The organism is Nocardia coffeae, from assembly GCF_019890715.1.
GTDB classification, from domain to species: domain Bacteria; phylum Actinomycetota; class Actinomycetes; order Mycobacteriales; family Mycobacteriaceae; genus Nocardia; species Nocardia jiangxiensis.
Genome location: NZ_JAINZY010000002.1, coordinates 860389 through 918059, shown reverse-complemented (window position 1 = coordinate 918059; position 57671 = coordinate 860389). Strand labels below are relative to the sequence as shown.

Annotated in this window: 52 protein-coding genes and 1 pseudogene (2 of these 53 only partly in view); 38 read left to right on the top strand and 15 right to left on the bottom strand. The window is 67.0% G+C overall.

What is annotated here, in order from left to right; genetic code table 11:
• The 3 genes in view from K7711_RS13300 to K7711_RS13290 are tightly spaced (at most 59 nt apart) and all read left to right on the top strand, a layout consistent with a single transcriptional unit that may run on beyond the window.
• Positions 1-762: the 3' portion of a mycofactocin-coupled SDR family oxidoreductase gene (locus tag K7711_RS13300; protein ID WP_222969064.1), read on the top strand. 60 nt of this gene lie to the left of the window's left edge; only the last 762 of its 822 coding nucleotides appear in the window; its start codon lies beyond the left edge, outside the window; it ends in the stop codon at positions 760-762.
• 59 nt (positions 763-821) lie between these two features.
• On the top strand, positions 822-2033 hold the full coding sequence (locus K7711_RS13295) for an acetyl-CoA C-acetyltransferase (RefSeq protein ID WP_222969062.1): 1212 nt from the start codon (positions 822-824) through the stop codon (positions 2031-2033).
• Positions 2034-2074: 41 nt separating this feature from the next.
• Positions 2075-3268 (top strand): acyl-CoA dehydrogenase family protein, encoded by a 1194-nt coding sequence (locus K7711_RS13290; protein WP_222969378.1) that lies wholly within the window; start codon positions 2075-2077, stop codon positions 3266-3268.
• A gap of 49 nt (positions 3269-3317) precedes the next feature.
• Here K7711_RS13290 and K7711_RS13285 read toward each other — a convergent pair whose 3' ends face one another.
• Both K7711_RS13285 and K7711_RS13280 read right to left on the bottom strand, forming a co-directional pair.
• Positions 3318-4115, bottom strand: a complete 798-nt coding sequence (locus tag K7711_RS13285) for an SDR family NAD(P)-dependent oxidoreductase (protein ID WP_222969060.1) — start codon at positions 4113-4115, stop codon at positions 3318-3320.
• 261 nt (positions 4116-4376) lie between these two features.
• Positions 4377-5051: a hotdog fold domain-containing protein gene (locus tag K7711_RS13280; RefSeq protein WP_222969058.1), complete on the bottom strand. Its 675-nt coding sequence runs from the start codon at positions 5049-5051 to the stop codon at positions 4377-4379.
• A 103-nt stretch (positions 5052-5154) separates the two neighbouring features.
• Between K7711_RS13280 and K7711_RS13275 the strand changes: the two genes are divergently transcribed.
• From K7711_RS13275 to K7711_RS13195, 17 genes are all read left to right on the top strand, one after another.
• Positions 5155-5973: an enoyl-CoA hydratase/isomerase family protein gene (locus K7711_RS13275; protein WP_222969056.1), complete on the top strand. Its 819-nt coding sequence runs from the start codon at positions 5155-5157 to the stop codon at positions 5971-5973.
• A 42-nt stretch (positions 5974-6015) separates the two neighbouring features.
• A complete protein-coding gene (locus K7711_RS13270; protein ID WP_222969054.1) occupies positions 6016-6855 on the top strand; it encodes an enoyl-CoA hydratase/isomerase family protein in 840 nt (279 codons plus the stop codon).
• Positions 6855-8483, top strand: a complete 1629-nt coding sequence (locus K7711_RS13265; RefSeq protein WP_222969052.1) for a class I adenylate-forming enzyme family protein — start codon at positions 6855-6857, stop codon at positions 8481-8483. Before K7711_RS13270 ends, K7711_RS13265 begins: the two co-directional genes overlap by 1 nt.
• Positions 8476-10038 (top strand): class I adenylate-forming enzyme family protein, encoded by a 1563-nt coding sequence (locus K7711_RS13260; RefSeq protein ID WP_222969050.1) that lies wholly within the window; start codon positions 8476-8478, stop codon positions 10036-10038. The genes K7711_RS13265 and K7711_RS13260 overlap by 8 nt, the downstream gene beginning before the upstream one ends.
• Before the next feature lie 258 nt (positions 10039-10296).
• The gene (locus K7711_RS13255; RefSeq protein WP_222969048.1) at positions 10297-11064 is read left to right on the top strand and encodes an MlaE family ABC transporter permease; all 768 of its coding nucleotides are present in this window, start codon (positions 10297-10299) and stop codon (positions 11062-11064) included.
• 5 nt (positions 11065-11069) lie between these two features.
• On the top strand, positions 11070-11921 hold the full coding sequence (locus tag K7711_RS13250) for an ABC transporter permease (RefSeq protein ID WP_308014682.1): 852 nt from the start codon (positions 11070-11072) through the stop codon (positions 11919-11921).
• Between the two features lie 7 nt (positions 11922-11928).
• Positions 11929-13095: an MCE family protein gene (locus K7711_RS13245; protein ID WP_222969046.1), complete on the top strand. Its 1167-nt coding sequence runs from the start codon at positions 11929-11931 to the stop codon at positions 13093-13095.
• On the top strand, positions 13092-14111 hold the full coding sequence (locus K7711_RS13240) for an MCE family protein (protein WP_222969044.1): 1020 nt from the start codon (positions 13092-13094) through the stop codon (positions 14109-14111). Before K7711_RS13245 ends, K7711_RS13240 begins: the two co-directional genes overlap by 4 nt.
• Positions 14108-15133: an MCE family protein gene (locus K7711_RS13235; protein WP_222969042.1), complete on the top strand. Its 1026-nt coding sequence runs from the start codon at positions 14108-14110 to the stop codon at positions 15131-15133. Before K7711_RS13240 ends, K7711_RS13235 begins: the two co-directional genes overlap by 4 nt.
• A complete protein-coding gene (locus K7711_RS13230) occupies positions 15130-16359 on the top strand; it encodes an MCE family protein (protein WP_222969040.1) in 1230 nt (409 codons plus the stop codon). The genes K7711_RS13235 and K7711_RS13230 overlap by 4 nt, the downstream gene beginning before the upstream one ends.
• Complete coding sequence (locus K7711_RS13225) at positions 16356-17417, top strand: MCE family protein (protein ID WP_222969038.1); 1062 nt, start codon at positions 16356-16358, stop codon at positions 17415-17417. The genes K7711_RS13230 and K7711_RS13225 overlap by 4 nt, the downstream gene beginning before the upstream one ends.
• The gene (locus K7711_RS13220; RefSeq protein ID WP_222969036.1) at positions 17414-18826 is read left to right on the top strand and encodes an MCE family protein; all 1413 of its coding nucleotides are present in this window, start codon (positions 17414-17416) and stop codon (positions 18824-18826) included. Before K7711_RS13225 ends, K7711_RS13220 begins: the two co-directional genes overlap by 4 nt.
• A 257-nt stretch (positions 18827-19083) precedes the next feature.
• Positions 19084-19539 carry an Rv1363c family protein gene (locus tag K7711_RS13215; RefSeq protein ID WP_222969034.1) on the top strand — a complete coding sequence of 152 codons (456 nt, stop codon included), beginning with the start codon at positions 19084-19086 and terminating at the stop codon, positions 19537-19539.
• Entirely contained in the window at positions 19536-20042 is a 507-nt protein-coding gene (locus tag K7711_RS13210; protein WP_222969032.1) for a hypothetical protein, read from the top strand. Before K7711_RS13215 ends, K7711_RS13210 begins: the two co-directional genes overlap by 4 nt.
• Positions 20043-20050: 8 nt before the next feature.
• Entirely contained in the window at positions 20051-20680 is a 630-nt protein-coding gene (locus K7711_RS13205; protein ID WP_222969029.1) for a TetR/AcrR family transcriptional regulator, read from the top strand.
• A 77-nt stretch (positions 20681-20757) separates the two neighbouring features.
• Positions 20758-21954 (top strand): amidohydrolase family protein, encoded by a 1197-nt coding sequence (locus K7711_RS13200; protein ID WP_222969027.1) that lies wholly within the window; start codon positions 20758-20760, stop codon positions 21952-21954.
• A gap of 124 nt (positions 21955-22078) precedes the next feature.
• The gene (locus tag K7711_RS13195; RefSeq protein ID WP_222969025.1) at positions 22079-22843 is read left to right on the top strand and encodes a TetR/AcrR family transcriptional regulator; all 765 of its coding nucleotides are present in this window, start codon (positions 22079-22081) and stop codon (positions 22841-22843) included.
• 280 nt (positions 22844-23123) lie between these two features.
• On the opposite strand, the gene K7711_RS13190 is transcribed toward K7711_RS13195, so the two are convergent.
• Entirely contained in the window at positions 23124-23750 is a 627-nt protein-coding gene (locus tag K7711_RS13190; RefSeq protein ID WP_222969023.1) for a winged helix-turn-helix transcriptional regulator, read from the bottom strand.
• A gap of 80 nt (positions 23751-23830) precedes the next feature.
• Here K7711_RS13190 and K7711_RS13185 point away from each other — a divergent pair, with 80 nt between their 5' ends.
• Positions 23831-24751: an alpha/beta fold hydrolase gene (locus tag K7711_RS13185; protein ID WP_222969021.1), complete on the top strand. Its 921-nt coding sequence runs from the start codon at positions 23831-23833 to the stop codon at positions 24749-24751.
• 736 nt (positions 24752-25487) lie between these two features.
• Here the strand turns inward: K7711_RS13185 and K7711_RS13180 are convergent.
• The 3 genes from K7711_RS13180 to K7711_RS13170 form a co-directional block, all read right to left on the bottom strand.
• On the bottom strand, positions 25488-26273 hold the full coding sequence (locus K7711_RS13180) for an SDR family NAD(P)-dependent oxidoreductase (RefSeq protein ID WP_222969019.1): 786 nt from the start codon (positions 26271-26273) through the stop codon (positions 25488-25490).
• Between the two features lie 118 nt (positions 26274-26391).
• Complete coding sequence (locus K7711_RS13175) at positions 26392-27651, bottom strand: aminopeptidase P family protein (protein WP_222969016.1); 1260 nt, start codon at positions 27649-27651, stop codon at positions 26392-26394.
• A 172-nt stretch (positions 27652-27823) separates the two neighbouring features.
• A complete protein-coding gene (locus K7711_RS13170) occupies positions 27824-28669 on the bottom strand; it encodes a helix-turn-helix transcriptional regulator (RefSeq protein WP_222969374.1) in 846 nt (281 codons plus the stop codon).
• A gap of 132 nt (positions 28670-28801) precedes the next feature.
• Between K7711_RS13170 and K7711_RS13165 the strand changes: the two genes are divergently transcribed.
• The 3 genes and pseudogenes from K7711_RS13165 to K7711_RS13155 all read left to right on the top strand — a co-directional run bounded on the left by K7711_RS13165 (position 28802) and on the right by K7711_RS13155 (position 30971).
• A complete protein-coding gene (locus K7711_RS13165) occupies positions 28802-29767 on the top strand; it encodes an SDR family NAD(P)-dependent oxidoreductase (RefSeq protein ID WP_222969014.1) in 966 nt (321 codons plus the stop codon).
• A gap of 41 nt (positions 29768-29808) precedes the next feature.
• Positions 29809-30135 (top strand): annotated as a pseudogene (locus K7711_RS13160) (YbhB/YbcL family Raf kinase inhibitor-like protein); the annotation flags it as partial.
• Between the two features lie 17 nt (positions 30136-30152).
• A complete protein-coding gene (locus K7711_RS13155; RefSeq protein WP_222969010.1) occupies positions 30153-30971 on the top strand; it encodes an SDR family NAD(P)-dependent oxidoreductase in 819 nt (272 codons plus the stop codon).
• Between the two features lie 20 nt (positions 30972-30991).
• On the opposite strand, the gene K7711_RS13150 is transcribed toward K7711_RS13155, so the two are convergent.
• The 5 genes from K7711_RS13150 to K7711_RS13130 all read right to left on the bottom strand — a co-directional run bounded on the left by K7711_RS13150 (position 30992) and on the right by K7711_RS13130 (position 35773).
• The gene (locus tag K7711_RS13150; protein ID WP_222969008.1) at positions 30992-32554 is read right to left on the bottom strand and encodes a multicopper oxidase family protein; all 1563 of its coding nucleotides are present in this window, start codon (positions 32552-32554) and stop codon (positions 30992-30994) included.
• Positions 32554-32958: a DUF302 domain-containing protein gene (locus K7711_RS13145; RefSeq protein ID WP_222969006.1), complete on the bottom strand. Its 405-nt coding sequence runs from the start codon at positions 32956-32958 to the stop codon at positions 32554-32556. The genes K7711_RS13150 and K7711_RS13145 overlap by 1 nt, the downstream gene beginning before the upstream one ends.
• Positions 32959-32999: 41 nt before the next feature.
• Positions 33000-33242: a YgaP family membrane protein gene (locus tag K7711_RS13140; protein ID WP_222969004.1), complete on the bottom strand. Its 243-nt coding sequence runs from the start codon at positions 33240-33242 to the stop codon at positions 33000-33002.
• A 36-nt stretch (positions 33243-33278) separates the two neighbouring features.
• On the bottom strand, positions 33279-33548 hold the full coding sequence (locus tag K7711_RS13135) for a metal-sensitive transcriptional regulator (protein ID WP_040822320.1): 270 nt from the start codon (positions 33546-33548) through the stop codon (positions 33279-33281).
• 71 nt (positions 33549-33619) lie between these two features.
• Positions 33620-35773: an MMPL family transporter gene (locus K7711_RS13130; RefSeq protein ID WP_222969002.1), complete on the bottom strand. Its 2154-nt coding sequence runs from the start codon at positions 35771-35773 to the stop codon at positions 33620-33622.
• Between the two features lie 282 nt (positions 35774-36055).
• On the opposite strand from K7711_RS13130, the gene K7711_RS13125 reads away from it, so the two are divergent.
• From K7711_RS13125 to K7711_RS13115, 3 genes are all read left to right on the top strand, one after another.
• Positions 36056-36547 (top strand): DUF2231 domain-containing protein, encoded by a 492-nt coding sequence (locus tag K7711_RS13125; protein WP_222969000.1) that lies wholly within the window; start codon positions 36056-36058, stop codon positions 36545-36547.
• A 120-nt stretch (positions 36548-36667) separates the two neighbouring features.
• Positions 36668-38047 (top strand): wax ester/triacylglycerol synthase family O-acyltransferase, encoded by a 1380-nt coding sequence (locus tag K7711_RS13120; RefSeq protein ID WP_235747031.1) that lies wholly within the window; start codon positions 36668-36670, stop codon positions 38045-38047.
• A gap of 88 nt (positions 38048-38135) precedes the next feature.
• Positions 38136-40958 carry a cation-translocating P-type ATPase gene (locus K7711_RS13115; RefSeq protein WP_222968998.1) on the top strand — a complete coding sequence of 941 codons (2823 nt, stop codon included), beginning with the start codon at positions 38136-38138 and terminating at the stop codon, positions 40956-40958.
• Here the strand turns inward: K7711_RS13115 and K7711_RS13110 are convergent.
• Positions 40870-41838, bottom strand: a complete 969-nt coding sequence (locus K7711_RS13110; protein ID WP_222968996.1) for an Acg family FMN-binding oxidoreductase — start codon at positions 41836-41838, stop codon at positions 40870-40872. The genes K7711_RS13115 and K7711_RS13110 overlap by 89 nt on opposite strands.
• A 157-nt stretch (positions 41839-41995) precedes the next feature.
• Entirely contained in the window at positions 41996-44470 is a 2475-nt protein-coding gene (gene ppsA / locus K7711_RS13105) for a phosphoenolpyruvate synthase (RefSeq protein ID WP_222968994.1), read from the bottom strand.
• Positions 44471-45013: 543 nt separating this feature from the next.
• On the opposite strand from ppsA, the gene K7711_RS13100 reads away from it, so the two are divergent.
• Entirely contained in the window at positions 45014-45568 is a 555-nt protein-coding gene (locus K7711_RS13100; RefSeq protein WP_222968992.1) for a flavodoxin domain-containing protein, read from the top strand.
• Here the strand turns inward: K7711_RS13100 and K7711_RS13095 are convergent.
• Positions 45495-46592 carry a 1-phosphofructokinase family hexose kinase gene (locus K7711_RS13095; protein WP_235747030.1) on the bottom strand — a complete coding sequence of 366 codons (1098 nt, stop codon included), beginning with the start codon at positions 46590-46592 and terminating at the stop codon, positions 45495-45497. The genes K7711_RS13100 and K7711_RS13095 overlap by 74 nt on opposite strands.
• A 272-nt stretch (positions 46593-46864) precedes the next feature.
• Between K7711_RS13095 and K7711_RS13090 the strand changes: the two genes are divergently transcribed.
• The 6 genes from K7711_RS13090 to K7711_RS13065 are packed head-to-tail and all read left to right on the top strand — an operon-like array spanning position 46865 to position 51871.
• Complete coding sequence (locus K7711_RS13090) at positions 46865-47974, top strand: 4Fe-4S dicluster domain-containing protein (protein WP_222968990.1); 1110 nt, start codon at positions 46865-46867, stop codon at positions 47972-47974.
• Positions 47961-48440 carry a Crp/Fnr family transcriptional regulator gene (locus tag K7711_RS13085; RefSeq protein ID WP_222968988.1) on the top strand — a complete coding sequence of 160 codons (480 nt, stop codon included), beginning with the start codon at positions 47961-47963 and terminating at the stop codon, positions 48438-48440. Before K7711_RS13090 ends, K7711_RS13085 begins: the two co-directional genes overlap by 14 nt.
• Positions 48441-48499: 59 nt before the next feature.
• A complete protein-coding gene (locus tag K7711_RS13080) occupies positions 48500-49309 on the top strand; it encodes an FAD/NAD(P)-binding protein (RefSeq protein ID WP_222968986.1) in 810 nt (269 codons plus the stop codon).
• The gene (locus K7711_RS13075; protein ID WP_222968984.1) at positions 49309-50070 is read left to right on the top strand and encodes an NADH-quinone oxidoreductase subunit B family protein; all 762 of its coding nucleotides are present in this window, start codon (positions 49309-49311) and stop codon (positions 50068-50070) included. The genes K7711_RS13080 and K7711_RS13075 overlap by 1 nt, the downstream gene beginning before the upstream one ends.
• Positions 50067-51359, top strand: a complete 1293-nt coding sequence (locus tag K7711_RS13070; RefSeq protein WP_222968982.1) for a Ni/Fe hydrogenase subunit alpha — start codon at positions 50067-50069, stop codon at positions 51357-51359. The genes K7711_RS13075 and K7711_RS13070 overlap by 4 nt, the downstream gene beginning before the upstream one ends.
• Positions 51356-51871, top strand: coding sequence for a hydrogenase maturation protease (locus K7711_RS13065; RefSeq protein ID WP_222968980.1), 516 nt, complete (start codon positions 51356-51358; stop codon positions 51869-51871). The genes K7711_RS13070 and K7711_RS13065 overlap by 4 nt, the downstream gene beginning before the upstream one ends.
• A gap of 45 nt (positions 51872-51916) precedes the next feature.
• Here K7711_RS13065 and K7711_RS13060 read toward each other — a convergent pair whose 3' ends face one another.
• Positions 51917-53710 (bottom strand): AMP-dependent synthetase/ligase, encoded by a 1794-nt coding sequence (locus tag K7711_RS13060; RefSeq protein WP_222968978.1) that lies wholly within the window; start codon positions 53708-53710, stop codon positions 51917-51919.
• Between the two features lie 888 nt (positions 53711-54598).
• On the opposite strand from K7711_RS13060, the gene K7711_RS13055 reads away from it, so the two are divergent.
• The 4 genes from K7711_RS13055 to K7711_RS13040 all read left to right on the top strand — a co-directional run.
• On the top strand, positions 54599-55945 hold the full coding sequence (locus K7711_RS13055; protein WP_222968976.1) for a phosphoribosyltransferase family protein: 1347 nt from the start codon (positions 54599-54601) through the stop codon (positions 55943-55945).
• Between the two features lie 112 nt (positions 55946-56057).
• Positions 56058-56999, top strand: coding sequence for a universal stress protein (locus K7711_RS13050; protein ID WP_222968974.1), 942 nt, complete (start codon positions 56058-56060; stop codon positions 56997-56999).
• A gap of 135 nt (positions 57000-57134) precedes the next feature.
• Entirely contained in the window at positions 57135-57551 is a 417-nt protein-coding gene (locus tag K7711_RS13045) for a CBS domain-containing protein (RefSeq protein ID WP_222968972.1), read from the top strand.
• 86 nt (positions 57552-57637) lie between these two features.
• Positions 57638-57671, top strand: the beginning of a protein-coding gene (locus K7711_RS13040; protein ID WP_222968970.1) for a GNAT family N-acetyltransferase. 470 nt of this gene lie beyond the right edge of the window; only the first 34 of its 504 coding nucleotides appear in the window; it begins with the start codon at positions 57638-57640; the stop codon falls past the right edge of the window.

Genomic DNA, 57671 nt, shown 5'->3' with positions numbered 1-57671 from the left:
CGCGCGCATGCGGTGCGGATGGCGAACGAGGGAGCCGACATCATCGCCGTCGATATCGCCGGGCCGTTGCCCGCGGCGGTCCCGTACGACTCCGCCACCCCCGACGATCTGGCCGAAACCGCACGCCTGGTCGAGAAGACCGGCCGCCGCATCGTGACCGCGCAGGCCGACACCCGGGACCTCGTCGGCCTGCGCCGGGCGGTCGAGCAGGGCGTCGCCGAGTTCGGGCGCCTGGACGTCATCGTGGCCAATGCCGGTATCTGCATCCCCGAGGCGTGGGACGCGATCACCCCGGACTCGTTCCGCGATGTCATCGACGTCAACGTCGTCGGAACGTGGAATACGGTCACCGCGGGCGCGCAGCACATCATCGACGGCGGGCGCGGGGGTTCGATCATCCTGATCAGCTCCGCCGCGGGAATCAAGATGCAGCCCTTCATGGTCCACTACACCGCGAGCAAACACGCCATCACCGGCATGGCCCGGGGCCTGGCTGCGGAGTTGGGCAAGCACTCCATCCGCGTCAACAGTGTGCACCCCGGCGCGGTGAACACACCCATGGGCGGCGGCGATATGGTCGCGAGCCTGGGCCGCGCCCTGGAAACCAATCCCGCACTGGCACAGATGATCACACCGTTCCTCCCGGCCTGGATCGCCGAGCCTGAGGATGTCGCGGCGACGGTCTGTTGGCTGGCCTGCGACGACGCGCGTTTCGTCACGGCCGCGCAGATCGCGGTCGACCTCGGGTCGACCCAGTACTGATCCCCACGCCCTGGAAGTGACCGGCGCTTCCGGTGACCTAGCGAAGAGAGAACGACGCCATGCCCCGAGCTGTGATCTGTGAGCCCGTCCGCACCCCGATCGGGCGTTACGGCGGGGTGTTCCGTTCGCTCAGCGCGGTCGAACTCGGCGTCACCGCACTGCGCGGACTGCTCGAGCGCACGGGTATCGAACCGGATGTCATCGACGATGTGGTGCTCGGGCACTGCTACCCCAACAGTGAGGCACCGGCCATCGGCCGGGTCGTCGCGCTGGACGCAGGGCTGCCGACCACGGTGGGCGGGATGCAGATCGATCGGCGGTGCGGCTCGGGTCTGCAATCGGTGATCCAGGCCGTACTGCAGGTGCAGAGCGGGGCCAGCGAGGTCGTGGTGGCCGGTGGCGTGGAGAGTATGAGCAACACCGCCTTCTATTCGCTGGATATGCGATGGGGTGGCGCGCGCACCGGGGTTCGGATGCACGACGGTCTGGCCCGCGGGCGCGAAACCGCCGGCGGGCGCCATCATCCGGTGCCCGGGGGCATGCTGGAGACCGCCGAGAATCTGCGGCGCGACTACCACATCTCGCGCGAGGAACAGGACCGCCTGGCGGTCCGCTCGCATCAGCGCGCGGTGGCCGCCGCCGATTCCGGTGCGAGCGCGGACCAGATCATCCCGACCGCCGTGCCCACGCGCGGCGGTGTGAACATCGTCGACACCGATGAGCATCCGCGCGCGGACACCACCGTGGAAGCGCTCGGCAAGCTCACACCGATTCGCGCACAGATCGATCCGGAATCCACGGTGACAGCGGGCAATTCCAGCGGGCAGAACGATGCCGCGTCGATGTGCCTGGTCACCACCCGCGAGCGGGCCGAGCAGCTGGGATTGACGCCGCTGGTCGGACTGCGATCCTGGGCTGTGGCCGGAGTGCGCCCGGAGGTGATGGGCATCGGTCCGGTCCCGGCCACCGAGGCCGCCCTGCAACGCGCGGGCCTGAGCTTGGCCGAGGTGGACCTGATCGAGCTGAACGAGGCGTTCGCCGCGCAAGCTCTTGCGGTACTGCGCGAATGGAAGTTCGGCGAGTCCGATCTCGAGCGGACCAACGTGCACGGTTCCGGTATCTCCCTGGGGCATCCGGTCGGCGCCACCGGTGGCCGGATGCTGGCCACGCTCGCCCGGGAAATGCATCGGCGCGAGCTGCGCTACGGTCTGGAGACGATGTGCATCGGCGGCGGTCAGGGACTTGCCGCGATCTTCGAGCGGGTGAGCTGAACGATCACCGCCCAACCATCGGCCCCACGGAACGGATACCACTGGTGAAACTCGCACAGACCCACGGCCTGACCGAAGCGCAGACCGAAATCCTCGCCGCCGTCCACACTTTCGTGGAGCGGCAGATCATTCCGGCCGCGGCCGAGCTCGAGCGCACCGACACCTATCCGCAGTCCATCGTGGACCGGATGGCCGAGATGGGCCTGTTCGGGCTGATGATTCCCGAGGAATACGGCGGCCTGGGCGAATCGCTGCTCACCTACGCCCTGTGTGTCGAGGAACTCGCCCGGGGCTGGATGAGCGTTTCGGGCGTGATCAATACCCATTTCATCGTCGCCTACCTGCTCACCCATCACGGCACCCAGGAGCAGAAGCGCCGGTTGCTGCCGCGCATGGCGACCGGTGAGGTGCGCGGCGCGTTCTCCATGTCCGAACCCGAACTCGGCTCGGACGTCGCGGCCATCCGCACCAAGGCCGTTCGCCAGGATGACGGCGATTACCGCATCACCGGGCGCAAGATGTGGCTGACCAACGGATCGACCGCGAATCTCGTCGCGGTGCTGGTCCGCACCGACGAGGGGCACGAGCGCCCGCACGACAACCTGACCGCCTTCCTGATCGAGAAGCCCACCGGACTGGGCACGGTCGCCCCCGGTCTGACGGTGCCGGGCAAGATCCACAAAATGGGGTACAAGGGCATCGATACGACCGAGCTCCTACTCGAGGACTACGCCGCGGCGCAGGACACCGTGCTGGGCGGGCGTCCCGGCGCGGGATTCAAGCAGATGATGGACGGTATCGAGGTCGGCCGGGTCAATGTCGCCGCCCGCGCCTGCGGAATCGCGGTGCGCGCCTTCGAACTCGGCGCGCGGTACGCCCAGCAGCGCCAGACCTTCGGCAAACCGATCGTCGATCACCAGGCGATCGGCTTCTCCCTCGCCGAGATGGCCACCAAGGTCGAAGCGGCGCACCTGATGATGGTCAATGCCGCCCGGCTCAAGGACTCGGGCGAGCGCAACGACGTCGCGGCCGGTATGGCGAAATATCTGGCCAGCGAATTCTGCAACGAGGTCACCCAGGCGAGTTTCCGCATTCACGGCGGCTACGGGTATTCGATCGAATACGAGATCGAGCGGCTGATGCGCGAGGCCCCGTTCATGTTGATCGGTGAGGGCACCAGCGAGATTCAGAAGCGGATCATCAGCAAGGGTGTGCTGCGCGATTACCGGATCTGAGTGCGGCACATCTTTCGTGGTGCGGGCCGCACCACGAAAGATGGTGGTATCAGGTGAAATCCGATCCGCCGTCCACGTTGACGTTCGCTCCGGTCATATAGGAGTTGAGCCGCGAGGCCAGGAAGGTCACCACCGGCCCGATCTCCTCGGGCCGGCCTGCGCGCGGCATCTGCGCGGGATGGCCGTAGTGCTTGCCGATCAGCGACATCAGTTCATACGGGTCGTCGCTGTGCACGCCGACCGAGTTCGCCCAGTCGACCAACCCGGGTGTCACGAAGGTGCCCGGTGACACGACGTTCACCGGGATCTCCTCCGGCGCCAGCAGCAGCGACAGGTTCTTCGAGGCGCTGGTGACCATGGCCTTGGCCGCGGTGTAGGCAGCGAGCGGGATGCTCTGGCGCTGGGTCGAATGCGCCGAGAAGTTCACGATGCGTGCCCATTGGGCCGCGCGCAGCAGCGGCAGCGCCGCGCGAACACATCGGACCATCGAGAGCACTCCGTCGTCGACCGCCTCGTGCCACTGACTGTCGGTCAGTAGATCGAACCGGCCCTGCACATAGGGACCTACTGCGTTGACCAGGACATTCAATTGCCCGCCCCACCGCTGTGCCAGTTCGCCGAACGCCGCTTCCACCTGCGGTGTCTCGCGCACGTCGGCGACCAATCCGACCACGTCCGGGCTGCCCCGTCGCACCAGATCCTGTTCGGCACGGTCGAGATCGGCGCGCGAGCGCCCCAGCACACACACCCGCGCTCCCTCCTGCGCCAGGCTGCGCGCTGTGGCCAGCCCCATTCCCCGGCTACCGCCGACAACGACCGCAGCCGCATTCCGCAAGCCCAGATCCATTGCGCCACCATCCTTTTCTCACATCATCGAACGTGCCGGACACGCGCTGTATCCATTGCGCCCCGGGGCTGTGCCTGGCAGAGTCCACCGATCCGCGGCCGCCGCGAAGGCATCCTGCTGACCACCCGCCTCGAAGTGCTCGAAAGACTTCGCCTCTCGGCGCGGCCACCTGTGGGCGGCGCTGGGCCGGAAGTGGTCGGTCAGCAATCCGAATCTGCTGCGCCACAACATCTCCGATGACGGGCGAAATTCACGCGAACCTCATGCGGGCTCGTTCCCGCGCTGACCGAATCGGGCACCGGCCAGACTGCTCGGCGCGGTGGCGACCGCGCTCGCCACCGCCGTGCACAGCACGACGTCGTCGAGCAGCAGTCGGGCGGTCGACTCGATGGTTCGCTCACCGACCACCCGCTCGATGTCGAAGCGCAGTTCGGTGAGCAGTGGCGTCGGGCGTCGATAGGTCATCTGCAGTGAGCGGGTCTTCCCGGCCGGGCCGGTGGCGCAGTTCTGATGCTGGATGACGCAGTCGAAGAAGACCGCCAGGAATCCACCGTGCACCAATCCTGGCGGGCCTTCGAAGGGAATCGGGAAGTTCACAGTGCCACAGGCTGTCTCGGCGTCGACGCGGTCGAACCGGTACTCCGGGAAGCACGGGTTGTAGGCCCCGATGTCGAAGGCGTGGTCCAGATAGATCCGCCGGGACTCGCCGGAGTCCGGGCCGATGCGCGGTGCGAGGTCGGCCGGGGCCGCCGCGGCGAGCTCGCGCTCCCACCGCGCGAGCTGCGTGAGCATCTCCGCGACCGTCTCGTGCGGGTGTTCCAGCGCGAGCAGTAGCCCGCTGAGCCGTCGCATCGCGCTCGCGGCCAGCTGTGTCTGTTCCAGCGGCCGCGCGCCGAATTCCTTGCGCGACGGACTGTCCGGATCGTTGTTCGCCATGCGCCCTCCTTCGCCCGGCACGCTTGCGTGCGTCATGTACAAAGCACAACGGTATCGTATACCGTACTAGTGACAGTATGCTCTGCGAGATGTGGGTGAGGCCGTGAGTCGTGAGTCCGAATCCGCCCCGGGCGGGACCGTTGCGGTCCACCGCGAGAACGATGTCCTGCATCTGGTGATCGACCGGAACGAGCGCCGGAACTCACTCAGCGCGGCGATGGTCGACACGCTGGTGGCGAACCTGACCGACGCGGCATCGGATCCGGCGCTGCGAGCGATCCATCTGGGCGCGAACGGGAAGGATTTCTGCTCCGGAGTGGACTGGGTCGCCACAAACGACAGCGACGCACCGCGCCCGCGCACCGGCGATCTGGTCCGGCGCATCCCGCACACCTCACACCGGATCATCGAGTTGCTGCACACCATCCAGCTTCCGGTCGTGTGCAGTGTGCGCGGCTGGGCGGTCGGGATGGGCTGCAATATGGCGCTGGCCGCGGACTTCACCGTGGCCGCCGAGGACGCGGTGTTCTGGGAGCCGTTCCTGACCCGCGGTTTCAGCCCCGATTCCGGATCGACGTGGCTGCTGCCCCGGCTGATCGGTCTCACCCGCGCCAAGCGCATGCTGCTGCTGGGTGAGAAGGTGAGCGCGGCCGACGCCGCGAACTGGGGCCTGATCGATCGCTGCGTTCCCGCCGCCGACCTGGACACCAGCGTGCGCGCCGTGCTCGACCAACTCGCCGCGGGCCCCACCGTCGCCATCGGACTCGCCAAACAGGCGATGGCCTTCGCGCAGCACGCCACGCTCCCCCAGGCCATGAACCAGGAACTCTACGATCTCGAATTATCGTGCCGGACATCTGATTTCAAGGAAGGTCTGGCCGCATTCCGTGAGCGGCGCGAACCCGGTTTCCGTGGTCACTGAGTTGCACGGAATACCCATGTCACCCGAATCGAGGCATCGTCGATGAGCAGTGAGACACCGCGCCCGGAACTGGTCGTCGGCACGGCCCGGCCCGGATTCGAGACCATCGGTCTCGAGGTGCACGAGCAGGACCGGGTCGCCACGATCACGCTGAATCGTCCGGACCGGCTCAATGCGTTCGATCGGACGATGTGCACGGAGATGGCGCGGGCGTGGCAATTGCTGCGCACCGACGACTCGGTGCACGCCGTCGTGCTGCGCGCGGCGGGAACCAGGGCCTTCAGCGCCGGTCTGGACATCAAGAAATCCTACGGTCAGCCGGAGGGCGTGTGGCATCACGAGGATCCGGGGGAAGCACTGAGCCCCAAATGGCAGAAGATGTGGAAGCCGGTGGTGTGCGCGGTACAGGGTATGTGCACCGCGGGCGGGTTCTATTTCGTCAACGAGGCGGATGTGGTGATCTGCTCGCCCGAGGCGACGTTCTTCGATTCACATGTCTCGGCCGGGCTGGTCTCGGCGCTGGAGCCGATCGGACTACGACGCCGGATCGGCTTGGGTGAGACATTGCGCATCGCGCTGATGGGCAACGACGAACGGGTCGGAGCCGACACCGCGCTGCGGATCGGATTGGTGTCGGAAGTGGTTCCGGTAGCGGACCTTTGGGCACGAGCCCACCAGATCGCGAGCACCATCGCCGCCAAGCCGCCGTCCGCGACCCAAGGCACCGTGAAGGCGATCTGGGAGTCGCTCGACAAGCCGTACCGGGCCGCCCTGGATCAGGGGCTCATCTACACCCGGCTCGGGAATCCGCTGGGCACGGCGGAATTGGCGGCCCAGGGCGAACGTGACAGAAACGACCGGCCCGAACCGAGGATTCGCTGATGACAGATCCGGACGTATCCGAAACATCAACCGGCACCGACACTCTCGCATCCCTGCTACGCCACCGGGCGCGCGAGCGCGCCGACCACGCACTGTTGATCTGCGATGCCGATCGACTGACCTACGCCGACGCCGACCAACGCTCCGCCGAACTCGCCCGCGAGCTCGTCACGCTCGGAGCCGGGAAGGGCACCCATGTGGGCCTGCTCCATCCGAACGGACCGGAGTTCGCCGTCGGCGCATTCGCCGCGGCCCGGATCGGCGCGGTGGTCGTCCCCTTCTCCACCTTCTCGACCGCCCGGGAACTGCGCGAACAGCTGGTGCACAGCGATATTCGTATTCTGCTCGCCGCCTCCGCGTACCGGTCACACGATTACGTGCAGCGGCTGACCGAGGTACTCGGCCATACCGAGCGGGACGCTGCGGGCCGGCTGTTCAGTCCACTGGTGCCACAGTTGCGGCACATCGTCGTCACCGCCCGCAATGCCACGCGGACACCGCATCCCGGCTTCCCGTTCGGTCCGCGGGCCCACAGCGCTGACCAGGACGATGCCCTACTCGCGGCGATGGCGGACGACGTCGATGGTTGCGATCCGCTCTCGATCGTCTACACCTCGGGATCCACGAGTGCACCCAAGGGCGTCGTGCACACCCACGCCGCCCTGCTCGGACACCAGCGCAACCTCAACGCGATCCGCGAACTGACCGACGCGGACGTGCTGTTCTGCAACTCGCCGTTCTTCTGGATCGGCGGCTTCGCCTTCGGCCTGCTGGCCACACTGGTCGCCGGATCGAGCCTGGTGTGTTCCAACGCCACCGACCCGGCCGCCACCCTGGATCTGCTCGAGCGCGAGAAACCCACCGTGACCAATGGTTTCGCGGCCGGGATCGCCCATCTCGCCCGGCATCCCAGTTTCGCCGCACGCGATCTGTCCTCGATGCGGCGCGGCAACCTCTACCCCGTCATGCCCGCGGAACTGCGGCCCCGCGACAGCGAGCTGCGGCACAACATGCTCGGCATGACCGAGGCCGGAAGCGTGGTACTGCTCAGCGGCGACGAGTCCGATCAGCCCGAGCACCGACGCGGCTCGTTCGGAAAACCCGCACCCGGATTCGAGGTCGAGATCATCGATCAGGACACCGGAACACCGGTGGTCGGCGGCGAGATCGGCGAATTACGCTTCCGTGGGCCCTATGCGATGCAGGGTTATCACAAACGCCGCTACGAGGAATGCTTCGATCCGGACGGCTGGTTCCGCACCGGCGATCTGGCCCGGACCGACGCCGAGGGCTTCGTCTACTTTCTGGGCCGCAGTGGCGCGATGATCAAGACCGCGGGCGCCAACGTCTCTCCGGGCGAGGTCCAGAAGGCGATCACCGACATCACCGGTGGCGCCGCGTACGTCTTCGGGCTGCCCCACCCGGACCGCGGACAGGTGGTGGCCGCGGTTCTCACGGTCGAGGATCCCGCGACGTTCAAGGAGTCCGCGTTGCGGGAGAAATTGCGCAATCAACTGTCCGCGTACAAGATTCCCGCGCGCATCGCCGCGGTGAGGACGGCGGACATCCCGCTGATGTCCAGCGGGAAAGTGGACCCGCGCCGATTGAAGAAGGTCTTCGATGACTGAGAACGACGTCGCGACCACGATGGACGCGGTGGTGCGGGCACGCGCCGCCGAACACCCGGCCGCGGAGATGGTCATCGACCCGAAGACCCGGCTCACCTACGCCGAACTCGACCGCACCACAGCGCATCTGGCGGGCGTGCTGGTGGCCGCGGGCGTCGGCAAAGGCTCCCGCGTGGGTCTTCTGATGCCGAACAGTGCGCAGTGGGTGCAGATCGCCGTCGCCGTGACACGCATCGGCGCCACGCTCGTGCCATTGAGCACACTGTTGCGCCCACCGGAACTACGGACCCAGTTGCAGGTGGGCTCGGTGCAGTACCTGATCGCCGTGGATCAGTTCCGTGGCCGCAATTACCTTGCGGAGCTGGAGATCTCACCCACGAGCGACCGGATCTTGTCCGACCCGCGACTTCCGGCGCTGCGGCACGTGCTGAGCACCTGCGAACTCACCGAGGCCAGCGCGCCGTCCTACGCGGAGGCTGTCGCCGAGGCGCTGACCGCGACGGTGACACCTGCCGATCCCCTGGCCATCATGTTCACCTCGGGCAGCCGCGGCGTGCCCAAGGCGGTCATCCACTCGCACGGCAACGCGTTCGCCGCGGTCCGATCCGGTCTGTCGGCTCGCCTCATCGACCACACCACACGGCTGTATCTGCCGATGCCGTTCTTCTGGGTCGGCGGGTTCGGCGGCGGAGTGCTGTCGGCGTTGCTGGCAGGTGCGACGCTGGTGACCGAGGGCATCCCCGCGCCGGAGACCACACTGCACCTGTTGCGGCGCGAGCGGGTCAACCTCTTTCGCGGCTGGCCCGATCAAGCGGAATCCCTGGCGCGACAGGCGAATGCGCTCGGTGTCGCGGTGCCGCCGTTGCGGGCGGGAAGCCTGCCCGCACTGCTGCCCGAGCACCTGCGCGCACAACCGGGCGCGCGCGCCAACCTGTTCGGCATGACCGAGTCGTTCGGCCCCTACTGCGGCTATCGGGCCGATACGGATATGCCTCGATCGGCCTGGGGCAGCTGCGGGCGGCCGTTCGAGGGTATGGAGGTGCGCATCGCCGATCCCGACAGCGGTGCGCCCGTCTCGACGGGAACCGTGGGAGTCATCGAGCTGCGCGGGCCACATATGTTGCGTGGCATGTGCCGCCGCGGCCGCGCGGAGCTGTTCACGATCGATGGTTTCTATTCGACCGGCGATCTGGGCCATCTCGATGCCGAGGGTTTCCTGTTCTATCACGGACGATCCGATGACATGTTCAAGGTCAGCGGCGCCACCGTCTACCCCGGCGAGGTGGAGGCCGCACTGCGCACCCTGCCCGGTATCTCCGCCGCGTTCGTCACGAATATCACTGGCGCACAGGGTGATCGAGTCGCCGCCGCGGTCGTGTGCGATACCGCGGCGACAACGACCGAGCGCCTGCGGACCGCGGCGAAGTCGGTACTGAGTTCGTTCAAGGTGCCCTCGGTGTGGTTGCTGCTGGACTCGGACGACAGCATTCCGCGCGGCAGCACCGGCAAGATCGACATTCTCGGACTGCGCACGCTGCTCACGCCACACCCGTGAGCGAGGGGTCCTCGCGACATCGCCGCCGCCTCAGCGAGCGGCGGCGCCGGTTGCCGATCATCGTTTTCCACTACCGAGCGATTGTCCGGCAATCTCATCGAACTCGCCCGATTCACGACGCCGAGTTTCCCGCCGAAACGCCTGTGCGGCCGCAACCGAGTGATGTATCGTAGGCCACACTGTAAGAGCAATAGTTAGACGCTTGATCAACTCGGCCCTGCATCGTCCGCAGCACCCGAGCAGTCCGCTGGAGGATCGATGCATCCGGAACGACTGAATGCTCCTGTCCGGGAAATAGGCCAGTTCTTCGCCATGGTCGCCGACGTCGGGCGCGGCCTTGTCACCACCAGATTCCGGATGAGCGAATTCGTCGAGCAAGGATGGATGCTCGCACGCGTCTCGCTACTTCCCACGGTTCTGGTCGCGGTGCCGTTCACCGTGCTGGTGAGTTTCACGCTCAATATCCTGCTGCGCGAAATCGGCGCCGCCACCATGAGCGGGGCCGGCGCCGCATTCGGCGCGGTCACCCAGGTCGGGCCGATGGTGACCGTGCTGATCGTCGCGGGAGCCGGAGCGACCGCCATGTGCGCGGACCTGGGCTCTCGGGTGATCCGCGAGGAGATCGACGCGATGCAGGTTCTGGGCATCGATCCGATTCAGCGGCTGGTGATTCCGCGGGTGGTGGCCTCCACGATGGTCGCGGTCCTGCTCAACGGCCTGGTGTGCGCGATCGGAATCGCGGGCGGATTCCTGTTCTCGGTCCAGTTGCAGGGCGTGAATCCCGGCGCGTTCGCTTCGGGCATCACATTGCTCACCGGCGCAACGGAATTGGGCATATCAGCGGTCAAAGCGCTGCTGTTCGGCATGATCGCCGGACTGGTCGCCTGCTACCGCGGACTGTCGGTGTCGGGCGGCCCCAAGAGCGTCGGACAGGCGGTCAACGAAACCGTGGTCTACGCATTCATCGCGCTGTTCGTGGTCAACACCGTGGTCACCGCCGTCGGCATCCGGATCTCGGGGAAGTGATGATCGTGTATATCTCCGACACCGGGAAATTCGTCCACGCACGGCGGCGACTACAGCGCTGGGACGCCGCGATCGATACCCTGGGCGCGCGACTCGTCTTCTACGCCAAGGCGATCGTGCACATTCCCGGCGCGGTCGTGAGTCATCCCGGCGAAACCCTGCGTCTGGTCGCGGAGATCAGCATGGGCAGTGGCGCGCTGGCGATGATCGGCGGCACCGCCGCGATCGTGGGCTTCATGACCCTGGCCACCGGAAGCACCATCGCCATCCAGGGCTACAGCTCACTGGGCAATATCGGTATCGAAGCGCTCACCGGATTCCTGTCCGCGTTCATCAATGTGCGCATCGCGGCCCCGGTCATCGCGGGAATCGCGCTGTCGGCGACGCTCGGCGCGGGAGCGACCGCACAGATCGGGGCCATGCGCATCGCCGAGGAGATCGATGCCCTGGAATCCATGGCGATCCGGCCGGTCCCGTATGTGGTCAGCTCGCGCATCGCGGCCGGGATGATCACGATCGTCCCGCTCTACGCACTGGCTCTGGCCGCATCCTTCGTCGCGGGGCGGTTCACCACCGTGGTGATCTTCGGGCAGTCCTCGGGACTGTACGACCACTATTTCTCCACCTTCCTGAACCCGGTGGACGTGATGTGGTCGTTCATTCAGGCGATTCTGATCGCACTGCTGGTCATGGTGATCCACACCCACTACGGCTTCACCGCCTCGGGTGGTCCGGCCGGAGTCGGATCCGCGGTGGGGCGAGCGGTGCGGATGTCCTTGATCCTGGTCGTGCTGGTCGTGCTGCTGGTCTCGCTCGCCCTGTACGGCGGCAACGGCAATTTCCACCTTTCCGGATAGGATCGACATGCGTCTGTTGCGTTGGGCGACACCGAAATTCGTCGTCCTGGGACTTCTCGCCGCGATCGTGGGCACCGGGTGGACCGTGTGGTCGAGTTACCAGGAGCGTTTCGACGATTGGGCGAACGTGACCCTCGTGGCCGACCGGGCCGGGCTCGTCATGGACCGGGGCGCGCGCGTGGCCATGACCGGCGTGCAGGTCGGCGAGGTCACCGCGATCGACTACCGGGGCGAACGTGCCCGGCTGACCATGCGGCTGCACCGCTCGGCACTGGCATCGATCCCGGCCGATGTCACCGCACAGATCACCTCCACCACCGTATTCGGCGCGAAATTCGTCAGCCTCGACGCACCGGCCACCCCGGCCACCGCACGCTTGGCACCCGGCGCGACGATCGACATCTCGCACGTCACCGTCGAACTGAACACGGTGTTCGAACAACTCACCACCTTGCTGAGGGCGGTGGACCCCACACAGCTCGATGCCACGATGGGGGCGTTGGCCGCCGCGCTGCAGGGCCGCGGCGAGCGCCTGGGCGCCGCGGTGGACCACGCCTCCGGTGTGCTGGCCGAACTCGACGCCGCCGATCCCGGGATCGCGCACTTGCTGCGCACGACCGCGCCGACCGCACAGTTGTACGGCGACATCGCTCCGGACCTGATGCGCACCCTCACCTCGCTCACCACGACCAGCACGTCGATCCTCGATCAGCAGCGGCAACTGGCGGGCACCCTGTCGAGCGCGACCGCCCTGGCCGATCAAGGCTCGGACCTGTTGAACCACAACGGTTCCGCGCTGGCCGCCACACTGCACCGGTTCGCGCCCACCAGTGCGTTGCTCGCGCTGTACTCACCGGAGATCCCGTGTCTGTTCCAGGGCATCACCGCCAGTAACAAGACCAACCCGATGGCCTACGCGGGACAGCCCGGAGTCAAGATGTACGCGGGCCTGATCCCGGGCGTCACGCCGTATCAGTACCCGAAGGATCTGCCCAAGGTCGCCGCGACCGGCGGTCCGCACTGTCTGGGGCTGCCCTACACCGATCCGGTACATCCGGTGCCGTACGTGGTGACCGATACCGGGGTGAATCCGTTCGACCCGTCACGTCAGGGCATCGGACTGCGCCAGCCCGACATCCTGAGCTACCTGTTCGGGTTGGGCGGTCGGCGATGAATCGTTCCGCGCTGGTCAAACTCGGCATCTTCGTCGTGGTCATGCTGCTGGTCAACGGCGCGATGATCCTGGTCTTCACCCAGGTGAATTCGGGCAACGCGCACACCTATCACGCCGTGTTCACCGATGCCTCGGGCATGCATCCCGGCGCCAAGGTCCGCATCGCGGGCGTACCCGTCGGCACGGTCGACGCGGTCGAGTACGGCTCCGATCACCGTGCCCACGTGGACTTCTCGATCAACACCGACGATCGCCCCACGATCTCCACCCGCGCGGCGATCCGCTACGAAGATCTCATCGGCAACCGCTACCTCGAATTGCAGCGCGGCCCGGATTCGACGCCGCTGCCCACCGGCGCCACCATCGCACCCCCGAACACCGCTCCGGCACTGGACCTGGACGCCCTGCTCGGCGGATTCCACCCGCTGCTGCAGGCGTTGGATCCCAAGCAGGTCAACGACTTGTCCCTGGCCCTGCTGCAGATCTTCCAGGGACGCGCGGGCACCATCGCCGAGGTGCTCGAGCGGGTCGGGTCGGTGACCGCCACCCTGGCCGACCGGGATCAGGTCATCGGCAGGGTGATCACCAACCTCGACACCGTCCTGGGTGCAATCGCCTCGCGTGGTGACCAATTCGGCAGCACCCTGGATCATCTGCAACAACTCGTCTCGGGCCTGGCCGCGGACCGCGGCATTCTGGGGCACGCGGTCGACACCCTCGACAACGCCACGCAGACCTTCTCGGGCCTGCTGTCCGATGTGCGGCCCGATCTGTCGGCGACCATCAACGGGATGGACGCGGCGCTGACGCCGAGCGTGAATCACATCAACGATCTCGACGGCGTGCTCAACGCGCTGCCCGACGACTACCGCAAGCTGACCCGCACCGGCGCGTACGGATCGTTCTTCAACTTCTACATGTGCGGGCTGTCGCTGAAAGTGGACGGCCCGGACGGCAGCCCCAAGGTCATCCAACTCACCGACCAGAAGACCGGAAGGTGCGCACCGCCGAAATGAGACGACTCTCGCACTCCAGGGCCGGCCGCGTCGGAATCGTCGGGCTGGTCATGACCGTGGCCATCTGCCTGGTCGCACTGCAATTCGACCGAATCCCGATGCTCAACACCCCGACGCTCACGTATTCGGCGATGTTCTCCGACGCCAGCGGCCTGCTCACCGGTGACGACGTCTCCGCCGCGGGAGTCCAGGTGGGCACGGTCACCGATATCGCGGTGGACACCGGCCGCGCGAAGGTGAGCTTCAGCGTGAACAACGCTATCGCCCTGGGCAATTCGACCACCGCCGCGATAAAAACAACCTCCCTGCTGGGCAAGCGGGCGATCGAGATCACCCCGTCCGGCACCGGGCGGATGCGCCCGCACGGAGTGATCCCGATCGACCGCACCCGCTCCGGATACACCCTGCCCAACATCCTCAACGAGGCCACCGACGCCATTCGCGATATCGACCTCGGACAGCTGACCCAGGCCCTGAACAGCGCCTCGGATGTACTGACCGCCGCCGCACCGCAGGTGGGCCCGGCGCTGGACGGGATGAAACGTCTCGCCCAGACCGTCAACGAACGCGATCAGGCACTGCGCCAACTGCTCTCGGGCGCCCAGCAGGTGACCTCGGTACTGGCCGATCGCGCCCCGCAGGTGAACAAGCTGCTCCTGGACGGAAATACGCTCCTGGGCGAACTACAGGTCCGCAGCCAGGCCCTCGGCGGCCTCATCACCGGGATAACCCAACTGTCCCAGCAACTTTCGGGCATGGTGCACGAGGACAACGCCGCACTGACCCCCGCACTGAGCAAACTCGGACAGGTCCTGACATTGCTGAACAACAACCGCGACAACATCTCCCAGTCGATCCAGGGTCTGTCCACCTATATCGGCACCCTCGGTGACGCGGTCGCCAGCGGCCCGTACTTCTACGCCTACATCCAGAACCTGGTGCCCGGCGACTACACCCAGCCCCTGCTCAACACGGTGTTCGGCCTGCCGCCCGCACCCCTGCCGATCCCCCAGGTCAAATGATCACGCGCATCCGCACCGTCCTCGGGCGACGAACCGAGCCACGCAATCCTCTCCGCCGCTGGATATTCCGCATCGGTGTCGGCGTCATCGTGCTCGCGGTGATCGCCACCGGCTACCACTTCGTACAGCAGTCGCGGTACTACACCGTCACCGCGCATTTCACCGGGACCAACGGCCTCTACGCCGGCGACCAGGTGCGCGTGGTCGGGGTGAAGGTCGGCACCGTAAAGAGCATCGACGCCGAGGGCACCTCGCTGACCGTGCGGATGCGCATCCCCCGATCGCTGCGGCTGCCCGGCGATGTGAAGGCCGTGGTGATGGCGCAGAGTCTGGTCGCTGCCCGGTTCATCCAGCTGACCCCGGCATGGACCGGCGGACCCGATGCCGGGCACGATGTCGACATCCCGTTGAGCCGCACCGCGGTCCCGGTCGAATGGGACCAGGTCGAACAGCAGCTGAGCCGGGTCACCACCGCGCTCGCACCCACTGCCGCGGACCCGAAAGGCCCCGGTGCCCGGTTCCTCGGGTCGGCCGCCGCGGCCCTGGACGGCAACGCAGACGCGTTGCGCGCCACCCTGCAACAGCTTTCGGCGACCATGGCGACCGTGTCCGCGGGAAGTACGGACCTGTTCGGCACGGTGCGCAATCTGCAGGCGTTCACCACCGCGCTGGCCGCCAGCGACCAGCAGATCGTCGTGTTCCAAGGGCGGCTCGCGACCGTCAGCGGGGTACTCGCGGGCAACCACGACCAGCTCGCCTCCGCGTTGACCACCCTGGACAGCGCCATCGGCGACATCCAATCGTTCGTGACCACGCACCGCGACGGCATCACCACCCAGGTGAAGCAACTCTCCGACGCGACAGGAACCCTCCTCTCCCAACGCAATGCACTGGAGACGGTCCTGCATCGCGCGCCCACCGCGCTGTCGAACTACTACAACACCTACAACCCGGGACAGGGCGCGATCACCGGTGTGCCGGGATTCCCGAACTTCGCCAACCCCATCAACTTCCTGTGCGGCTCGATCGCCGCGGTCTCGAATGCCACATCCGACCAAGGAGCGAAGCTGTGCGCGCAATATCTCGGGCCGCTGCTGAACACGCTGCGGATGAACTACCCACCGGTCTCGATCAACCCGACCATCGGCACCGGCTCCGGACCCGGTCAGCTGGTGTACAGCCCGCCCTCGCTCGAACACCTGCTGCTACCGGGACAACCGAAATGAGCCGCCCCCGCCGCCACCTGCGACCCGCAGCGCTCGCATGCGCGATTACCTTGTGTGCCACGCTGTCCGGCTGTCAGTGGACCGGTTTGAACTCGCTGCCACTGCCCGGCACGAAGGGGCACGGGCCCGCCGGCTATCACGTCACGATCCAGATGCCCGACGTCACCACCATCACCCCGAACTCCCCGGTCATGGTGCGCGATGTGGAGGTCGGCTCGATCACCGCGATCACCACCGAGAACTGGCACGCCAAGGTCACCGTCACCCTCGACCGCGCCGCGATACTGCCCGCCAACGCGACCGCCAAGATCGGACAGACCAGCCTGCTGGGCGCCACCCACATCGACCTGTCCGCACCACCGGACCCGCACGGCACACTCACCGACGGCAGCGTGATCCCCTTGCAGCGCGCGGGCGACTACCCGACCACCGAGCAGACCCTCGCGGCCCTGTCCATGGTGCTCGGCAACGGCGGCCTGGGCAATCTACAGACCATCATCGCCGAAACCGACAAAGCCCTGGCCGGACATCAGGATTCGGTCGGCAAGGTGATCGATGAGATGAATTCACTACTGGGCGAAGTGGATTCGCAGCGCAACGCCATCACCACCACCCTGGACGGGCTGGACCGGTTCTCCGCGGCGGCCGCGAAGGACAACGACTCGATCAGCAAAGCCCTCTCGGCCATCTCCCCGGCTGTGGACGTGCTGAACCAGCAGCGCGGGGATCTCACCACGACCCTCGCCGCGCTGACCCGCTTCGGCGCGGCCGGAACCGCACTGATCCAGCAGACCCAGGGGGACCTCGAGCAGACCCTCGCCGGACTGGTTCCGTTGCTGCAGAAGATCTCTGAGGCCGGTGACGATCTGGTCGGCAACATCCACCAGCTCGCCACCTTCCCGTTCCCGCCGGTCGCGGTGCAGAACGGGATTCGCGGGGACTACATGAACCTGTGGGCCGAGGCGGATCTCACTCTGGCGCGACTGCGACAGGGCCTGCTGTTCGGCACGCCACTGGCCCCACCGGACCCCAGTGCGCCCGTGAGGAACGGCCGATGAAACTCTCGCCTCTGGTTCGCACGCAGCTGATCATCTTCACGATCGTCTCACTCGTGTCGACCGTCTTCACCGGCATCTATTACCTGCGGATTCCCGCCGCGCTGTCCATCGGGAGATACCACGTCACCGTCGAGCTGCCCACAGCCGGCGGGCTGTATCAGAGCGCGAATGTCACCTACGACGGTCACACCATCGGGCGGGTCACGTCGGTCGACCTGCACCCGAACGGTGTGAGAGCCACACTGTCGCTGATCGATTCGGTGCGAGTGCCCAGCGCTCTGACCGCCCGGGTGCGTTCGATGTCGGCGATCGGTGAGCAGTACGTGGACCTGCAGCCCAGCAGCAACACCGGACCCTACCTGCACGACGGATCCACCATCCCGGTCAATCAGGTTCGCGTCGCGGACCAGATCGGCCCCATCCTGGACCAGACCCGCACCATTCTCGCATCACTGCCGCCGGGCACCCTGCACTCGGTACTCGATCAGGCAGCACGCGCACTCGGCGGCGAAGGCGGGGACCTGGCCCAAATGCTGGACTCGACAACGAATTTCGTCGACGCCCTCGCCGCCAACGGCAACGCGCTGGTCACTCTGGTGCAGCAGCTCACGCCGCTGCTGAACACCCAACTGGTCAGCAGCACCGAAATTCGTTCCTGGGCACAGAATCTCGCCGATCTGACCGACCAGCTCCGCACCGCCGACCCCGCGGTGCGGGACATCCTGCAACGCGGCCCCGCCGCGGCCGACCAAGCCGATCAACTGTTCCAGCAACTCGCACCCACACTGCCGCTACTGCTGACGAACATGACCACCCTCGGCCAGGTCGCACTGACCTACAACCCGGCCATCGAGCAGGTCCTGGTCCTGCTGCCGCCGCTGATCGCCGGGGAGAACACCGCAGGCAAACGCGGCGTCCCGGACGGCGCGGTCAATGTCGTGTTCTCCGTGGAGGTGCAGGACCCCGCGGCGTGCACCACCGGATATCTGCCCGCGAACCAGCGCCGGATGCCCACCGACACCGGATCGCCCGCCACACCCAGCGACCTGTACTGCAACGTCCCGCAGAATTCCCCCTTCGCGGTGCGCGGCATGCGCAACCTGCCGTGCCTGAACAATCCGGGCGTGCGCGCGGCAACCCCCGAACAGTGCCTGCACGGCGCGCGCCCGCCCAGCGGCGACAACAACCCCGGCGAAATCGGCCCCACACCCGCAGCCGCTGCCCCACCGCATCCCGCGGCGGCCCACACCACGACACCGGCGCCCGCAGTCGCGCACTACCTGCCCGACACACCCCTGTACCTCACCCCGGACGGAACCGCCTACCGGCACATCGAGATCGGCCCGAATTCCCCACCAGCCCAACAGGACCCGGCATGGACACAACTGTTGACCGCCCCGATTCCCTGACCCCCGGCGCAGCCTCGGGCACGGCACTCGCGACACCACCGCGGCGACGCAAGGCGACCCGGCCCACCGGACCTCCCGCAGAGCAGGGGGCAGCAAACCCGATCGCGGACCCTGACGAGACGCAAGTTTCCCTGCAGCCCAGCGATACCCAGCAGAACCGTGGCCTGCGAAACCGAATACTACGAACCCACCGACCGCGACTCGCACTGGGCCGCAGCAGTTTTCGCATCGCATGGGTTGCTGTAGCGGTGGTTGCCTTGGCCGCCGCGACCACCGTCGCGGCACTGGCATGGCGGCAACATCAGCAGATGACCGACGAGGCACAGCAGCAAGCCGCCATCGTCGACACGGCCAAGCAGGGCATCACGGCCCTGATCAACATCCGTGGCGACAACGCCGCCGCGGACTTGAACCGCCTGAACGAACTGACCACCGCACCGTTCTCCGACGAATTGCACAATCAGTCAGCGAATTACGTCAAGGCGATCCACGACGCCGACGTGCTGTCCACCGGCCAGGTGATCGCCGCCGGGATCGCGACCGACGACGGCACCGCCCGCGGCAGCGCGGGCACCACGGTGATCGTCGCCGCCGACGCACAGGTCACCGACCCTCAGAGCCATCAGCAGCAGCGCCGCTCGTACCGCTTCAGCGTGACCGTCAAGCAGGTCCACGGCGTCCGCAAAGTCTCCGATGTGGAGTTCGTGCCATGACCGAACAGCCCGTGCGCTACCGAACAGTATTGCGCCTCAGCATCATTCCCGTCCTGACCGCACTGATCATCACACTGACCGTCGCCGCCGTACTTCTGGTGCGCAACAACCAGCGCGACACCGCGACCGCCACCACCCGCCGCGACGCACCACAGGCCGCGCAGGAGACCGTCGCGAAGATGCTCAGCTACACCGCGACCACGGTCGGCAAAGATCTGACCGCGGTGCCCGGACTCACGGGCCCCTTTCGGGATCAGTACCGCGATCTGGTCACCAGGACGATCGTTCCGGTAGCCCAGGACAAGGGCGTCACGACCCGAGCACACGTGGTGTCCACCGGGATCCTGGCCGCCTCACCAGACCACATCACCCTGCTGATGTACATCGACCAGGTGACCGTGAGCACCGCGGTGCCCGCTCCGACCACCAGTTCCAGCCGCGTCAGCGTCACCGCCGAAAAGCACGGTAACCAGTGGCTGATCAGCGGCATCACCCCGCTGTAGCCGCAACGATGACCGCGACGACGGTGCCCGAGACCTGGTTCGAGGAAGACCCGCGCAAGCAGCGCTCGCGCGGCAAACTGCTCGATGCCGCGGCCGCACTGCTCACCTCGGGCGGCCTCGACGCGGTGACGGTCGAGGCCGTCACCCGGATCTCGAAGGTCGCACGCACGACCCTGTACCGCCACTTCGGCACGGTGCGGCAATTGCGCGCCGCAGCGCTCGAACGATTCCTGCTGCCACCGGCGGAAGTGCCGGAATCGGAAGGGACACTGCGTGATCGCCTCATCGAGCTGGTCCACCGCCAGGCCGTGCTGATCGACGAGGCACCCCTGCAGATGAGCATGCTGACCTGGATCGCCACCAGCGACCCGGCCGGCACGAACAGCGGACCCGACGCGGCATCACTGCGCCTGCACCTCATCGAGCAGTACCACCGCCCGTTCGACGACCTGTTCGCCCGCCCGGACGCCCGCGCCATCCTCGGCGATTACGACGCGACCACCGCACTGGCCCGGTTGATCGGACCTGTGGTGTTCATCCGGCTCGCGGGACTGGGCCGCACCACCCGCGCGGACTGCCGCCGAATCGTCGACGACTTCCTCACCGCACGCGCCGCCGAGCCCGGGTCCGCGTCGTGATCCCGGGCCCGGCCATCCCAAGGAGTACAGATATTACACCGCCGATCGACGCCCCGATCTTCGATGCCGATGCGCACATGTACGAGACGGCCGACGCGCTGACCAAGTACCTGCCCGAGCCATATCGCCAGGCCGTCCGGTACGTGCAGATCGGGCGGCACACCCGGATCGCCATCAACGGCAGGATCACCGACTTCATCCCGAACCCGACCTTCGAGCGCGTCGCGGCGCCGGGCGCCCACGAGAAATTCTTCGCCGGCGAGAACACCGAGGGGCTGACCCTGCGTCAGATGCAGGGCAAGGCAATCCAGGCTCCCGCAGCCACCCGCAACCCGCAAGACCGGATCATCGAACTCGACCGCCAGGGCGTGCGCGAAACGTTCAACTACCCGACCCTGGCCAGTCTCGTCGAGCACTCCACCGCCGAGGACCCCGAACTCACCCTGGCTGTCGTCCACGCGCTCAACCGGTGGATGCTCGAGCACTGGACCTACGCCTATCAGGACCGGATCTTCAGCACTCCGATCATCAACTGCGCCGAGGTCGACGGTGCACGGCGTGAACTCGAGTACATCCTCGACCACGGGGCCCAGGTCGCGCTCATCAAGCCCGCCCCGGTCAAGGGCCTGCGCGGTTGGCGATCCCCGGCGCTGCCGGAATTCGATCCGTTCTGGCGCGATGTGCAGGACGCCGGATTACCCATCGTGCTGCACGCCAGCCAGCCGCCTCTGGACGAATACGTCAACCGGTGGGAACCGCCGGCCACCGCCAATTTCATGGCGATGAGCTCGTTCCGCTGGCTCGCCCTCGGGCACCGGGAGATCTCCGACATGATCGGGAGCCTGATCTGCCACGGCACCCTGACCCGGTTCCCGCAGTTGCGTATCGCCAGCGTGGAGAACGGCAGTTCGTGGATTCGCCCTCTCCTGCACGACCTGGCGGAGCTGAACAAGAAGATGCCGCAGAACTTCCCCGAGGACCCGCTCGCGGTCTTCCGCCGCAACATCTGGGTCAGCCCGTTCTGGGAAGGGTCGGTCGCCGACGTCGTCGAAACCGTCGGATGGGACCGGGTGATGTTCGGCTCGGACTATCCGCACCCCGAGGGGCTCCCCGAGCCCAGCGGCTACTGGAAGTATGCCGAAGGTATGGACACCCGCCGCACCCGAGATTTCCTGGGCGACAACGCCCGCCGATTCCTGGGCCGTCCGATCGAGAATCCGGACCCCGCCGCGCACTACCCGCCGATCCCGGCCACAGCCGAGTCCCACACCTGACCGACGCACCCACGGGATGCCTCGCAGTATAATTTACGGTTGGATATACTATGGAACTTCCGCCACATCCCGCGGCGGGCACATCGACACGGTGACAACGAACTACACGGAGGTGGTCGCGACCATGGCGAAGCGGGTAACCGCACCGAAACGGCCGCGGCGCGAGCGTGGGTCACTGAACCCCGAGGACATCATCGACGGCGCTTTCGAGCTGGCCGAACAGGTGTCGCTGGACAATCTGAGCATGCCGATGCTGGGCAAACATCTCGACGTCGGGGTGACCAGCATCTACTGGTACTTCCGCAAGAAGGACGACCTGCTCAACGCGATGACCGACCGGGCGCTGCATCAGTACGGCAGGTTCGCCGGTCCCTTCGTGGAAGCCGGCGACTGGCGCGAATCGCTGCGCCACCACGCCCGCACGATGCGAAAAACGTTCCTGCAGAACCCGATTCTCTGCGACCTGATTCTCATCCGATCGGCGCTGAGCCCCGAAGCAGCCCAATTGGGCGCGCGCGGCACCGAGCAGGTCATCGCCAACCTGATGCAAGCAGGTCTCACCCTCGACGACGCGGTGGACACCTACTCGGCCGTTCAACTCCATGTGCGCGGAACCGTTGTGCTGCAACGACTCTACGACAAGAACAAGGAATCCGACGCCGGGGCCAGCGCCTACTACGAGAACCTCACCATCTCCCCCGACACCACCCCGCTGCTGGCCGCGGCGAGCGTCGAGGGCCGACACAACGGCGCCCCGGACGAGCACAATTTCGAATATGGCCTCGAACGCATCCTCGAGCACGCCGACCGGTTGATCGCCGCGAGCGCCGTTCCTGCGGCGAAGCCCCCCGCGGCGCGGCCCACACGCCGCGCCGCGGCAGCGAAATAGCCCTGCGCACAACCCGATACGGGAAGTCGACCCGGCGGATTAAGCGGTATCGCGCGCACCCGCCGTCAACACGATGACATTCAGGCTGTCGTCCCTTCAGAAGTAGACCCGTTCTCCCTCAGCAGTTTTCGCTCGACAGCGACCGACGGTCCCTCACTCGGCTGTGGGGCAAGTGAGCCGTCGAGCGAAACAGTCCAGCTCGCACGGCTTTGGACCATCCGCCAAGGGCTGGCGGAATCTCTACAGGTGCCGCCACCGGGCGTTCGACGGAGTCGTCCCGTCAGGCGGCGAAGACGGCGCGGACGATGGATTCGTCGCCGTCGATCTCGAGCACTCCGAGTGCGCGGGCGTCACTCAGGGTGAGCGCACCGGCCGCGAGGCCGAGGACATAGGCGGGCTCGGCGCGGACGGTGGCGTCGAGGTCGCGGCCGTCGTGCGTGCCGACTTCGAAGCCGGAGCGGGTCGCGCGGAGTTGGAGGAGCGGGTCGCCGACCTCGAGACCGACCGTTGCCGAAGGACGAACCTCGACCCGGCTGTTCAGCAAGGCGGGGACGGCCAACGCCAGCCACCCCGGGCGGAACGAGTCACCCTCGGGCCCGCGGGCCATCAACGGGGTGGACCAGCGGATCAGGCTCTCGATCGGCCCGCGCAGCTCGGCACCCCACGGCGTGAGGACGTATTCGACCACGCTGCCCTGACCGGCCGGTCGCCGCTCGACCACGCCCGAGCGCTCCAGGTCGCGCAGCCGGTCGGCGAGCAGGTTGGTCGCGATGCCGGGAAGGCCGTCCAGCAGGTCACGATAGCGAGCGGGGGCAATGAGCAGCTGGCGGACGATGAGCAGGTTCCACCGATCGCCCACGACCTCGAGCGACCGGGCGAGCCCGCAGTACTGGCCGTAGCTACGCATCATCTTCCTTTGCTTGCTTTTCTCAAGTGCACGTGACATTCTCAAGCTTATCGCAGGATCGAGCCGAAAGGGGGCCCACCATGGCCGACACCACAGAAAGCGCGCGGCCCGCCTGGGTCGACGACGATCTGTTTCCGTTCGAGAGCCGCTTCGTCGATATCGACGGGCACACCGTGCATTACGTCGACGAAGGTTCGGGTCCCACGCTGCTACTGCTGCACGGAAACCCGACCTGGTCGTTCCTCTGGCGCGACGTCATCCGCGCGCTGCGCGACGACTTCCGATGCATCGCCCTGGACTACCCGGGCTTCGGACTGTCCACGCCGAGGCCCGGCTACCGGTACCTGCCCGAGGAGCACGCCGACGTGGTCACCTCGTTCGTCGATGCACTCGGCCTCGACGGGATCACCCTGGTCGGGCAGGACTGGGGCGGTCCGATCGGACTGGCCGCAGCGCAACGGCGGCCAGGCGTCTTCGATCGGCTCGTGCTCGCCAACACCTGGGCCTGGCCGGTCAACGGCGTCCTGCACTTCGAGGGCTTCTCTCGCATCCTCGGCGGACCCCCGATCCGCTTCCTGGTCCGGCAGCTCAACCTCCTGGTCAACGCGTTCATCCCGACAGGCCACCGCAGGCGCAAGCCGACCACGGCCGAGATGACCCACTACCGCCAGGCGCTGGACACGCCCGAGCGCCGCCAAGCCTCCGCCGTACTCCCCAGCCGGCTCCTCGCCAGCCGCGCCTTCTTCACCGAGGTCGAGGCCGGTCTCGCCGCCATCGCCCACCTGCCGACGCTGATCGTCTGGGGTGACGCCGACATCGCCTTCCGCCCCCAGGAGCGCGACCGCCTGGAAGCCACCTTCCCCGACCACAAGACCGTCATCGTCGAAGGCGCCGGCACCTACGTGGAGTCCGACGCGCCCGAGGAATTCGTCACCGCGATCCGCGACTGGACAGCGACGCACAACGACGACGCAAGTCGCGCGAGTGAGCGGAACCTATAGACCGCCTTCATCTACCCTCATGTCCCGCTGACGCCAGTCTTCTTCCGCACCAACATCTTCAGATCAGCGACGATGCCGACACCCACTGGGAAGCGGCGCGGCGGATGCCGCTGTGAAGTCACACGGACAACGGGGCAGAACACGAGTCAACGCTCACCACCAACAGCTCGAGACCATCACCGGAACGAGCGATCATCCGGTACCCGGCGATGACCGCCCGGGGCTGCCCGACCAGGCAGACAAGACTGCCCAATGCTCCTCACCCACTCCCATTGGACGATTTTTCGGCAGCTCTGTGCCGGTCTTTGCTTCTTTTGGGGTTTGTGTGTATGTATGGCTGGTATTTAATTAGTTAATGCGCATATGTCGATACTGATGTTTATGGGATCGATGGGGCGTGCCTGACGCTCTCAACCGATCCCAGTTGCGCGGACCCATCTGCTCGCATTCTCGGTCCGGGGCCTGTCGCCCCCAACCGCCCCGCATGCATGCTCGAACCGCCACATGAGCAGCCGTACGGCGACTGGATGCCCGACGGCTTTCGAACACCCCTCCCCCGGTCAGCGTCTCATCGGAGCCGAGTCGAGGACCTCAGACCGTGTCGAGCGAGCCTACCGCAGCCATGTCGGAGAGTCGTTGCACAGAGTGCTGACGATACGTGGTTGCCCGGCATCGCCTGCCTGTCCGCAGTTGATGCAAGAGCGCAGCTCACGCAACCTTGCGGCCGGTCGGAGAACTACACGGTGGTGATGAATCCACCGTCGATCCTCATGTCGGCGCCAGTGATGTTCGCGGCCCGATCCGAGGCGAGAAACAGGGCCAGATCCGCCACCTCTTCGGGGGTGGTGAATCGTCCGGTCGGCGTTCCGGCCACTGCCTGGTCTGCCACCTCCTGGGCGCTGGTGCCGCTTGCCTGCGCGACGGTCTCGGCGACTCCCCCGCTGCCGAGCCACAGGTCCGTCCGCACCGGCCCCGGACTGATCGAATTCGCCCGAATCCCTTGCGGGCCGAACTCTTTCGACAGCGCCTTGGTGAGGTTGGTCAGCGCCGCCTTGACCGCGCTGTAGTCGACCACACCGGGGTCCGGGAAGAAGGCGTTGACCGACCCGACCGTGACGATCGCGCCACCACCCCGGCCGAGCATTGCCGGGATCGCGGCGCGGGTGGTGCGTACCGCCGCCATCATTCCCAAGGTCCACGAGGCTTCCCAGTCCTCGTCCGTGACGGTGGTGAATCCACCCGGTCTCGGGGTGACCGCACCGGCGTTGTTGATCAGGATGTCCACTCCCCCGAGCCGGGAGGCGGCCGCGACCAGCTCCGTGGGAGCCTCGACGCCGGCCAAATTACCGGGTACGAACGTCACGCTCCCGGCGGACCGGAGCTCATCGATGCGCTCGCTCATCGTGCGCGCACCCGCGACCACATGCGCACCGGACTCGGCGAAGCGCTCGGTGACCGCGAGCCCTATGCCCCTGCTGGCCCCGGTGACGACCGCGATCTTCCCGTCGAAATGCAGGTCCATCGTTACCCTCCTACGGTTCGAATACCAGCAGCGGTTTGCCCCCGTGTTCGGGAGCCTCGGCCGAATGGACTGCTTCCCTGAAGATTTCTTCCCGCAATCGAGCCCGGCCCGGGGCAGTTCAGTTTCCGGCTGCGCGCAGTAGCTGTGCCGAGTAGGGGTTGAGTTCGATCGGCAAGTGCTGTCCAACGACCACTGTGCCCCCGAGGTGGACCAGATGTCGCCCGAACGCGTAGTTCGGCTCGAAGGCGAAGCTCATTCCGGGTGCCAGTTCCAGGTCGGGCAGAAATGTGGGGTGATCGGGCACGCGTGGGTATCCGTCGGTGCCGGGGATACGACTGAAGAATCCCAGGCCTTTGCCCACGGAGAGTCCGGGATTGAGCGAGTGCACCGCGATCAGGAACGGCCAGCCGTCGGCGGCCTCGATCGGCTCGTGCATCACGTCGACGAGTTCACCGAACGTTCGGCCCGGACGCAGCGCGCGCAGCCCCGCGTCGTAGGCGGCGCGGGCGACCTCCGCGGCGCGGTGGAAGTCCTCGTGCACGTCCCCGACGGTGATGGTGACCTGGTTCTGGGTGTGGCGTCCGCCGAAGGCGGAGAACACCTCGGCGTAGATGATGTCGCCGTCGTCGAGAATGCGAGGAGCCTGCGGGCGGTGGCCCCACGCCGGTGGCCCCGCCGCGACCACGTCCGGTCCCGACCACAAATGCATGGCCGGGGGCAATGATCCGTGACCGTAACCTTCGGCCATGCCCGCCGCGTAGACGCGGCTTTCCGAAACGCCGGGTGCGGCGGTTGCCACCATCGCCGCCACCATGGCGTCACCGATTCCGGCCGAATGCCGTAGTACAGCGATCTCTTCCTCGCCCAGCTGCATGACCAGCCGCCCGAAGGGCAGATCCACCGCTCGGAAGTCGGCCTCGGGGAAACGGGCCAGGACGTTGCTCCAGAGGCCGTAGGGGATGATCCCTTCGGGATGCCACGGCATGTGGGGTCCCAGCCCGATCACGCCGATCACCGCTGTGGCCAGTCCGAGTTCGCCCAGGGCCTCGGCGATCGTGCCGGAATGACGCGTGCCGCGCAGATCGCGCGGGGGAATCCACATGGTCTCGCCGCGGCGGGCGGATTCCAGGTTGTCCATGATGAACATCGGGCCCGGCAGCAGTGCGATCGGCTCGCCGGTTCGGGGAAAGACAACCGTTGCGCCCGGTCGGCTGTTGGTGAACCAGGTGTCGTAGGCGACCGGGGCCGGACCCGCGTCCTCGTGCTCACCGAAGACCAGCAGTGCGTCGAGTCCCTCGTCGGCCATGAAGTTCCTGGCCAGGGACCACCTGCGGTCGCGTTCTGCCGTCGAGAAGACCGGTACCTGTGCTTCGAGCATGTTTCGACTCCTCCTCGGGCCGGTCTCGCTTGCGGGGGTGTTCAGCGAAACCTGCGGGTCAGCACGCCAGGCGTGTGATCGGTGGACAGCACCATCCTGCGGCGCTTCGCCGGGCGTAACCAGGACCAGGCTGTCCGTGGATCGGCCGGAACTCTCTCGGTGCGTGCACCGCTCACCGGGGCGTCCGAAACTCCTGCGCCCCGATCACTCGCAACAGCTCGAGCTTCTCGCGGGTATCGGTGCCCTCGGTCGGGAAGAACGCCAGAACCTTGGTGTCCGCCTCGGGCGAGAGCAGCACCTCACAGGTCAGATGCAGAACACCGACCTCGGGGTGCAGGAACCTTTTTCGGTCGAAGCGATGCACCGCGACCTCATGGCGTTCCCACAGATCGCGGAACTCCGCACTGCGCGTGCGCAATCGGTGGACCAGGTCGGTGACATCGGGGTCACCTCCGCGCCGCGAGTAGGTCGCCCGCAAGTCATTGACGTGCGCGCGGGAATGCCGCGGCCAGTCCTCTTCGGGAAAACAGGCACGCAGGGCCGGTTCGGTGAACCACTGCCACACGATGTTGCGGGCGCGGTCGGTGCGCTTGCCCGTCGTCCACCCCAGCGCGATGTCGGCGATCGCGTTCTGCCACAGAATTTCACCCAGGTCACTGGCGACACACGCGGGTACGTCGTCGAGCCGGTCCAACAGACTCATCAACCCGGGCCGGACATACCCACCGCAGTGGCGGGCCGGTGGCGGGAACCCTGCCAGGTGATACAGGTGGTCGCGCTCGTCGAGATCGCACCGCAGCGCACGAGCCAGGGCCGCCATGATCGGCTCGGACGGATTCGCGCCGCGGCACTGTTCCAGGCGCGCGTAGTAGTCGGTGGAGATACTGGCCAGCTGAGCGACTTCGTCGCGCCGCAGACCAGGTGTGCGGCGCCGAACCCCCTCGGGCAAACCGAGATCGGCCGGGCTCAGCAACTCCCGGCGACGGCGCAGGAAATCCGCGAGACCGGATCGATCGATCATGCTCCTCAGTACACCCTGATATTCCCTGTCCCGGTAGCTGTCAGCCGGGGACAGGTTGTCCCTGGTTCACCCACCGCTCGTTCGACAATCCTGACTTGACCCTGACGTTCTCATCCGAGAGGAATGGACATGACTTCGATCCTGATCACCGGCGGTCACTCGGGCATCGGTCTCGCTGCCGCACGGGCGCTCGCCGCGAGCGAGATCGACCTCGTTCTGGCCGGTCGAAGCATCGAACGCATGCACCCGGTCGCCGCGGAGCTGCACGCGAAACACGGTGTGGCCGCAACCATGCTGACACTCGACACGTCCTCGCTCGCGTCGGTCCGGGCCGCGGCAGCGCAGTTCCGCACGATGCTCGACTCGGGAGAGATCTCCTCGCTCGACGCGATCATCTGCAACGCGGGCGGCCGCTTCGACGGCGACATCTCGTACAGCACCGACGGATACGAGACGACGTTCGCGACGAACTGCCTCGGACACTTCCTGCTCGTGGAGTTGCTCTTCCCGAACCTTTCCGAGAGCGGCCGGGTCGTCTACACCGCCAGCGGCACCCACGATCCGGACTCGATGGACGGCCGGATGGTCGGCGCCGCGGTAGAGCCGGATGCTGTCGCGCTGGCGAACAACGGGAAGAACGGCGGCAAGGCACTGTCGACCGGAAGGCGTTACTCCACCTCGAAGCTGTGCACCGTGATGTACGCCTATGAGCTGGATCGCCGACTCCGCAAGGCGGACAGTTCGATCTCCTCGATCGCCTTCGACCCGGGGTCCGTACCCGAGACCGGTTTCCTTCGCGATATGCCCGAGCCGGTTCGATGGATCGCGGGCAGCGCCGCCATGAAATGGGTCTCGAAACGGATCGGCGTCACGACCTCCGACATGGGGTTCTCGGGCGCTTCGTTGGCGGCGATCGCGACCGACGCCGACTATGCGGGGGCCTCCGGCAAGTACTTCCAGGCGAACGACGGCACCCTCTCGGCGGTCCGTTCCGCGCGAATGTCGTACGACGAATCACGCGCGAGGAAACTGTGGGACGACTCCAAACAGCTCGTCCACCTGACCGCCGACGAAGAACCGGTACAGCTGCGATGAGCGTTGGGCGGTGCGCGACCCGCCCGATCGTTCGTCCCCTTTCCCCGCAACTGAGTTGGCGCGGCGCGCCGACGGGCACCAAGAGCTACGCTGTGACCGTGTACGACCCCGACGCCCCCACCGGGTCCGGCTTCTGGCGCTGGGCTGTCGCCAGTATCCCGGCCACGACCACGAGCCTGCCCGAGGGCGCCGGAGACGACGCGGGTGTCGACTTGCCAGCGGGCGCTTTCCAACTGCCGAATGACACGCGCCTGCCTCGATACATCGGCGTCGCCACCGACGCCACACCGGCGCTGCTCGGATTCACCATCGCCGGTCACATCCTGGGTCGCGCGACGCTCGTCGCCACGGCGGAGACGGTGCGGTGAATCCCGATATCGATGACATGACCGATCGCACCGTGCTGGTCACGGGCGCGACGGACGGACTCGGCCGCGCACTCGCGGTCCGGCTCGGCGCGGCGGGCGCCCGCCTGATCCTGCACGGCCGCAACCCGGAGCGGGCCGCAGCGGTCGCGGCCGATGTCGTTGCCGCGGGCGGAGCAACTCCGCAGATCATCCTGGCGGATCTGTCGCAACTCAGGGAGGTGGACCGGCTCGCAGACGAGATCATCGCCCGCACTTCGCATTTGGATGTCCTGGTGAACAATGCCGGGATCAGCGGCCGGGCGGACGGGAGACGCGAACTCACCGCCGACGGCATCGAATCGGTCTGGGCGGTCGATCATCTGGCTCCCTACCGACTCACGCGCCGGCTGCTTCCGCTGCTGCGAGCCTCGGCTCCGGCGCGGGTGGTGAATGTCGCCTCCGCCGGGCAGCAGGAGATCGACCTCGAGGATCCGACTCCCGAGCGCGACTACGACGCGTTCGCCGCCTACTGCCGCGCCAAGCTGGCGATGATCATGGCGACCATCGAGTACGCCGAGGAACTCGACGGCACCGGTGTCACCGTGAACGCCCTGCACCCGGCCACCCTGATGCCGACGACGATGGTGCGCGAAGCCGGTGTCACACCGATCAGCACCATCGCCGAAGGTGCGAACGCGACCCTCCGGCTGATCTGTGACCCGAGCCTGGCTCGGACCACAGGCCGGTATTTCGACGGCACCCTGGAGCGCTCTGCGCACCCGCAGGCCGATGATCGGCCGTCGCGCCGGCGGCTACTCGAAATCAGCGACGCGGCAATCGGTTCGGTCGTGACCTGAGCCGGTGGCGACAGCGTGCGTCATTGCACATAGGACAGCACGGTCATCATGCCGGCTTCGCCGTGATAGGCGTTGTGGCAGTGCAGCATCCACTGCCCGGGGTTGGTGGCGTCCAGGTCGACCTCGACCGTCTGCATGGGCAGCACGATGGAGGTGTCCTTGCGTGCACCGGTGCCGTTCGCGGTGACGACCTGGAAGGTGTGACCGTGCAGATGCATCGGGTGGAACATCATGGTCTTGTTCACCAACCGCAGCCGGACTCGTTGTCCCTGAGTCACATTCAGTGCGGTGTGCTCGGGGTATGCCTTGCCGTTGATGGTCCAGATGTACCGGGACGAGTCGGACCCGAGACTCACGCCGAGGGTGAAATCGGGGGCACGCCGGGGTAGGCGCACCGCCTCGGCCGCAGTGAGCCGGGCCGCTGTCAGTGGCGCCTGCGCCAATTCCGCGGGCCGCGCGTCGGCCGTCGGCGGGGCGCCACCCCCGGTACGGATCACCGCGAAAGCCTGTCCCGTCTTGCCTTCCGCGGCGGCCACGAACGGGAAGACACCGTCGCCGAGATCGATGATCGCGTCGTAGCGCTCCCCCATGCCGATCAGGACGGCGGCGGTGGTCACCGGCTGAACGGGGTAGCCGTCGCTGTGGGTGACGCGCAGCGTATGGCCGCCGACCGCGACCCGGAACGCGGTGTCGGCGGCGGCGTTGATGATCCGCAGCCGCATCCGCTGCCCGGGTTTGCCGGTGAGAGCGACCGGGTCCGCGGCGGTGCGTCCGTTGATCAGATAGTACGGATAGTCCTTGACGTCACCGGCATCCGAACCCAGCGGCGCGTTCGGATTCGTCGACATCGACCCCGAGCCCATGTTCATGCCGCCCATCGAGCCCATGTTCATCCCGGGCATGCGCCCCATGCGCGTCTCGCGTAGCTGCCGCAATTGCTCGTCGGGGTTGCGGCCGTTGATGCCGTCGAGCCAATCATCCAGCACGACAACGGCTTCCAGGTCGTAGTCGGCGCCGTCGGCGGGGTCTTCGACGATGAGCGGTGCGTACAGGCCGCGGTCGAGCTGGACGCCGGCATGCGGATGGAAGAAATAGGTGCCCGCATCGGGCACGGTGAACTCGTAACCGAAGGTTCCGCCGGGCGCGATGGCCGGCTGGGTGAGATCGGGCATGCCATCCATGTCGTTGCGTAACGCGATGCCATGCCAGTGGATCGATGTCGGGGCCGGCAAGGCGTTGGTGAGTTCGGCCCGCAGGACTTCGCCGCGTTTGATTCGGATCTCCTTGCCCGGCAGCTGGGCGTCGTAGACCCAGGTGGGCACCTGAACGCCGCCGAGATCCACAGTGGCCGGGGCCGCGCGCAGGTTCACCTGCCGGACGAGGGCATCGGCGGCGCGACGAGAGTTTTCCGCTGTTCGGACGGCGTCGGAATCGGGCTGCACGAGGGGAGGTGAGCTCGACGAACCGGTCGAACACGAGGCCAGCACAGCGGCCGCCGCGGTACCGGCGCCGAAGGCCAGGAAGCCCCGCCGGGTCAGCAGCGCGGCGGGTGGCGCACCGATCCCTCGTGCCGTCCGAGGCATCAGCGGTCGGCGAGGGCGTCGATGGCGGCGCGGAGCCTGGTCGCTGCCTCCGAGGCGATCGGTTCCAGGCCCGCTTCACCGGTGACCTGAACCATGACGTCGGGGTCCATGGCTTCGACGATGACCGTGCCGTCGTCGCCGGGGTCGCGACGAACGATCACGTTGCAGGGCAACAGCAATCCGATCTGGCGGTCGACCTCGACCGCGCGGTGGGCCAGTGGCGGGTTGCAGGCGCCGAGGATGCGATAGTCCTCCATGTCCTGGCCGAGTTTGGCCTTCAGTGTCGCGGTCATATCGATTTCGGTCAGGACGCCGAAGCCCTGCTCGGCCAGTGCGGCACGAGTTCGTTCGACCGCGTCGTCGAACCGGTCGGTGCGTAGTGTGGTGGCGATGGCCAGTTTCATGATTACCGGTACTTCCTTTCGGTAGTGGATAAGACGAGCGGTCAGGTTCCGGACACGTTGCAGGGTGCGGCGGCGGGCAGCCCGAGTCGGCGTAGCAGCAGGGTCGCCGGGCACCATCCCGCGGTGCCGTACAACAGCAGATTTGCGCCCACGAACCCGGTGCCGACGAGCCACCAGGGCGACCAAGCGGCCGCGAGAACCACGCTGATCAGCACGAGCGCACCCGCCAGCAGCGGTACGACGCGAGCGATGGACCAGCCGTGGTGCCGAGGTAGGTTCGGCATGAATTGACCTCCGTGATCGGTTGCGCGCCTGCGGGTTCAGGCGAGGGCGAGGAAGAGTTTCTCGAGTTCGGCTTCGCTCATCGGTTCGGTTCCGTCGGCGGATTCGCCGGTCATGCATTCGCGCAGCCCGGTGGCGACGATCTTGAAACCGGCCCGGTCCAGTGCGCGCGACACCGCGGCCAGCTGGGTCACCACGTCCTTGCAGTCACGTCCCTGCTCGATCATCGCGATCACACCGCCGAGCTGCCCCTGCGCGCGACGCAACCGGTTCAGTACCAGTGCGATCGTTTCTTCGTTGCCCACCATGGCTGTAGCCCTTCTCGTTGGTTCACCTACCTCCCACCATACCCCTGGGGGTATGACGGGAGGCTGTGATATCAGTCGTGTGCGAAACTGATCGAGGGCAACACCGCGCGCAACCATCGCGGGGACCACCAGGCGCGATGTCCGGTGAGCCGCAACAGTACCGGCAGCAGCACCAGGCGCACCGCGGCGGCGTCGAGTAGCACCGCGACACCGAGGATGACGCCCATCTCCTTCGGGGGCAGCGGTTGGGCGAGCGCGAAGGTGAAGAACACCGCGACCATGACCGCCGCGGCGGCGAAGATCACCCGGCCGGAATGGGCCAGGCCGTCGACCAGGGCACGGCTCGGATCACCGGACCGTTCGTAGTGTTCCTTCGCCGTGGCGAGCAGGAACACCGTGTAGTCCATCGCGATGGCGAAGATCATCGCGAAGAAGAACACCGGCCCCCAGCCGTCGAGGAATCCCTGCGGGGTGAAGCCGAGCAGGCCCGCGCCGTGGCCGTCCTGGAAGATCAACTTCGCCACCCCGAAGGCCGCGGCGGTCGAGAGCAGACTGACCACCGTGCCCAGCGCCGCGACCAGCGGAGCCTGCAGCGCGACCAGCAGCAGCGCGAAGCCCAGGACCAGGATGATCCCCACGATGATGGGGAAATAGTGGTTCAGCGCGTGTTGCAGATCCAGGTTCTCCGCAGGCGCGCCGCCCACGAGCGCGTCGGCCGGGAGTCGCTCCCGCAGCTGATCCAGGATGGTGCTCATTCGCGCGTCGGACGGGTCCACGCTCGGCAGTGCTTGCATCATGACCAGGTCGCTGCCGTCGCGGGCGGTCTCGGGCGGGGTGAGCATCGCGATGCCCTGGACCGCCGACGCCGTATTCGCGACCTGGGCGGATTCGGCCGCAGGGGCGATGATCTGCAATGCTCCCGGCGCTCCCTCACCTAGTTGCGCTTGCACCAGTTCATATCCTTGGCGAACCGGTGCGTCCGAGGGGACGACCTGGATCGACGGCATGGCGACCTTCAGACCGGCCACCGGGATCGCCAGGGCGATCAGTATCAGCAGCGCGGCGATCGCGAAGGGCCAGGGCCGGTCGTGCAGGCGCTGCCCCCAGGCGGCGAACCGCGGTGAGCGATGGTGCTGCCGCCCGACCTTGGGCAGCGATCCCGCATTGATCCTGTGGCCCAGTGCTCCCAGCGCGGCGGGCAGCAGCGTCAACGTCGCGGCCAGGACGAAAGCCACCGCGAACATGATCCCGACCGCCATCGTCCGCACCGCGGGCGCCGGAACGATCAACACCGCCGACAGACTCACCAGAACCGTGAGCCCGGACAGGACGACGGCCTTGCCCGCCGTACTCATCGTCTCGGCCACCGCCGCGCGCGCATCGGACGTCCTGGCCAGAGCACCGCGGAATCGCGCGACGATGAACAGCGCGTAGTCGATTCCCAGTGCCAGGGCGAACATCATCGCGAAGTTCATGGCCCACACCGAGATCGGGGTGAGGTGGTTGAGCAGCACCAGCCCGCCGGCCGAGGCGATCAACCCGGCCAGGGTCAACAGCAGCGGCAGCCCGGCGGCCACCAGCGACCCGAACGCGAGCACCATGATCGCCAGGGTCACCGGCCAGGAGAACATCTCCGCCTTCAGCATCGCCTCGTGGTTGGCCTTGTTGAAATCGCTCCACAGCGCCGACGCACCGGTCGGGTAGACCTCGATCCCGTTGCCGGACAACGCGGTCAACGCGCTCTTGTGCGCATCGACCGCCTTCACCATGTCGTCAGGGGAAGCATTCGCGCCGGCGATGAGGATTCCGGTGTGCCCGTCGCGACTGATCGAAGCACCCGGCTGGGGCGCGACGACCTCGCCGAACCGCGGGTCGGCGGCGAAGATCGCCGTGGCCCGCCCGAGCACGGACTGCACTGCGGCACTGTCGATGGCCTGGGTGTCGGAATGCACCACGAGCTGCACCGCGGCCGAGGAATTACCGTCGAAGTGCTGCTGCGCGAGTTCACGCACCCGCACCGATGCCGACCCGTCGGCCTGCCAGCCCGCACCCGCGAGCGAATTGAACACACTGGGCGCCGCGGCGCCCAGCGCGAGCAGCAGTACCAGCCACACCCCGAACACGATCCGGGCTCGCCCGGCCATCACGGCCCCCAGCCTGCCCAGCGCTCCGCGGGTATTCCGCGTGGTTTCCTGCGGTGGCGACGCAATCCCCGATTCGGTCATCAGCTCTCCGTTCCTATACCCCCTGGGGTATCGTTCAATGGAGCCGAACATACCCCTAGGGGTATCTCCGAGTAAAGGCGGCGTGAGTCACAGACCGAATCCGGCGCAGTCTCGCTCGGCAGCTGCCGCCGTGCCGGGTGCGGTACCGGCCGAACCCGGACGATCCGCACTCCGCATGTGCATTTGCGCTGATAGAGCGCGGCACCCTCGCTATGCTCGACCTCGCAGCGCAGCATCGATCATGAGCCGATCCGTACTCGTTCGAACTGTTCGAGGAGTCCGATGACCGTCATCCACAACTTGCCGGCACACGTACTGTTCGTGCACTTCATCATCGCGCTCGTGCCCTTGACCGCGGTACTCGAAATCGTGTGCGCCGTGTGGCCGGCCGCTCGGCGCGGGCACCTCGTCTGGCTCACGTTGATCCTCGCCGTGATCCTGATGGTGCTGACTCCGATCACGATCCACGCCGGCCAATGGCTCTACGATCTGCGCAAGAATCCTGACGCGATCCTGCGCGAACACGCCGAACGCGGCGACACGATGCTGTACTTCTCGATCGCGCTGCTGGTCGTCGCGGTAGTACTGGCCGCATTGCAGGTGATCGAACGACGCGGAACGCAGCCGCGCGCGATCCTCACCGTGGCCGTGGCGGTGCTGGCCGTGGTGGTCGGTGTCGCATCGATGGTGCAGCTGTACCGCACCGGAGACGCCGGGTCACAGTCGGTGTGGGGCAGCCTGATCGCACATCTGAAGAAGGCCGCCGGCAGCTGACACGCTCGGCACTGCGGCTCGGGCAGCAATGCCCCAGCGGCCGGTGACCTTGGCATCTCGCGCGCCCCGACTCGTCGGGCAATAGTCGTGGTGAAGCCGTGGCGGTGCTCGCGGTCGTCGATGTCCGATGCCGCCGCCACGGCGGAACAGGTGCTCGCGATGACACATCTGGGCCCACTGGACATCGGATTCCTGGAACTCGAGGATTCCGATCCGCACATCAGTCTCGCCATCGGAGTGGTGGCGATCATCGCTGGTCCCCCACCGAGCCAGGAGGAATTGCGGATCTGGCTCGATCGAGGTCTGGAGTCACATGCTCGGCTGCGGCAGCGAGTGCGCCGCACTCCCCTGGACGTCAGCGGACCGGCCTGGGAGGACGACCCCCAGTTCGCCCTGGCGCACCATATTCGCCGGACCGCTCTGCCCGAGCCGGGCGGTGAACCGCAGTTGCGCGAGCTGGTCGCCACCGAGATCACCGAACGGCTGGACCGCGACCATCCGCTCTGGCGAATCACGATCGTGGAACATCTCGCCGGCGACCGGTGGGCGATGATCCTCCGGGCACACCACACCATGGTCGACGGAATCTCCGGTATCACCCTGCTGGAAAGTTTCTGTGACGGACCGACCAGGGAGGCCGGGCGCGGCACGAGAGGCGGAAGTCGTTCGCGCAATGAGTATTTCGGGTGGTGGAAGGAGATCCTTCGACTGCCCGTGACGGTGCCGCTGGGTACCGTGGGGGCCATCCGCGCACTGGCTCCCGTGCTGTATTCGGCGATCGTTCCCTCGCCCGAGTCCTCGTTGAACGGCGCCCTGGGACAGCAGCGCCGATATGCGGTGGCGCGAGCCGAACTGCCCGAGGTGGACGAGATCTGCTCGGCGCAGGGTGTGACGGTCAACGACGTCGCCGTCGCGGCGATCACCGCGGCCTACCGTCGCCTGCTTCTGCTGCGCGGCGAGACTCCGGTCCCGGGTGAGCTGCGGGTCGTGATACCGGTCTCGACGAGAACGGTGGGTGCGAAACAGGTTCTCGACAACCGGATTTCGGCGACGGTCACCGAACTTCCGATCCATGTGAACGATCCGGTCGAGCGCCTCGGGCTCGTGCACCGGCGGATCCGCGAACACCGGGCCCGCGGGGAGGTCGAGGCCGAACAGTCGTTGCTCACCTTGGCCCGCCGACTGCCCGCCGGCGTGGTGGCGAGCGTATTCCGGGTCGCCACCCGCTTCCCGCAGCACGCGATCGGCACCCTGGCGACCAATGTGCCCGGTCCGCGGAACCGGCTGAGCCTGGGCGGACACGAAATCCTGGAACTGTGGCCGTGCATCCCCACCGCCATGCGCCTGCGCACCAGGGTCGCGATCCTGAGCTACCGCGGCCGACTGACCTTCGGCATCACCGCCGACTACGACAGCACCCCCGACATCGACACGATCCCCTCGGCCATCGAAACCGAGATCTCGGTGCTGCTCGCCCACGCTCGCGGCCGGCGACCATGACCGGACGTGCTGGACGGGCACTTGGTCCATGCACACGGGTCCGATTGGTCTCTGTCGCCTCGGTGTGAACCGGCCCAGCATGTGAGACGTGCGCAGTCAGCATGAGCAGTGGGTGCGGCCGGCGGGATTGAATCCGGAGGAAGCCGCGGACCGGTTGTTGCGTGATCTACGCAGCAACCGATCCGGGTTGACTGACACCGAAGCCGATCGGCGTCTGCTCCAGTACGGGCCCAACGTGCTGCGCAAGCGCGGCGGCAGGCAGTGGCCCGGGCAGTTGATGCGGCAGTTCACCCATCCGCTGGCGTTGCTGCTGTGGCTCGCCGCGGGCTTGCTGCTGCTGGTGGGCTCGCATGTGGTGGCAGGAGCCGTACTTCTGATCATCGTGCTCAACGCGGCACTGTCCTTCATCCAGGAGGTGCAGGCCGGGCGTGCGGTGGAGGCGCTGGCCAAGTATCTGCCGCAGCGCGCCGAGGTCGACCGCGACGGGACCGTGCGTGAGATCGACGCGTCGCAACTCGTGCCCGGCGATATCGTCGTGCTCGAGGAGGGCGATCGCATCGCGGCCGACATCCGCCTGCTCGCGGGCGCCGTGGAGGTCGATATGTCGGCGTTGACCGGCGAATCCGTCCCCACCCTGCGGTCGGCGGCGATGGTCGAGGTGAACGTGCCGCTACTGAGTGCGCACGATCTGGTGTTCAGCGGCACCCATTGCACCGGCGGGCAGGCCCGCGGCATCGTCTTCGCCACCGGAATGACGACCGAGATCGGCCGGATCGCGGCATTGTCCGAACGGGTGGCCCCCGAACCCAGTCCGCTCGAACGTCAGGTGCGCCGGGTCGCGTGGTTGATCGCGGCGGCATCGGTGCTGTTGGTGCTGGCATTCATCCCGCTGGCCACCCTGGCGGCCCACCTCACGCTGATCAACTCTCTCGTATTCGCCTCCGGTCTGTTGGCAGGCATGGTTCCCGAGGGGCTGCTGCCGGTCATCACGCTGGCGCTGGCGGTCGCGGTGCGCGGCCTGGCGCGTCGCGGCGCACTGGTCAAACGCCTGTCGGCGGTCGAGACGCTGGGTTCGACCGACGTGGTGTGCACCGACAAGACCGGCACGCTCACGCAGAATCGCATGACACCGACCGCGGTCTGGACCCTGGCCGGGCGGCTCGATCTGGACATCGACACGGTCACGGATGCGGCGTCGACCTCCTCACCGTTGTATCGCTCGCTGGGGCGAATCGCGGCGCAGTGCAACAACTCCCGTCTCGACGACCGGTCCGGGCCGACCGGCGATCCGACCGAGATCGCCGTGCTGACGACGGCGCGAAGGTTCGGCGCCGACATCGATGCCGCCCACCGGGAGGCACACCGCCGCTGGCAGTTCCATTTCGATCCGGAACTGAAAATGATGTCGACCATCGACGAACGCGAGGACGGCACACTGGTCGTCCATGCCAAGGGCGCTCCCGAAGCGCTCCTGCCGCGCTGCACCGGGGTTCTCGACACCGACGCCCACGTGGTCCCGCTGGATGACGAGCATCGCGACCTGGTCGCGGACGCGGTCAACGCCTTCGCCGCCGAAGGGCTTCGGGTGCTGGCCCTGGCCCAACGCGAACTGCCCGCGCAGCGGCGCCCGCCACACCGCCGCGCCGATGCCGAACACGACCTGTGCCTGACCGGCCTGATCGCGATGCTCGACCCGCCACGCCCCGGCGTCGCGGACGCGGTGGCGAGCTGCCGTACCGCAGGTATCCGCATCATCGTGATCACCGGTGATCATCCGCTCACCGCGGCTGCCATCGCGGAGAGCGTCGGTATTACCGGGCCGGATCCCACGGTCGTCACCGGTGAGCAATTCGATCGGCTCGGCGAGAGCGACCTGGCCGCACTGATCCGGGACCGGCCGGAGATCATCTTCGCCCGCGCGACCCCCGAGGCAAAACTCCACATCGCCGAGGCGCTGCGCGCCGACGGCCACGTCGTCGCGATGACCGGCGACGGCGTCAACGACGCGCCCGCACTCCACCGCGCCGACATCGGCGTGGCGATGGGACGTTCGGGAACCGACGTCGCACGGGAAGCCGCCACCATGGTGCTCACCGACGACGACTTCAGCTCCATCGTCGCCGCGGTCCGAGCCGGTCGCCGAATCTACGACAACGTCCGCAAATTCATCATCTACATCTTCGCCCACGCCACCCCGGAAACCGTGCCCTTCCTGGTCTTCGCCCTGAGCGGCGGCGCGATCCCGCTGCCGCTGACCATCCTGCAGATACTGGCTTTCGACGTGGGCAGCGAAACCCTGCCCGCGCTGGCGCTCAGCCGCGAACCCGCCGAACCCGGGATCATGACCCGTCCGCCGCGACCGCGCAACGAAGGCGTCATCCGCAGGTCCATGCTGATCCGCGCCTGGCTGTTCCTCGGCCTGATAGTCACCATCCTGCAGCTGGCGGGATTCTTCTACGTCCTGCACACCGCCGGGTGGCGGCCGGGTATGCCGACCGGCCCCGGTACACCGCTGCACCACGCGTATACACAGGCGACCACGATGGCATTCCTGGGCATGATCGCCGGGCAGATCGGCACCGTCTTCGCGGTGCGCACCCAGTACGCCTCGCTGCGCTCGGTCGGGGTGTTCAGCAATCGCTACCTGCTGGGTGCCATCGCCGCGGAGATCGCACTCGCCGCCGTGTTCGTCTACACCCGACCGCTACAGGTTCTGCTGGGCACCAGCGCACTGCCTGTCCGCGACCTCGCCTTGTTACTTCCCTTTCCGATCATCGTCTGGGGCGCGGACGAACTGCGCCGCTACCTGAACCGGCGGCGGATCACAGCGGGCGCACGATCTCGTCCAGAGGGCGCCGCGGAGTGGCCGGAATCGGGTCGGCACTTTGCCCCGCCCACCCGATCCGGATGATGATTTGCGGAAATCCGCTGTCGTGCAACACATCTGCGCGAATGTCGGCACGCGGGCCGGCGAGCTCGAGCGGTTCGGTCAGCGGGCACGATGCCAGGCCGGCCGCGGTCGCGGTGAGCAGGATCGCGCTCGCGGCCTCCCCGGCCCGCAGCTGCGATATTCGCTCGTCTCCGGATGTGGCCAGGACCAGTATCGGCTCCTCTCCGTGAATGTCCTCGATCACCGCCTGTGGCAGAGCAGGTCCGGCGAACGGGCGGATGATCGGATCGATGGACATCACCGCGCTGCGGGCGGGCACGCCCTGGGCAGTGGCGTGAACGCCGCTCCATTGATGCAGTTCCACACCGTATTCGAAGTCCTGGGCGTGTTCGCGGGCCGCGTGGTCGAACGCTCGATGCAGTCGCTCCCGTTCGTATCCGCTCGCGACGCTGTGCACCAGCACACCGTGTGCCTGGCCCGCTTGCACGAGCGTGTCGATCCGCCCTGCGGGCACTTCCCACGAGGTGTACCGGCGGCGGTCACTGCGGCGATGAGCGATGGCGTCGGCCAGGCGAATCGCTTCGGGCGTCGTGGATTCGGGCTGGAATTCCACAGCGGCGAGATGATTCGGTTCGGCCGGGTTCGGCAGGCGATGCACGCGTGTGCGCCATCCGAGCGCCGCGGCGCCGACGCACAGATGGTGCAGGGCAGCACCGCAACTGATCAGCAGATCACGTCCATCGGGATCGGTATGCGGCAGACGCCGGGCGGGATCGGCGTACAGCTGGATTGTTCGGTCGCCGATGCGCCACAGCCACGGCTGGGTGTTGTGCACCGAGGGCGCACGCACCGCCAGCCGCAGAGCGGACCGCATCGTTTCGGGATCCGGGGGGTGCGTCATGGTGCTCGTCTCCGATCAGGATTCGCCGCGGCCACCGCGGCGACAAAGCCGCTGCAGCCCCGGCACCATCTGTGCACCCTCAGCTTGCCGCTCGAGCGGTCCCGGCGAGACTGCCGAAGGTCACCGCGCACCGGGTCATCGGGCTGCTCGTGCCGCGTCACCTCGACAACTGCCGGGTATGCGGCGAGGACGGCCGGTCCTGGATCCAGGCGTCCGGGTCGGTTGCCCGCGGTTGCACGCGATCGGCGTCGCGGCGCTGTTCGGCATCGAAGATCGTCCGGGTGGTGGCCACGAGTGTGTCGGGGTCCAGGCTGATGGAATCGATGCCGAGGTCGACGAGAAATTCGGCCATCTCCGGATAGTCCGAGGGCGCCTGCCCGCACAGCCCGGAGTGAATCCCGTTGCGGCGGCAGCCTTCCACGGCGAGCCGGATCATCTCCCGCACGCCGGCATCGCGTTCGTCGTAGTCGAACGAGACGATCTCGCTGTCCCGGTCGACGCCGAGGGTGAGCTGGGTCAGATCGTTGGAGCCGATCGAGAATCCGTCGAACAACGTGGCGAACCGATCGATCAGTACGACGTTGTTCGGTATCTCGCACATCGCGTAGATCTGCAGGCCGTTCTCGCCGCGGGCGAGCCCGAGTTCGGCCATCCGCGCCAGCACCTGCTCGGCCTCGGCGATCCGGCGCACGAACGGCACCATGACGATCACGTTGGTCAGGCCCATCTCCTCCCGCACACGTCGTATCGCGGCGCACTCCACGGCAAACCCTTCGGAGTAGGCGGGATGCGCATACCGGGAGGCCCCGCGGAATCCGAGCATCGGGTTCGCTTCCCGCGGTTCGAAGTCCCGCCCGCCCAGCAGGCTCGCGTACTCGTTGGTCTTGAAGTCCGACATCCTGACCACGACCGGTTTCGGCCAGAAGGCCGCGGCGATGGTGCCGATGCCCTCCGACAGGCGCCGCACGAAGAAGTCCGCGCCGTCGGCATAGCCGCGAATCAGCTGCGCGAGCCGGTCCCGCACCGCGGGATCGGTGACCTTCTCCGGATGTACCAGTGCCAGTGGATGCGCCTTGATCGAGTCCGTGATGACGAACTCCATCCGTGCCAGGCCGACGCCGTCGGTGGGCAGCATCGCGGTCGCGAAGGCACGATCGGGATCTCCCAGATTGACCATGACCTGCGTGAGCGGGCGCGGCAGTTCGGCCATCGTCAGATGCTCGACGTGGAAGGCCAACGCGCCGCGGTAGATCCGCCCGGTGTCACCTTCGGCGCACGACACGGTGACCTCCGCACCTGCGGGTATCACCATGCTGGCCTGCCCGGTGCCGACGACAGCCGGAATTCCCATCTCCCGGGACAGAATCGCGGCGTGACAGGTGCGCCCGCCGCGATTGGTGACGATCGCCGAGGCGGTCTTCATCACCGGTTCCCAGTCCGGGGTCGTGGTGTCCGCGATCAGGACCTCCCCCGGCCGGAACTCACTCAACTCCGCCACCGTATCGACGCGGCGGGCCCGCCCGGTGGCGATCCGGTCTCCCACCGCGCGGCCCTCGATCAGTACTTCCGCACGGTTGTCGAGCACGTAATCGTCCAGGGTGCCGGTCGTGCGGCGTGAGCCGACGGTCTCGGGCCTGGACTGCACGATATACAGCTGCCCGTCGATGCCGTCCTTGGCCCATTCGATGTCCATCGGCCGCCGGTAGTGTCGTTCGATCGCGCACGCGGCGTCGGCCAGGGTGAGCACCTCGTCGTCGGACAGGCAGAAGCGGTCGCGATCCGCGAGCGGTGTGGGAACGTTGCGGGTGGTGCGGTGGGCCTCGCCCTCGACGTAGACCATCCTGACCGCCTTGTCGCCGAGCATGTGCCGCAGCACAACCCGATGACCCGCGCCGAATGTCGGCTTGTGCACGTAGAATTCGTCCGGATCCACCGCACCCTGCACCACGTTCTCACCGAGACCGTAAGCGCCGGTGACGAATACGACGTCCCGGAAGCCGGACTCGGTGTCCAGGGTGAACATCACCCCGGACGAGGCGAGATCCGAGCGGACCATCTTCATCACGCCCACCGACAAGCCCACCTTCAGCTGGTCGAAGCCCTGGTCGACGCGGTAGTGAATCGAGCGGTCGGTGAACAGGCTCGCGAAACAACGCCGGACCGCTTCGAGCAGGTTCTGCTCACCGCGCACGTTGAGAAAGGTCTCCTGCTGCCCGGCGAAACTGGCCGTCGGCAGATCCTCCGCCGTCGCCGAACTGCGCACCGCCAGACTGATCTCCGCGCCGTACTCGTCGCGCAGACGGCGATACCCGGCCAGCACCTCGTGCACGAGCATGTCGGGAAGTCCTGCACCATAGACGATTTCGCGCGCACATCGACCTCGGCGCGCAAGGTCGGGCAGATCGCCGGGATCGAGGCCGTCCAGCGCTCGGCGTAGCGGCTCCCACGCACCGGCCTCGGTCAGCATGTCCCGGTAGGCGTCCGCGGTGATCGCGAAACCGTTCGGAACCCGCACGCCCGCGTCGGACAGTGAGCGATACATTTCACCGAGCGAGGCATTCTTGCCGCCCACCGTGGCCACGTCCCGGATACCGAACTCGTCGAAGAATCGTACGTAACCGCTCCCGGCCATTGCCTTTCACTCCTCTTGTCGTCTGTCCGTCAGCAGCCATGCCATGCGGTGCATCCGACCGCGCCGGAACGATCACCGCGACACCCGGCCATAGGGCAACTATGCGCACTCCGGGCGCGTGACAACCGATGCGAAAGACACCTCGTACAGGGTCGTTCGTCCGATCCCTCGGCACCGCACGACGCAATGTCGCAGCAGAATTCACGTCGCGCTCGCGTGTAATCGCCGATGTTGGCGGAGTCGATGTCGACAGCCGACTTCTCGATGGGCGCGTACCGCGTCGTGCCTCGCCGCGCCCATCACGTCCACGCTCCCGCCGTGGTGTCCTTCTCCCCCGCAATCTCGAGTCAACGACGCGTGGCTCGGGGAGGAGCGTAAAGGCACCGGGAGATGGTGACCTCGGTCGTGCGGGCGGTCAGCCGGCGTCTCGTTGCCGCGTGCACGCTGGAGAACTCATTCGGTAGGCCGAGCGGGACATTGGTCCCGCCCGGCCGGGCACGAGTCCTCTGACCTGTGCTTCGACGCGGGCGCAGGCTGCTTGGTATGGAACCGCAGCTACCCCGCATCGCCGTCATATACGCGACCGCCCAGGGTTCGACCTGCGAGATCGCCGAATTCATCGCCGAGAGCCTGAGGGCCCGCGGCGCCACCGTCGAATTGGCCGATGTCGAGCATGCCCCCGACTTGACGCGTTTCGATGCCGTGGTGCTCGGCAGCGCCGTACACGACATGGCCCTGCTGCCGAACGTCGACGGATACGTACATCACCACATCGAGGAACTGAACGCCGTGCCGGTGTGGCTCTTCAGCGTCGGCGCGGGACCGGCACTACGTGGGCCGATCGGCCGCAGGATCGCCGCACACGTGCCGAAAAAGATTGCCGCACTACGCGATACGATTCACCCCGTCGGGTACGCGGCGTTCGCCGGGCATTACGAACGAGTCGGGGTATCGCTCGCTGCCCGCACCCTGTACCGGCTGATGGGTGGCGGCCGTTACGGCGATCTGCGCGACTGGCACGCCATCATCGGCTGGACCACGTCCATCGCCCGCACCCTGCGGCTCCCGCAGCCCCTGTCGACACCGACCCATCCGTAACTCTCGTCTCCCGGGCACTCTGCGCCAGTGCGATGTCGGTGGTCCGATCGCCGCTGATCCGCTCGTACAGCCGGGCGATGAGTTCGGGATGTCCGGGGCTGCTGCCCGGTGCGGCGAGCGCGGCCGTCGCCGAAGCGATGCCCAGGCGCACCGCTTCGGCGAACCGCAGACCGTGGATGATGCCCACTGTCAGTCCACCTGCCAGAGCGTCACCGGCGCCGATTCCGCTGCAGACCGGTGTCGGGATCGCGGGGAAATACTCGTCCGAATCGGCCGTCACCGCCAGCGCACCGTCCGCGCCCAGGGAGACCACGACCAAGCGGGCGATTCCGTCCAGGATCAGCTCCCGCGCCGCGGCAACCTGCTCACTTCGACTGGTCAAGGAACATCCGACCCGATCACCGAGTTCACGCACGCTCGGCTTGAGCAAGTGCACACCGCGACGTACCTGCCGTAGCGCCTCGCCCGAGGTATCCAGCACCAGTGGCACGCCCGCGATCGCCATGCGGTCCGCGAGAACCTGATAGAAGTCCATCGGTACCCCAGGTGGCAGACTGCCGCTGGCCACGAGCACACGCGCCGACCCGGCGGCCTCCAGGACCGCTGCGAGAATCGATTCACGCTCGGCACCGCTCAGTTCGGGCCCCGGCAGGACGAAGCGGAACTGCTCCCCCGAGGTCCGGTCCGTGACTGCCAGACTCTCCCGGGTCGGCGCTGCGACAGGCACCGTCGACATCGGCACCCCGGCTTCGTGCACCAACTGTTCGAGCCGCTTGCCCGGATAGCCGCCCACCGGAAACATCGCAGTCGCCGACTCTCCCAGCGCCAGAACTGTCCGAGCGACATTGATCCCGCCACCGCCCGGATCGAACCGCGGTGTCTCACAACGCATCTTGTCCACCGGCAGTACCCGATCCACCCGAGTGCAGATATCGATGGCCGGATTCATCGTCAAGGTGAGGACCGCCATCGGCCGCTGCTCGACCTCGGGGGGCCGGATCGGAGAACCGGCGCCGGTCTGCATAAGGCAACTATCCACGGCCCCCGCGCACGGCAACCGATGCGAAAGACCCATGTCTCAGGGTCGTTCGTCGGATCCGGGTTCCGTATCGGGCTCACGGTGTGACAATTCCGCTCCGGCCCCGGACACCGGCTGGAGCCGCGTGCGCGAACAGTGGTGACCTTTGCCCCTCACACGCGCGGGAGGCTGCGCGCAGACTCGGAATCATCAGGGGCACCCCGCGCTCCGGTGACCCCGTACCTCCACGAATCGAGCCTCCTGTGACAGGTACAGAGATGGCGATGATCGACCGGGCGGGTTTGGACCGGCTGGTCGAGGTGTTGCGCGATGCCGGATTTCGCGTGATCGGCCCCCGGTTGCGGGACAGCGCCATCGTCCTGGACGAACTCGACTCCGGTGCACAGCTGCCCGGCGGCTGGGACGTCGAGGCCAGTCCGGGCCGCTATCGGGTGCACCGCCGTTCGGATGACGCGGTGTTCGCGCACTGCGCGGGCCCGGGTTCCTGGAAGGAGTTCATGCACCCGCCACACCGCAAGCTCGCCGATATCGGGCCGGACCTGAGCGTCGAACCCCCTTCCCGGACATCGGCGCCGCTGGCTTTCCTCGGCGTGCGCGGCTGCGACCTGGCCGCCCTGGGCATCCTGGAACATGTGCTCGGCGATGCCGCCTACCCGCAGGTGTCGACGCCGGATCGTCGCCCGTTCGTGGTCGCGGTCGAATGCGCGCACCCCAGCGGAGTGTGTTTCTGTGCCTCGATGGGCACCGGCCCCGCGGTCCGCTCCGGATTCGACCTGGCGCTGACCGAACTGGTCGACGCCGACGGCCACCGGTTCGTCGTCCGGGTAGGTTCCCCCGCCGGGGCCGAAACCCTCGCGGCGGTGGGCGCGAGCACACCCCCGGACACCGACGTCGAGCAGGCGCGGCAGCAGGTGGCGGCCGCGGCCGACCGGATGGGGCGCACCATGCCCGAGGTCGATCTGCGGAGCCTGCTCCGTGATTCGCAGGAGTCTCCGCATTGGGAGGATGTCGCCGGTCGGTGCCTGACGTGCGCCAACTGCACCATGGTCTGCCCGACATGTTTCTGCACGAGTGCCGAGGACGTCGCGGATCTCACCGGTGACCACGCCGAGCGCTGGCAGCGCTGGGCGTCCTGTTTCGAACCGGATTTCTCGTACCTGCACGGCGGCAGCGTCCGGCAATCGGGCGCCAGCCGATACCGCCAGTGGCTCACTCACAAGCTGAGCACCTGGTACGACCAGTTCGGCAGCTCCGGATGTGTCGGCTGCGGCCGCTGTATCGCGTGGTGCCCGGCCGGAATCGACCTGACCGCCGAGGTAGCCAGGCTCGCCGAACTCGATGCGGAAGCCGCCGATGACCAGTGTTGAGAAGTTGTCGGAGTTCCCCCGGCTCGCGAGTCTGCCCGACAGCGCGCTGTCGGTGTTGGCGGCCGCCGGGCAGGAAGTCGTCCTCGCGCCGGGGTTGGCGTTGATCACCGAAGGACAGGTGGCCGATCGTTGCTGGCTGATCCACAGCGGCCGGATCCTGTTGACCGCCTACGTCGTCGGCCGGGGCGATGTGCGAGTGCAGACACTCGGCCGGGGCGAGCTACTGGGCTGGTCGTGGCGGGTGGCGCCGTACCGGTGGCGGTTCAGCGCCCGGGTCGTGCAGCCGACGGCCGCGACCGAGTTCAGCGCGGCCGCGCTGAATCAACTCGCCGCCGTGGATCCGGAATTCGACCGGGCTTTGGGCGCAATGCTTTTCGAGGCACTGCTGGATCGGCTGCAGGCCACCCGCGCCCGGCTGCTGGACCTCTATCGCAATCCGGTCGATGCGAGTTCGGGCGCATCGTGACACTCGCGTCGCGCACCGGCTCGACCGCGGCACCGGGGCATCCTCTCGAAGGTGACGCCATGCTGCCGTACCGGGTCCTGGCTCGCTATCCGCAGAGCCCGGACACCGTCACACTGCTGCTGGAACCGGAACACCGTGCGGCGCGGCGCTTCCGGGCCGGTCAGTTCATGATGCTGTATCGCTGGGGAGTCGGCGAGATCGCGGTGTCCGTGAGCGGGGATCCCACCACGACCGGTGACCTGCTCGAGCACACCGTTCGCGCGGTCGGGGCGGTCAGCCGGGCGCTGCACGACTCCCCAGTCGGTGCCATGATCGGTGTCCGCGGACCGTTCGGCCGAGGCTGGCAACCGGATTCGGCGACCGGACACGATCTGGTCATCGTCGGCGGCGGCGTCGGGCTCGCGCCGTTGCGTCCGCTCGTGCTGGCCGTGCTCGCCGAGCGCGCCGACTACCGGCGCGTCATCCTGATCACCGGCGCCCGCACACCGGCAGATCTGCTCTTCCGCCACGATCAGGCCGACTGGTCCGCAACCGGCGCGATCGAGCTGTATCAGACCGTCGATCAACCGGCGCCGGAATGGACCGGGTCGGTCGGATTCGTCACCGAACCCCTGGCCCAGCTGCGCTTGGACCCGCAGCACACCACCGCGTTCCTGTGCGGTCCCGAGCCGATGCTGCGCTTCTGCGCGCACACGTTGCAGCGCAATGGAATCGCGGCCGGCGACATCCGCGTGTCCTTGGAGCGCAACATGCAGTGCGGCGTCGCCCGATGCGGCCACTGCCAGCTGGGTCCGCTGCTGCTGTGCCGCGATGGACCAATCGTGGACTACGCCGTCGCCGGACCACTGCTCGCCGTGCGGGAGCTGTGATGACCACCCCGACCCTCGCGGTGTGGAAGTTCACCTCCTGTGACGGCTGCCAGCTCACGCTGCTGGACTGCGAGGACGAACTGCTGACCCTGTCGAACCGAATCCACATCGCGCACTTCCTGGAGGCATCGAGCGCACCCGAACCGGGCCCCTACGACGTCTCTCTGGTCGAAGGGTCGATCTCGACGCCGGACGAACTGGGCAGGATCATCGAAATCCGGGAACAGTCACGGATACTCGTCGCGATCGGCGCGTGCGCCACGCACGGCGGCATCCAGGCGTTGCGCAACTTCGCGGACGTCACCGAATTCACCTCGCTGGTCTATGCCGACCCGCAGTACATCTCCACACTCGCGACCGCGACACCGATCTCGGCCCACGTCCACGTGGACTACGAACTGCGCGGCTGCCCCATCGACCGCCACCAGCTCGTGCGCGTTCTGGATGCCTTCCTGGCCGGTCGCGCACCGGATATCCCCGACTCCAGTGTCTGCACCGAATGCAAACGCCGCGGGACGACCTGTGTGACCGTCGCCGAGGGCATCCCGTGTCTGGGCCCGGTCACCCACGCGGGCTGCGGCGCCCTGTGCCCGGCATACCACCGCGGCTGCTACGGCTGCTTCGGGCCGATGACCAGACCGAATATCGGTGCGCTGCTTCCCATTCTGGAAGTCAACGGCATGCCGCCGCCCGACCGCGACCGGGTGTTCGAAACTGTCGCGGCGGCTGCGCCCGAATTCGCCCAGCGAAAGGTCCGATGACGCTCCGCGGTAGGCAATTACGGGTCGGCTCGCTGGCCCGGGTGGAAGGCGAGGGCGCACTGCGTATCACTGTCCGGGACGGCCAGGTCGAGCGCGCGGAACTGAACATCTACGAGCCGCCCCGCTTCTTCGAGGCGTTCCTGCGTGGCCGCGGCTACACCGAACCGCCCGACATCACCGCACGCATCTGCGGAATCTGCCCGGTGGCCTATCAGACCAGCGCCTGCAACGCGCTCGAACAGCTCTGCGGCGTCGAGCTCGACCCACCACTGGCCCAGCTCCGGCGACTGCTGTACTGCGGTGAGTGGATCGCCAGCCACAGCCTGCACATCTTCCTGCTCCATCTGCCCGATTTTCTCGGCTACCCCGACGCATTGTCACTCGCCAGGGACCACCGCGAACTGGTCGAACAAGGTTTGGCGCTGAAGAAGGCGGGCAACGCGATACTCGAACTCCTCGGAGGGCGCCCGATCCATCCGGTCAACGTTCGCGTCGGCGGCTTCTACGCGATACCGTCTCTCGCCGACCTGCACAAGCTCGCCGAACAGCTCTGCGGCGCAAGGGCTCTCGCCGTCGGCCTTGCCCGCTGGATCGGCCGTCTCGAGTTCCCGGACCTGGAACTGGACCACGAGCTGCTGGCCGCCACAGACCAGCGCGGGTACGCCATCGAATCGGGAGAGGTCCACACCAGCTCGGGAATTCGCTTCCCGCCGGAGGAATTCTCCGCCCACGTGCGCGAACATCAGGTGCCGCACTCCACCGCACTGCAAGCCACCCTCGACCGAAGCCGGTACCTGACCGGCCCGCTGGCCCGGTACACCCTGAACTCGAACCGGCTCTCGCCCTCGGCACGCCAGCTCGCCACGGAGATCGGTCTGGATACAACGTGCCGCAATCCGTTCAGGAGCATCCTGGTGCGCGCGGTCGAGGTCGCCTACGCCTGCGAGGAGGCGATACGCCTCATCGCCGACTTCGAAACCCCTTCGCGCGCTTGGGTTCCGATCACTCCTCGGGCGGGAATCGGGCACGGGGTGAGCGAAGCGCCGCGCGGACTGCTGTACCACCGGTACGACATCGACGCCGCGGGTTCGATTCGCGCGGCCACCATCGTGCCACCGACCGCCCAGAACCAGGCTGTGATCGAGGACGATCTGCGTCGGACCGTCTCCGAGCACCTCGACCTGGACGACGACGCGCTCACCGGCCTGTGTGAACGCACCATCCGGAACTACGACCCCTGCATCTCCTGCTCGGCGCACTTCCTCGACCTCGAAATGCGACGTCGATGACCGGGCGGCGTGCGGTTGTCGTGGGGATCGGAAACGAATACCGTCACGACGACGGGATCGGTCCGCGCGTCGCCGAGACTCTCGCGCGGCTGGCCCTGCCCGAGGTGGTGGTGACTGTCTGCGACGGCGAGCCCACCGACCTCATCGATATCTGGACCGGCGCCGACCTCGCGGTAGTCGTCGATGCGGCGCTGTGCCGACCGAGCCACCCCGGCCGGATCCATCGAACCACCGTCGAATCCCTCTCGAGCGTCGCGGCAACCAGTTCCCATGCACTCGGCCTGCGGGATGCGATCACACTGGCCGGGCAACTCGGCAGACTTCCCGGCGAACTGGTCGTCATCATCGTGGAGGCAGCGCGAATGGACCTCGGAATCGGCCTCTCGCCGTCAGTGGCATCGGCGGTGCCGGAGGTCGTCGACACCGTCCTGGATTTCCTCGGCGCCCGGGTCCGGCATCATCCGGCCGTCAGCGCAGATCGCGACGACGGAAGCGGACTGTCCCGGTCGTGAGCAGCGCCGCCGCGAGCACTGGGTTCCCGACGTGCCCAGTCGCATTCACACGCCGTACAGCGCCGCGACCTCCGTGGCGAAATCGCGCAGCACGATATTGCGCTTGAGTTTCAGCGACGGCGTGAGATATCCGTTGGCTTCTGTGAGATCGGCGTGCAGTATGCGGAATTTGCGTACCGCCTCGGCATGGGAAACCGCCTCGTTGCCGTCATCGATGGCGGCCTGGATCTCGGCCAGCAGATCCACGTCCGTGGTCAGGTCGTCGACGGTGGCGTCGGTGGGTTTGCCGTGCAACTGCTTCCAGGTGGGGAAGTTCTCCACGTCGACGGTCACCAGACAGCCGACGAACGGTTTGCCGTCACCGACGACGATCACCTCGCCGACGATGCCGTGGGCCCGGATGCGATCCTCGATCACCGCGGGAGCGACGTTCTTACCAGCGGCGGTGACGATGATTTCCTTCTTGCGCCCGACGATGGTGAGGTACCCGTCGTCGTCGAGGGCACCGAGGTCACCGGTGGCGAACCAGCCGTCCCGGAATGCTCCGGCGGTGGCGCCGGGATTGTTCCAGTACCCGGTGAACACGTTCGGTCCCCGGAGCAGGATCTCGCCGTCGTCGTCGATGCGGACCGAGGATCCAGGTAGCGGTTGGCCGACGGAACCGATCTTCGGGCGGTCGTCCGGATTGAACGTGGCTGCCCCACAGGTCTCGGTCAGGCCGTAGCCCTCGAGCACGGTGAACCCGATCCCGCGGTAGAAGTGGCCGAGCCGTTCACCCAGCGGCGCGCCGCCGGACAAGGCGTGCGTTGCGCGGCCGCCGAGCGCGGCACGCAGACGGCGGTAGACCAGAAGGTCGAAAAACGCGTGCCGCAGGCGCAGCGGCATCGGGACCCGGCCGCTGTCCCGGGCGCGGCTGTAAGCGATGGCAGTCGTGGCCGCGGCGTCGAAGATCCCGGCACGACCAGCGAGTTGAGCTCGGCTTCGGGCGGTGTTGTAGACCTTCTCGAACACGCGCGGAACACCCAGGATCAGCGTCGGACGAAATGTCTCCAGTTCGGCCATGACGTTCGTGACATCACCGACATGAGCGATGCGGACCGGGGCGAACGCCGCCGCGACCTCGACGATCCGGCCGAGCACATGTGCCAGTGGCAGGAACAGCAGGACCGACGATTCGCCGGTGTGGAAGAGACCCGGCATGCGAGCGGTGATGTTGCCCAATTCGGCCAGAAAGTTGCGATGGGTCAACTGGCACCCCTTGGGCCGACCGGTGGTCCCCGAGGTGTACACGATCGTCGCCAGTGCATCGGCCGTGACGGCTTTCCGGCGGTCGAGCACGGTTGCGTCGGTGACGCCGGAGCCGTCCTGTGTCAGGGTGGCAATAGCGCCCGCGTCGATCTGCCAGATATGCGTCAGCTTGGGCAACTGATCGCGCAGACCGTCGACCACAGTGGTGTGGCGATCGGCCTCGGTGAAGATCGCGACCGCCCCGGAATCCGAGACGATCCACCGCACCTGTTCGGCTGAGGAGGTCTCGTACACCGGCACTGTGACCGCCCCCGCACACCAGATCGCGAAATCCAGCAGCGTCCATTCGTACCGGGTGCGGGAAATGATGGCCACCCGATCACCGAGCTGAATGCCATTGGCAATCAACCCTTTCGCGACCGCCGCTACCTCGGTGAGGAACTCGACGGCGGTCACGTCCTGCCAACGGCCGTCCACCTTGCGGCTGATCACCGCGAGATCCGGAAATCTCTCGACATTGCGTTCGATCAAATCGGTGAGATTCCCGTCGGGCGGGACGCGATACAGAGCTGGTACGCCGAATTCCTGCATGGCCGTTCCTCGAGTAATGGCGCCGAACGGGACGTCCGGCGTGGGGAGAGCATCGCCTATTCGAGTGTGACCTGGATTACATGCTCTGGCCACAGGCGTTGACAACCCCGGATGAGGACCAAAGCCCCCACTTGCGACAAATACCCAAATGCCCCGCCGGCACTGTCCGATGGCTCTGTCGGCCGTGTCGACCACAGATCAGCATCGAGTAATGGCCGACAAACCAGGAATTTCCAGGGGGACATCCGCGGTGCGCGATGCGCTTCGGGTAGTGAACAAGTATGTGACCAACCCGGTCATGATGACCGTGGCGGGCCGCGAACACTGGTACGCGGGAGTGGTGCGGCACACCGGCCGACGTTCCGGAAAAACCTATGCCACGCCCGTCGTCGTGGAACAGGTACCGGATGGGGTCATCATTCCGCTGCCGTACGGCACGCGGGTCGATTGGCTCCGCAATGTGCTCCACTCGGGCGGAGCCACCATCCAGGTCCGCGGCCGCACACTCGATGCGATCGAACCCGCGATCATCACCGCCGAGAAAGCAGAACCGCAGCTGTCCCCCCCAGCATCGACGCACCCTCCACCGATTCAGGGTCGACAGATACCTCGAATTGCATACTCGGTCGAGCCGGTCCTCCTAGCCGCGCGATGCTGAATATGGATCGCCCAGCCCAGCGGAATCAATGGTGAACGCTCAGTGGCAGAAGCGTATGCGTTACCGGTGGTGCCCACTGGACGGTTCCGATTCCGCCGTCGAGGATTCAGCTGTGTCCTATCACGGTGCGGAGTGGAGGCCTATCGACCTTCGAGCCGGGGACCACCGCATCTGCCGCCACGATCTCCCGAGAATCGATGCTGGAGAAAAAGTCCGCGGAGGTGGTTTCGATGCTGTTCCACGACCGCCACGATGCCGGTCGGCAACTCGCGACACGACTGGAGTTTCTGCGCGGTGAGGATGTCGTCGTGCTCGGCCTGCCACGGGGCGGAGTGCCGGTCGCATTCGAGGTCGCCCGCGCACTCGGCACTCCACTGGAGGTGATCGTGGTGCGCAAGCTGGGTCTCCCCTTCCAACCCGAGCTGGCATTCGGGGCGATCGGGGAGGACGGGGTACGCGTTGTCAACGACCGCATCGTGCGACATGCTGGGCTCGACGACGAGGCCATCGCCGCCATCGAGTATCAAGAGCGCCGGGAGTTGTCCCGCCGTATCGATGTGCTTCGGCGGCGGCGTCCGCAGACCCCGCTCGCCGGGCGCACCGCGGTTATCGTCGACGACGGCATCGCCACCGGCGCCACCGCCCGAGCCGCATGCCAGGCGGCTCGCGCGCACGGGGCCCAGCGCGTGGTGCTGGCCGTCCCGGTCGCCGCCCGCGACGCGCTTGCCGCGCTGGACAATGCGGCCGATCAGATCGTCTGTCTGGACGCGCGGAACTGGTTCTTCGCCATCGGGCAGGCCTACCACGACTTCCGCCACATCACCGACGATGAGGTGACCGCTGTCCTGGCCCACGCCACCGCGGATCGTCCACTCCCCGAGAAGACGCCCATCGACCCGCCGTTACGCGACGAGCAGGTGCGAGTGAACGCGGGAGGCGCCGACCTGGCAGGGCGCCTCATAATTCCCGAAAACCCCTGTGGGATAGTCATATTCGTCCACGGTAGCGGCAGCAGCCGACACAGCCCGCGCAACCGCTACGTCGCCACCGAATTGAACAAGGCCGGACTGGGCACACTGCTGTTCGACCTACTCACATCCGATGAGGAAATCCACCGCGCCAACGTCTTCGACATCGAACTGCTCACACGACGGCTGATCGCGATCACCCGATGGATCGCCGGCCAGCAGGATGCCGCCGGACTCCCGGTCGGATATTTCGGCGCCAGCACAGGCGCGGCGGCCGCATTACGCGCCGCCGCCGACCCTCGAGTCGACATCGCCGCGGTGGTCTCACGCGGTGGGCAGCCCGATCTCGCAGATACCGCGCTGGGCGACGTACGCTCCCCCGTCCTGCTCATCGTCGGCGGCGACGACCCCACGGTGCTCGAGCTGAATCGCTATGCGCAGCGATCGATGTCGTGCGAGACCCGGCTCGCGGTGGTGCCCGGCGCAACCCACCTGTTCGCCGAACCCGGTGCCCTCGAAACGGTAGCCGAACTCGCCCAGCAATGGTTCATCGAGCACCTCTCGGCCGTGAGGAACCCGCCGAACCGTCGAACCACGATCGAAAAGTAGCGCGATGGTGCCGCATACCCCCTCGCCCTTCCTGCTGTGGGCAGGACCCGGACAGTGGTCACTCGACCACACCCTGCTCCGACGCGCGCGGTGACCAACGGCGGGCAGTGCGATGACACGCATCCCCGGCAAACGCGGGACGACCGAGCGCGACGACGTTCATCAGCTGGTCTCGGCGAAAGTGGTCGTCGGCGTCGACGGATCCGCTGGGGCGGACAACGCCCTGCGGTGGGCCGCCCACTACGCGGATACACACGATCGAGGACTGCACATCGTGCATGGCATGAACACCTCGGGCACCACCTGGCCCCGCGGTGCGCACGCGGCGGGTAGCAGCGAGGTGCTCGATGAAGCGCGCGCGAACGGCGAGTTCATCATCGGCCGAGCCAGACAGCTGGCCGGTGTGGTGGCCCCGAACCTCCCGGTCACGACCGAACTGCTGACCGACAACGCAGCCAACCTGCTCATCACGCGCAGCGCCGCCGCATTCGCGATGGTGATCGGTGCCACCGGGTCGGCGGGGATCCTCGCCCACCTCGGTTCGACACTGCTCTCGGTCGTCGCACACGCCCACGGCACCGTCATCGTGGTCCGCACCGACCCCGCCGCCGGTGACACCATCCGAAGCTCCGGACCGGTCGTGGTCGGCGTCGACGGCGGGCCACTCAGCGATGCCGCCGTCGTGGCGGCCTTCGCCGAGGCCGCCCAGCGCAACACCGACCTGGTCGCCATTCACGTGTGGAACGACCAGAACTTCGGCCACTACGCCGGATATGACACGCTCCGAATGCCCGACGGCGACCCGGGCGAAGCCGAAAGCGCCGTCCTGGCCGAGCGCCTCGCGGGCTGGCAGGAGAAATTCCCGGACGTCCCGGTGATGCGTGCGTCGTACGCATACGCACCCGCAATACACCTACAGACGTGGTCGGAGTCCGCGCAGCTGATGGTCCTCGGCAGCCGGGGCCGCGGCGGCTTCGCCGGGATGCTGTTCGGCTCCACGGTCAATTCACTCGTCCAACACGCACACTGCCCCGTCATGGTCGTACACCCGTAACGCCGATACACCGGCTCGCTGACCGGCCCTTGCAGTGTGTGGGAACAGACCTTCGCCTCTGTCGAGGATCCCGCTGTCGGCCGACGATGAGATCGACGAACGGGCGTTCGGCATCTTCTCGAGGAAGGATGCGCCATGACCACGGCTCGGCAGATCATGCACGTCGGCGTGGAGACAATCTCCGCACAGACCTCGCTCGCCGAGGCCGCGCGGCGAATGCGCGATCGGAACGTCGGCGCCCTGCCGGTGTGCGATTCGGACGGCAACCCGGTCGGTATGGTCACCGACCGCGACATCATCATCGAATGCATAGCCACCGGCCAGGACCCGCGGCACGCCACAACCGGCATGCTCGCAGGCCGGAAACTCATCGCAGTCAGCGGTGACACCGATGTCGGCGACGTACTGGCCACAATGCAGACCCACCGAATTCGTCGACTCCCGGTCATCGACGGTAACGAGCTGGTCGGCATCATCAGCGAGGCAGACCTGTCCCGCGGGCTGCGTGAACAACAGGTCGGCGAATTCGTCGAAGCGGTGTGCGCGCCATAGTCACTCCCGCGAACGCTCGAACCGCTGGAAGATGCCACGGTGAGAGCGTCGCGGATCCACCGGCAGGGGAAGGGGAACCGATCCTGATGACCGAGCGTTCCGCGCCGCTGTCCGGCGTCA

Excerpts from the sequence above, each read along its gene's own strand:
- K7711_RS13295 (WP_222969062.1), top strand. The coding sequence starts at position 822 with ATGCCCCGAGCTGTGATCTGTGAGCCCGTCCGCACCCCGATCGGGCGT.
- K7711_RS13285 (WP_222969060.1), bottom strand. The coding sequence starts at position 4,115 with ATGGATCTGGGCTTGCGGAATGCGGCTGCGGTCGTTGTCGGCGGTAGC.
- K7711_RS13280 (WP_222969058.1), bottom strand. The coding sequence starts at position 5,051 with ATGGCGAACAACGATCCGGACAGTCCGTCGCGCAAGGAATTCGGCGCG.
- K7711_RS13270 (WP_222969054.1), top strand. The coding sequence starts at position 6,016 with ATGAGCAGTGAGACACCGCGCCCGGAACTGGTCGTCGGCACGGCCCGG.
- K7711_RS13265 (WP_222969052.1), top strand. The coding sequence starts at position 6,855 with ATGACAGATCCGGACGTATCCGAAACATCAACCGGCACCGACACTCTC.
- K7711_RS13260 (WP_222969050.1), top strand. The coding sequence starts at position 8,476 with ATGACTGAGAACGACGTCGCGACCACGATGGACGCGGTGGTGCGGGCA.
- K7711_RS13255 (WP_222969048.1), top strand. The coding sequence starts at position 10,297 with ATGCATCCGGAACGACTGAATGCTCCTGTCCGGGAAATAGGCCAGTTC.
- K7711_RS13245 (WP_222969046.1), top strand. The coding sequence starts at position 11,929 with ATGCGTCTGTTGCGTTGGGCGACACCGAAATTCGTCGTCCTGGGACTT.
- K7711_RS13240 (WP_222969044.1), top strand. The coding sequence starts at position 13,092 with ATGAATCGTTCCGCGCTGGTCAAACTCGGCATCTTCGTCGTGGTCATG.
- K7711_RS13235 (WP_222969042.1), top strand. The coding sequence starts at position 14,108 with ATGAGACGACTCTCGCACTCCAGGGCCGGCCGCGTCGGAATCGTCGGG.
- K7711_RS13230 (WP_222969040.1), top strand. The coding sequence starts at position 15,130 with ATGATCACGCGCATCCGCACCGTCCTCGGGCGACGAACCGAGCCACGC.
- K7711_RS13225 (WP_222969038.1), top strand. The coding sequence starts at position 16,356 with ATGAGCCGCCCCCGCCGCCACCTGCGACCCGCAGCGCTCGCATGCGCG.
- K7711_RS13220 (WP_222969036.1), top strand. The coding sequence starts at position 17,414 with ATGAAACTCTCGCCTCTGGTTCGCACGCAGCTGATCATCTTCACGATC.
- K7711_RS13210 (WP_222969032.1), top strand. The coding sequence starts at position 19,536 with ATGACCGAACAGCCCGTGCGCTACCGAACAGTATTGCGCCTCAGCATC.
- K7711_RS13205 (WP_222969029.1), top strand. The coding sequence starts at position 20,051 with ATGACCGCGACGACGGTGCCCGAGACCTGGTTCGAGGAAGACCCGCGC.
- K7711_RS13200 (WP_222969027.1), top strand. The coding sequence starts at position 20,758 with ATGTACGAGACGGCCGACGCGCTGACCAAGTACCTGCCCGAGCCATAT.
- K7711_RS13195 (WP_222969025.1), top strand. The coding sequence starts at position 22,079 with ATGGCGAAGCGGGTAACCGCACCGAAACGGCCGCGGCGCGAGCGTGGG.
- K7711_RS13190 (WP_222969023.1), bottom strand. The coding sequence starts at position 23,750 with ATGCGTAGCTACGGCCAGTACTGCGGGCTCGCCCGGTCGCTCGAGGTC.
- K7711_RS13185 (WP_222969021.1), top strand. The coding sequence starts at position 23,831 with ATGGCCGACACCACAGAAAGCGCGCGGCCCGCCTGGGTCGACGACGAT.
- K7711_RS13180 (WP_222969019.1), bottom strand. The coding sequence starts at position 26,273 with ATGGACCTGCATTTCGACGGGAAGATCGCGGTCGTCACCGGGGCCAGC.
- K7711_RS13175 (WP_222969016.1), bottom strand. The coding sequence starts at position 27,651 with ATGCTCGAAGCACAGGTACCGGTCTTCTCGACGGCAGAACGCGACCGC.
- K7711_RS13165 (WP_222969014.1), top strand. The coding sequence starts at position 28,802 with ATGACTTCGATCCTGATCACCGGCGGTCACTCGGGCATCGGTCTCGCT.
- K7711_RS13155 (WP_222969010.1), top strand. The coding sequence starts at position 30,153 with ATGACCGATCGCACCGTGCTGGTCACGGGCGCGACGGACGGACTCGGC.
- K7711_RS13150 (WP_222969008.1), bottom strand. The coding sequence starts at position 32,554 with ATGCCTCGGACGGCACGAGGGATCGGTGCGCCACCCGCCGCGCTGCTG.
- K7711_RS13145 (WP_222969006.1), bottom strand. The coding sequence starts at position 32,958 with ATGAAACTGGCCATCGCCACCACACTACGCACCGACCGGTTCGACGAC.
- K7711_RS13140 (WP_222969004.1), bottom strand. The coding sequence starts at position 33,242 with ATGCCGAACCTACCTCGGCACCACGGCTGGTCCATCGCTCGCGTCGTA.
- K7711_RS13135 (WP_040822320.1), bottom strand. The coding sequence starts at position 33,548 with ATGGTGGGCAACGAAGAAACGATCGCACTGGTACTGAACCGGTTGCGT.
- K7711_RS13130 (WP_222969002.1), bottom strand. The coding sequence starts at position 35,773 with ATGACCGAATCGGGGATTGCGTCGCCACCGCAGGAAACCACGCGGAAT.
- K7711_RS13125 (WP_222969000.1), top strand. The coding sequence starts at position 36,056 with ATGACCGTCATCCACAACTTGCCGGCACACGTACTGTTCGTGCACTTC.
- K7711_RS13120 (WP_235747031.1), top strand. The coding sequence starts at position 36,668 with ATGTCCGATGCCGCCGCCACGGCGGAACAGGTGCTCGCGATGACACAT.
- K7711_RS13110 (WP_222968996.1), bottom strand. The coding sequence starts at position 41,838 with ATGACGCACCCCCCGGATCCCGAAACGATGCGGTCCGCTCTGCGGCTG.
- ppsA (WP_222968994.1), bottom strand. The coding sequence starts at position 44,470 with ATGGCCGGGAGCGGTTACGTACGATTCTTCGACGAGTTCGGTATCCGG.
- K7711_RS13100 (WP_222968992.1), top strand. The coding sequence starts at position 45,014 with ATGGAACCGCAGCTACCCCGCATCGCCGTCATATACGCGACCGCCCAG.
- K7711_RS13095 (WP_235747030.1), bottom strand. The coding sequence starts at position 46,592 with ATGCAGACCGGCGCCGGTTCTCCGATCCGGCCCCCCGAGGTCGAGCAG.
- K7711_RS13090 (WP_222968990.1), top strand. The coding sequence starts at position 46,865 with ATGGCGATGATCGACCGGGCGGGTTTGGACCGGCTGGTCGAGGTGTTG.
- K7711_RS13085 (WP_222968988.1), top strand. The coding sequence starts at position 47,961 with ATGACCAGTGTTGAGAAGTTGTCGGAGTTCCCCCGGCTCGCGAGTCTG.
- K7711_RS13080 (WP_222968986.1), top strand. The coding sequence starts at position 48,500 with ATGCTGCCGTACCGGGTCCTGGCTCGCTATCCGCAGAGCCCGGACACC.
- K7711_RS13075 (WP_222968984.1), top strand. The coding sequence starts at position 49,309 with ATGACCACCCCGACCCTCGCGGTGTGGAAGTTCACCTCCTGTGACGGC.
- K7711_RS13070 (WP_222968982.1), top strand. The coding sequence starts at position 50,067 with ATGACGCTCCGCGGTAGGCAATTACGGGTCGGCTCGCTGGCCCGGGTG.
- K7711_RS13065 (WP_222968980.1), top strand. The coding sequence starts at position 51,356 with ATGACCGGGCGGCGTGCGGTTGTCGTGGGGATCGGAAACGAATACCGT.
- K7711_RS13060 (WP_222968978.1), bottom strand. The coding sequence starts at position 53,710 with ATGCAGGAATTCGGCGTACCAGCTCTGTATCGCGTCCCGCCCGACGGG.
- K7711_RS13055 (WP_222968976.1), top strand. The coding sequence starts at position 54,599 with ATGCTGTTCCACGACCGCCACGATGCCGGTCGGCAACTCGCGACACGA.
- K7711_RS13050 (WP_222968974.1), top strand. The coding sequence starts at position 56,058 with ATGACACGCATCCCCGGCAAACGCGGGACGACCGAGCGCGACGACGTT.
- K7711_RS13045 (WP_222968972.1), top strand. The coding sequence starts at position 57,135 with ATGACCACGGCTCGGCAGATCATGCACGTCGGCGTGGAGACAATCTCC.